Here is a 54,878-nt window from a genome sequence, read left to right on the forward strand (position 1 = left end):
ACGCCAGGGCGAGGAGGGCGAGCAGCCACAGCACGGCGATCCGCCCGGCCCAGCCGGCCAGCTCCGCGGTCCCCGCGACCGCCCGGTGACGCAGTGGCCGCAGAAAGGCCCACCCGATGACCAGGGCCCCCGTCAGAGTGACGGACAACGGCATCACGGTCAGCCCGGCCTCGGTGCCGGCGAACCCTCCGGCCTCCCCGGAGAAGTCCACCGCCCCGCCGACGGCGGTGACCACGGCCGCCGTCACGACCCGGGGAAAGGCGCCCTCGGGCAGGTCCGCGGCACCGGCCGCCCACAGCCCGAGCGCGGCGGCCACCCCCATGGCGAAGAGACCGGCCAGCACGGTGCCGAGGGCCTGTGCCCAGCCGTGCGGGGCCACGGCCGGACCGGAGGGGCTGCGCGAACTCACGCTGCCACGCTAAGCAGCGCCCGCGCGGCGCGCCCGCCGGGAAGGCCGTCCGCGCCGGCCCGCTCCCGCCACCGGACCGGCCGCGCACCTCGAACGCGCGTGCAGCCGCATCGATTCAGCCGATGCCGGGCCGGTCGGGTACCCTTCGCATGCCTCGCGGCTGTGATGATGCCCGCAGTGTGGTTGATGGGGACTGCGGAGCCCGGCTCGGGGTACGAGGACTGGTGCAGCAGCGTCCGGCCAGTCCGGCTTCTGAGAGAGAAACGCATGATCGAGCACCTGGACGGGGCAGTGATACCGACTGGTTTCGACGTGCCCGTGGAACCGCTACGGCGGGCGGCACATTACACCGGCGAGCCGGGATGCATCGCCGAAGCGCGTTCCTTCGCGTCGCTCTTCCTCGACCAGCTCAGGACCGAGTGGTGCGCCTCGATCGGCCCGCGGGTCGAGGGGGCGCTCCTGCTCGTGGTGAGCGAGCTGGTCACCAACGCCGACCGGCACAGCCGGGGGCCGTACATCCTGGAGCTGGAGGGCACGGACGCCTCGGTGACGGTGGCCGTCTACGACAGCAGCGCGGCCGTGCCCCGGCGCTTCCCGCGCGATCCCGAACGGGTCGGGCGGCACGGCCTGGAGATCGTCCACGCACTGGCGCAGACCGTCACCGTCGAGCGGGTGCCGGTCGGCAAGCGGGTGCGTGCCGTGATGTCACTGAACGACGCCTGACCCCGGTGAACCGCGGCCGGGCCCCCTGAGCACCCACCACCGTCACGGAAGGCGGGTGCCGTACTCCCTTTGGGAGCGGCACCCGCCTTCCGGTGTGCTCTGTTTCTCTCAGGATCCTCAGGCCGTGTTCTTCCTGGCGGCCTTCAGGCGCAGCCCAGCTCGCCCAGCATGCCCTCGCGCAGCCGGGCGATGATCCGCTTGATCAGCCGGGAGACGTGCATCTGGGAGCAGCCGAGCTGTTCGCCGATCTCCGCCTGGGTGGCCTCCTCGACGAACCTCATGTGAATGATCCGCCGGTCACGCTCGCTCAGTTCGGCCATGAGCGGCGCGAGCGAGTGGAAGTCCTCGACGAGCCGCATCCCTTCCTCCTCCACGCCGATGAAGTCGGCGAGCACCGCCTCGCCGCCCTCCGGTCCGTCACCGGTGAGCGCGGCGTCCAGGGACGCGGAGTTGTACCCGTTGGCGGCGATCTGGCCTTCGATCACCTCGTCCTCGCTGAGGTTCATCAGCGTGGCGAGCTCGGCGACGGTGGGCTCCCGGTCCAGGCGGCTGGAGAGCTCCTCGCGCGCCTTGGCCAGTTCCACGCGCAGCTCCTGGAGCCGCCGGGGCACGTGCACGGCCCACGTCGTGTCCCGGAAGAACCGCTTGATCTCGCCGACGATGTACGGCAGCGCGAAGGAGGTGAACTCGACCTCCCGTGACAGCTCGAACCGGTCGATCGCCTTGATCAGGCCGATCATGCCGGTCTGGACGATGTCCTCCATGTCGTCCCCGCGGCCGCGGAACCGGCCGGCGGCGAACCGCACGAGCGACATGTTCATCTCGATGAGCGTGTTGCGCGCGTACTGGTATTCGTGCGTGCCCTCTTCGAGCTCCGTCAGGCGCTGGAAGAACTGACGGGACAGCTCCCGCGCGTCGCGCGGCGCCACGGCTCGCGGGTCCACGATCTCCGCCAGCGGTCCGTCACCCGTCGCCCCACTTCCGGTGGTCTCCTCGACGGCCGGTGCCTCCGACCGGATCACGGCGGTGTCGACGGTCTCCATTACCTCTCCCACGAAAGTCACGGTTGGGTCTCCCTGAGTCCTTCGTCGCTGCGGGTACCCAGGTCAGCACGGCACATGCCCCCCGTGTTGCCGTGTGGCGGAAAATCAGAGACCATCCGAGCGATAAGGGTGGGTTCATGGGGGTATGCGACACAGCCTCAGCGTAGCCGTGTGACCGACGACGCACACGTCGACGGGCGGTATCCGGATTCCCTCCGCCTGACGAGCCCGCTCCGGTTCCCCTCAGGGCGGAATGCCGCGCCCTTCCCCTCCGGCCGGTGGTTCCTAGGCTGAAGGGGTGAGCAGCCAAGCGCCGAACGAAGCCCGTGTCATCCCTCTGCGCCCGCCGGCCGCGCGTCCGGAGGGCCGCCCCGCCGTGCCCCCGGCCCGTCCGGGCCCCCCGCCTCCCGCCGGCGGGCGGGAACCGCTGTGGCGGGATCTGGTCGGCGAGGTCCTGCGGCGCGAACGCCTCGCCCAGGAACGCACCCTGAAGGACGTGGCCGAGGCGGCCCGGATCTCCATGCCGTATCTGTCCGAGGTGGAGCGGGGGCGCAAGGAGGCGTCCTCGGAGGTCCTGGCGGCCGCCGCCCAGGCCCTCGGGCTGAGCCTGGGCGACCTGCTGGCCCGGGCCCACGGCCGGCTCACCCGCGTCACCTCCCGGCACGCGGGCGCCGGCCGCGGCGCGTCCGGCGCCCGCTGCGACGGGCTCTGCCTGGCGGCCTGACCGTGTGTACGGACCGGTCCCCGGACGGGTGTCCGGGGACCGGCCCGGCAGTCGCACCGTCACCACGCGTCGGCTGAGCACCTCGTCGGCCAGCCCGTACGCCACGGCCTCGTGCGCGGTGAACACCTGTCCGTGGTTCATGACCGCGCGCAGCGTCGCCGTTCATGACCGCGCGCAGCGTCGCCGTTCATGACCGCGCGCAGCGTCGCCACGTCGTGCCGCGTGTGCCGCGTGTGCCGCGACAGCGTCTCCTCCCTGGCCGGGCCGAGCCCGGTGCGGGTGCCCGCACCGCGTGCGACGGGCGCGTCCGGCCGCGTGGTGACGCGGAGGGACGGGGCAGGTGCCGCTGCCGGGGCCCTGCCGCCCGGCGTCCGCCGAAGGCGGGGTTGCGGGCGGGTGCCGGACCGGCGGGGAAGGGCCTTGGAGCTTTTTCGTCGTCCGGCCGATGACTTCCGGGGACGGACGGGGTCCACCTTGACGACCGCGTTCCGTTCCCCCAGGAGGAGCTCATGAGCACCGACGGATTCACCACCTGCCTCTGGTTCAACGGCCAGGCCGAGGAGGCCGCGGCCCACTACGTCTCGATCTTCAAGGACTCCGGCATCGGGCGGACCGTCCGCTACACCGAGGCCGGCCCGGGGCCCGCCGGTGCGGTGGTCACCGTGGACTTCGTGGCCAACGGCCAGCGTTTCGTCGCGTTGAACGGCGGGCCGGAGGTCACGTTCACCGAGGCGGTCTCCTTCCAGATCGAGTGCGACGACCAGGAGGAGGTCGACTACTACTGGACCAAGCTCACCGAGGGCGGCGGGGAGCCGGGCCCCTGCGGCTGGCTGAAGGACAAGTACGGCGTGTCGTGGCAGGTCGTCCCGAAGCGGCTGATCGAGATGATCAGCGACCCGGACCAGGAGAAGGCGAGCCGCGCCACCAAGGCCATGCTGACGATGGGCAAGCTGGACATCGCCTCCCTGGAACAGGCGTACGCGGGCGGCGCGTGACCGTCGGACCGGCGGACGGGGCGGGGAGCGGCGGCCCGCCCCGCCGCTCCTCACTCGGTGCCCGGCCTCATCGGGCGTCGGTCCGCACCCCCGGATCACCTGCCGGGACCTGCCCGCCCGGCGCGGGGCCCGCCGGACCCGAGCGCCGGTCGCCCGCGTGACCGCGGGGCCGCTCCGCGCCATGAACGGGGGGAGCGCGGGCCCGGAACCCCGGCGGACGGCGGTGACGTGCTCGGCGCGCGGGCGGGCGCGTGAGTGGCTAGCGTGAGGAAGCGGACCACACCCGCCCATGACCACACCCGTCCGTACGGACCCACCCCCATACGGACCACCTATTCGGAGGGGTCGCAGCCATGGCCGCACAACCTGAGGGTGCCCCTTGCTGGGCCGACGCGATGTTCAGCGACCCCGAGGGAGCCAAGCGCTTCTACGGCCAGGTGCTGGGCTGGGCCTTCGGCGAGGCGTCGTCGGAGTACGGCAACTACACCGAGGCCTATGCGGACGGCAAGGCCGTCGCCGCCATCGTGCCGCCGATGCCGGGGCAGGAGGACGAGTCCCAGTGGTGCCTGTACTTCGCGTCCGACGACGCGGAGGTGACCGCCGACCGGATCCGCGCCGCCGGCGGCGAGCTGCTGATGGGGCCGATGCGGGTCGACGACTTCGGCACCATGTGCCTGGCCCGCGACCCCGGCGGCGTCGTCTTCGGCGTCTGGCAGGCGGGCCGTCACCAGGGGTTCCAGGCGATGGCCGAGCCCGGCGCCTACTGCTGGGCGGAGGTCTTCACCCGGGAACCCGAGAAGGCGGACGTGTTCTTTCCCGCGGTGTTCTCCTACCAGGCGAAGCAGATGGAGGACGGCGAGGTCGACTTCCGCGTGTTCAGCCTCGGCGACCGCGGCGTCCTGGGCCGGATGAAGATGACGGACGACTTCCCGCCCGACGTACCTCCCTACATCGACGTCTACTTCACCGTCGAGGACTGCGACGCGGCCGTGTCCCGGGCCACCGAGCTGGGCGGGGTGCTGCGGCTGGGCCCGATGGACACCCCGTTCGGCCGGTTCGCGGGGCTGACCGACCCACAGGGCGCGAACTTCTCGGTGATCGACGTCACGGCCGCGCAGGGGGAGATGCCGACCCTCACCGACGTCTCCTGAGGCGGCGGCCGCCGCCGTTCCCGGCCATGACATGATCGGGCCCATGCGTGAACGTGTGGTGGCCGCGTGCGACGGCGCTTCGAAGGGAAACCCCGGCCCGGCGGGATGGGCCTGGGTCGTCGCCGACGAGTCCGAGACTCCGGCCCGCTGGGAGGCGGGGCCGCTCGGCAGGGCCACCAACAACGTGGCCGAGCTGACGGCGCTGGAGCGGCTGCTGGCGGCGACCGACCCCGGCGTGCCGCTGGAGGTCCGCATGGACTCCCAGTACGCCATGAAGGCGGTCACCACCTGGCTGCCGGGCTGGAAGCGCAACGGCTGGAAGACGGCCGCGGGCAAGCCGGTCGCCAACCGGGAACTCGTCGTGCGCATCGACGAGCTGCTGGACGGCCGCTCGGTCGAGTTCCGCTACGTGCCCGCCCATCAGGTCGACGGCGATCCGCTCAACGACTTCGCCGACCGTGCCGCCAGCCAGGCCGCCACCGTCCAGGAGCCCGCGGGCAGCGAGCTGGGCTCGCCCGAACCGCCGCCCGCACCCGACGTCCCGGCCAAGGCACCGCGGCGCCGGCCCGGCGCGCCCCGGCCGCGCACCGGGGGCGCGGCTCCCGGAGGTTCCTCACGCACCATCAAGGCGAAGTTCCCCGGCCGCTGCGTGTGCGGACGGTCGTACGCGGCCGGAGAGCCGATCGCCAAGAACCCGCAGGGCTGGGGTCACCCGGAGTGCCGGGCGCAAGCGGCGGCGGGCTGAGAGGCCGAGCGGTCAGGCGTACGGCGGCGAGGGCGGCGCCGGCCGAGGCGGCGCAGACACGACCGCGCCCGGCCGCGGACCGCGGATGCGGCCCGCGGCCGGGCGGGAGCCGTACTCCGGCCGGCCGCGGGGTCAGGCGACCGTGCCGCGCCAGCCGCCGGTCTCCTGGCCGCGCTGCTCGATGAAGTGCTTGAAGCGCTCCAGATCGCCCTTGGTCTGCCGCTTGACGAACCCGAGCTTGTCGCCGACCTTCTCGGTGATGCCGTCCGGCTGGAAGTCCATCTGGAGCATCACCTTGGTGTGGGCGTCGTCGAGGCGGTGGAAGGTGACCACACCCGCCTGCCTGGCCTCGCCGGACACGGTGGTCCACGCCACCCGCTCGTCCGGGATCTGCTCGGTGATCTCCGCGTCGAACTCCTTGTGGACGCCGTCCACGTTGGTCACCCAGTGCGTGAGCGTGTCGGTGCGCTGCTCGATGCGCTCCACACCGCTCATGAACTCGGGGAACGTCTCGAACTGCGTCCACTGGTTGTACGCGGTGTGCACGGGGACGCCGACCTCGATGGATTCCTCGACCTGCGACACGACGTTTCCTCCTCCTTCGTCCGTTCGGTCTTCGTCTGTTCGGTACGTCCCGCAGGTACCCCCCGCCCGCGGAGGAATTCACGATTCCGGCCATCGGCGGCGCGGAAGGTGCCGAGCGCGTCGGCGGATCCGCCGGGAAGGCCGTGACACCCCGTCAACGGGGCCGTCCACGGCGCGGTACCCGCTGTTACGCTGCGGTGTGAAATGAACGCTTTACGTACTGCTCAGGGGTGTATGTGAAGGTCGTCTGCGTCGGAGGCGGGCCCGCCGGCCTGTACCTCTCGATCCTGCTGAAGCGGCGGGATCCGTCCCACGACATCACCGTCTACGAGCGCGACCCGGAAGGCTCCACCTACGGCTGGGGCGTCACCTACTGGCGCGGGCTCCTCGACCGGCTCCGCGAACACGACCCGGAGACGGCGCGGGCCGTCGAGGAGCACTCCGTACGGTGGAGCGACGGGGTCGCCCACGTACGGGGCCTGACGACCCGTCACCGGGGGGACGAGGGTTTCGGCATCGGCCGTCACCGGCTGCTGGAGATCCTCGCCGCACGGGCCCGGTCGCTCGGCGTACGGCTGGAGTTCGAGCGGGAGATCACGGACCCGCCCGCGGCCGACCTCGTCGTCGCGGCCGACGGGGTCCGCAGCGCGCTGCGCACCCGGTACGCCGGTCACTTCGGCACCGAGATCCAGGCCGGTCGCAACCCCTACATCTGGCTCGGCACCACCAAGGTCTTCGACGCCTTCACCTTCGCCTTCCGCGAGACCGGCCACGGCTGGATCTGGATGTACGGCTACGGCTACGGCCCCGGGCGCAGCACCTGCGTCGTCGAATGCGCCCCCGAGACCCGGACCGGCCTCGGTCTGGACCGGGCGGGGGAGGCGGACGGGCCGGCGCTGCTGGCGCGGCTCTTCGCCGACGTCCTCGACGGCCACCCCCTGACCGGCCGCTCCGCACCGGACGGGAGCGCCCCGTGGCTGACCTTCCGCACCCTGACCAACCGCACCTGGTTCCGCGGCAACCTGGTGCTGCTCGGCGACGCGGCCCACACCACGCACTACTCCGTCGGCGCCGGCACCACCCTCGCCCTGGAGGACGCCATCGCGCTGGCCCGCGCCCTGCGCGAGCGGCCCGCCCTGCCCGAGGCCCTCGCCCAGTACGAGCGGGAGCGCGTGCGGGCGCTGCTGCCCGCGCAGAGCGCGGCCCGCTACAGCGCCCGGTGGTACGAGAACCTGCCGCGCTACATCGACCTGCCCCCCGAGCAGATGTTCGCCCTCCTCGGCCAGCGCCACTCGCCGCTGCTGCCCTACGTCCCGCCGCAGCTGTACTACCGCGTCGACCGGGCGGCCGGGCAGCTGGAGACCCTGCGCCGGTTCAAGCGCTGGCTGGGGCCGAAGCTGGCCGGGACCGTGCACGCGCGGGCACGGTCCGCCCGGAGGTAGCGGCCCGCACCCGGACGCCCGCGACGCCGGTCCCGGCGCTCCGGGCGGCCGGGGCGGATGTCAGACTGCCGGCATGGAACAGCGCACATTCCCACGATCCGGTCAGCACGCGTCCGCGGTCGGTCTCGGCACCTGGCAGCTGGGCGCCGACTGGGGCGACGTCGACAGCAAGGAAGCCCTCGCGGTACTGGAGGCGGCGGCCGAGTCGGGGGTGACCTTCTTCGACACGGCCGACGTCTACGGCGACGGACGCAGCGAGGAGACCATCGCCGCGTTCCTGCGCGGCCGGCCCGGCCTGGACGTCCTGGTCGCCACGAAGATGGGCCGCCGGGTCGACCAGATCCCGCAGAACTACGTCCTGGACAACTTCCGGGAATGGAACGACCGTTCCCGCCGCAACCTCGGTGTCGACCGCATCGACCTGGTGCAGCTGCACTGCCCGCCGACGCCGGTCTACTCGTCGGACGAGGTGTTCGACGCCCTCGACACCCTGGTCGAGGAGGAGCGCGTCGCCGCGTACGGCGTCAGCGTGGAGACCTGCGCGGAGGCGCTCACCGCGATCGCCCGGCCCCACGTGGCGAGCGTCCAGATCATCCTCAACCCGTTCCGGATGAAGCCGCTGCGCGAGGTCCTGCCGGCGGCCCGGGAGGCGGGTGTCGGCATCATCGCCCGGGTGCCGCTCGCCTCCGGCCTGCTGTCCGGGAAGTACACCAAGGACACGGTCTTCGCCGCCAACGACCACCGCACCTTCAACCGGCACGGGGAGGCGTTCGACCAGGGCGAGACCTTCTCCGGCGTCGACTTCGCCACCGGGGTGGAGGCCGCCGCGGAGTTCGCCGCGCTCGCTCCCGAGGGATACACCCCGGCCCAGCTGGCCCTGCGCTGGATCGTCGAGCAGCCCGGCGTGACCACCGTGATCCCCGGCGCGCGCTCACCGGAACAGGCCCGCGCCAACGCGGCCGCCGCCACCCTGCCGGAGCTTGCGCGGGAGACGCTCGCCGCGATCGGTGACCTGTACGACCGGCGGATCAAGGATCAGGTGGAAAGCCGCTGGTAGGCAGCCCCGCGGGCGGGGCCCGAGGCCCCGCCCTACGGCTCCAGGAGCAACTGCCGCTCCTGTTCCTGGTCGCCGGAGGCGGCACCTTCCTCACGGGCCGAGAACGCGCGCGACAGGGTCTGGCTCGCCGTCGCGACGGCCTGCGGGGAGCCCTGCACCGTGACGGTCACCGGCGCGGACAGCCGCCCGGTCTCCGCCGGCGGCGCCCCGCCCGACTCCGGTGATTCCGGGGCGCGGAACGTGGCGGTGCGGACCGTCGCCCGCTCGTCGGCCGGCAGGTCGTCCGGCGCCCCGAAAACCTCCTCCAGCGCGCGCACCACCGCCCGCGCGTCGTCGATGCCGCCACCGCTGAGTGTCACGGTGAGCTGCGTGTCCGACATCCTGCACGACCTCCTCGGCCTCGGGGCGTCTGTCGCGGTCCGTGTAACCACCGGATGATCGCTCAAACGGGACACGGCGAGGGCGGGCGCACGCACCGGCGGGAAACCGGGCAGACGGACCGTATCCAGCCGCGGCAACCGGGAGGGCATCGTGTCGGACACGGCAGCGGGCGGAAGCAGACGCAGGGGCCGCAACGAGACCGAGGAGGAGAGAGCCGACCGGATGTGGCAGGAGCTCATCCAGGAGGTCCGCGTCGCGCAGATGGGCGTGCAGATCCTCTTCGGCTTCCTGCTCACCGTCGTGTTCACACCCAAGTACGACGACCTGGGGGACACGGACCGCTTCATCTACATCGTGACGGTCGTCCTCGGGGCCGCCGCGACCGGCGCGCTGATCGGGCCGGTCTCCCTGCACCGCCTGGTCTCCGGGCGGCGCGTCAAACCCCAGGCGGTGCGCCTCGCCTCCCGGCTGACCCTGCTCGGCCTGGTGCTGCTGCTCGCCACCACCACCGCCTCGCTGCTGCTGATCCTCCGCGTCGCCACCGACGACGGCTTCGTGCCGTATCTGGTCGCGGGCGTGGTCGCCTGGTATCTGCTGTGCTGGTTCGTCCTCCCGCTGTGGACCCGGCACCGGTACACCTCCCGCTGACCGGTCCGGCGGCGGGGGCGGGGGACGGGGGACGGGGTGCGCCGATGCCCGCGCGGCCCTGCCCGCACGGTCCCGCCCCCGCCACAGGGCGGCCGGCGGAGCCGTGACGGCGGGGCCGCGCGGGCCACGGCCTCAGCCGCCGGCCATGACCTCGGCCAGGAAGTCGTCCACCCGTACCTCTTCCTGGCCGGGCGGCACGATCTCGTGGGTCTCCCGCAGGAAGGCAGCGACCGCCGGCGCCCACCCGAAGACCACGGCGTGATGACGGCCGCCGTCCGGCCGCGGGTCGCCGAGGAAGTCCATGCGCAGCTCTTCCCACAGGCCGGTCGAGGCCGGGCGCAGCCGTACGTCGCCCATGCCGACCGGGCGCGACAGCCCCTCGGCGAGCATGTCCCGGTCCAGCGTCCACCGGGCCAGGACGCGGCCGTCGTGACTGAACAGGAAGGTGACGGCGAACGGGTCGGCGGCGTCGTAACTCAGATGGGCGAGGACGGGGCAGCGCTCGGTGTCACCGGCTTGCAGCTGTACCACCAGGGTCGTGTGCGTGAAGGACTTCACGAAAGGGCCTCCGAGGAGTCCGAGGAGAACGGACGTAGGGCCCTCTAGTACCCCGTCCCCGCCCGCCATGCTCGGCCGCGCGGGTGATCGCCCCCGGAACCGTCTGAGGCGGGGGCGGGCGGACCGCTCAGCCCAGGGCGTCGCGCAGCGCCGGCAGCAGCGTCTTCTCCGCCCAGTCCAGGAACGCCGTCTGCGTCTCCCCGCCGATCTGCACCAGGGCGATCTCGGTGAACCCGGCCTCCGCGTAGGGGCGTACGGCCTCCACGAAGACCTCCGGGTCGTCGCCGCACGGGATCGACTCGGCCACGTCGTCGGGCGTGACGAACTGGGTCGCCGCCTCGAAGGAGTCCGGGTGCGGCAGCTCGGAATTGACCTTCCAGCCGTTGCCGAACCAGCGGAACTGGGAGTGGGCCCGCTTGACCGCCGCGTCCCGGTCGGGGTCGTAGCTCACCGGGAGCTGCCCCACGCGCGGCTTGCCGGCGCCGCCGTGCCGGTCGAAGGACTCCAGCAGGCCGGGCTTGGGTTCCGTGGCGATCACCAGATCGCCCAGCCTGCCCGCGAGGGCGCAGGAACGCTCACCGGAGACCGCTATGCCGATGGGCGGCGGACTGTCGGGAACGTCCCACAGCCGTGCCGACTCCACGTCGAAATGCGTGCCGCGACGGTTGACGTGCCCGCCCTCGAACAGGGCACGGATGATCTCGACGGCCTCCTCCAGCATCTCGTGCCGTACGTCGACCGAGGGCCAGCCGCCGCCCACGATGTGCTCGTTCAGGTTCTCGCCCGAGCCCAGCCCCAGCCGGAACCGCCCCTCGGACAGCAGTTGCAGCGTCGCCGCTTTCTGCGCCACGACCGCCGGATGGTACCGGAACGTCGGACACGTCACATACGTCATCAGCGGGATGCGCGAGGTCGCCTGCGCCGCCGCGCCCAGCACGCTCCACGCGTACGGCGCGTGCCCCTGGGAACGCAGCCACGGGAAGGAGTGGTCCGAGGTCACCGAGAAGTCGAATCCCACTTCCTCGGCCCGCACCACATGGTCGACGAGCTCACGGGGACCGGCCTGCTCGGTCATCATCGTGTATCCGATTTGCACCATAACGGCCGGGTTCCCGGGTCGCATGGGCGGAAACGGCCGGGTGCCGCGTCCGTACGAGGGAAAATCCGCGGCCCCCGTCGCGCCGCACCGGTGACCGGCGCGGGCCCGGTGGTCACGGCGCGGAACGCGCCGGGCCCGCCAAGGGGTCAGCGCAGCCCGAAGCGGGAGGACCACGCCATCACATCGGCGGTCGTCGCGTTGCCCCCGCACACCACCAGCCCGATCCGCGCTCCCTCGCCCACCCGCTCCACCACCCGCCGGGCGGCGGGCAGGAGACAGCCGGTGGCGGGCTCCGTCCACACCTTCGCGTGGTCGGCGAGGTCGAGGACGCCTCGCACGGCCTCCCGGTCCGGCACCACGAGCACATCGGTGACCAGGCCGGCCGCATGGTCGTAGGTCAGCTGAGAGACGGAGGGCGCGCTGAGGGTGGAGACGATCGACGACAGTCCGACCGGCACCGGACCGCCCGCCGCCAGCGCCCGCGACATCGCCTCGGCGCCCTCGGTCTCCACGCCCCAGATCCGCACGCCGGGCCGGCGGGCCCGCAGCGCCGCCGCCACGCCGGCGATCAGCCCGCCGCCCCCGATGCTGACGAGCACGTCGGTCACGTCGTCGGCGTCATCGGCGAACTCCAGCCCGACGGTGCCCTGCCCGGCGATCACCACGGGGTCGTCGAAGGGGTGCACCAGCGTCAGCCCTTCCTGCCGCAGCCGGTCCGCCAGCTCGAAGGCCCCGGCCATGTCGTCGGTCAGCCGCACCGACGCGCCGGCGCCCCCGGCGACTTCCACGGCGCGCGCGGGCGCCGAGCGGGGCATGACCACCGTGGCCTTCACCTGGAGGGCGGCGGCCATGACCGCCAGGGCGATCCCGTGGTTGCCGCCGCTGACCGCCACCACTCCGGCGGCCCGCTCGGCCTCGCCGAGCGACAGCAGCTTGGCGGTCGCGCCGCGCGCCTTGAACGAGCCGGTGCGCTGGAGCAGTTCCAGCTTGGCGGTGACCGGTACGCCGAGCAGCGCGGACAGCCCCGGGCTCGGCACGGTCGGGGTACGCACCAGGTGTCCGGCGATCCGCTCGGCCGCGGCTTCGATCTCGGTGATCCCGATCAAGGCAGTCATCCCTTCCGGCGCGGGCGGAGATCCGCACCACCTGGCACCCTTGCCCGTCGGCCGCCGGGGGTCAACTCCCTTCCGGGGCCGGCGCGGAAGGCCCCGCCGCGGCCGGAAGCGCTGACCGGCCGGGGCCTCAGTGCTGCTGTGCCTTCGGCGGTGTCGCCTCGCTCGGCCGGACGACGACGTACCCCTGCCCCTGCAGCATCAGCTGCACCGCCTCGCCCGAACCGCCGCGCAGCATGGAGCCGAGGGACTGCGAGCGGTGCAGGGAGGTATGCAGGCCCGCCGTCCAGCCCACGACGGCGTCCGTGTCGACGTACACCGGGTCCTGCGGCGAGACGGGGATCACCAGCGGGTTGCCCTCGCACACCAGGCCCAGCCGGCCGTGCCCGGTGAAGACACTGTTGAACAGGCCGCCGCCCGCGACGCCGCCGCCCTTGACGGTCGTGATGCGGTAGGACAGCGACGCGTCGAAGCACAGGACGTTGCGGCCGTTGACGGTGAACTCGTCCCCGGGGTCGACCTCCACGACGAAGCAGTTCTGCGCCTCGTGGGCGAACCACGCCTCGCCCCGGCCGCGCACCGCCATCAGGGGCAGCCCCTCGCCGGTGACGGCGCGTTTGAGCATGCCGCCCACCCCCTGGCCCTTGCGCTCGAACCGCAGGTCGCCGCGGTAGGCGACCATCGCGCCCTGCCGGGCGAACATCTCGCCGTCGACGGCGTACCGGATGCACTTGGCGTTCTGCGCCGTCATGCCCGGCGCGGTGGCCGGCCGCACCATGTGCTCGCTGGAAAAGAGGTCACCCTTCATACCGGCATCCTGTCCCGGACGGTCCCGTTCCGCCAAGATCGCCCCGGGGAGCGCCCGTCGCCCGCGGGTCCTTGGGCAGGACGTTGCGGACGTAGTCCTCGGCGGCGGCGTCCAGGCCGATGTCGTGCCGGGCCCGCTCCGACAGATACCAGCGGTGCTCCAGCAGTTCGTGGTAGATCTCGGCCGGGTCCATGGTGCCGCGCAGCTTGGGCGGCACCGCCCGCACGGCGGGCCGGAACACCTCCCGCACCCAGCGGTGGGCGAGGACCTCCGGGCGGGCGCCCGGGACGTCCCCCCGGCCCGGGCGGAGCGGCGAACCGGGGGACGAGGCGCCCGGGGCGTAGTCGTCCTGGGTGGCCATCCAGCTCTCCAGGTCGTTCAGCAGCCGCCGGGCCTGGTTCTCCTCGGCGTCCAGGCCGGTCAGGCGCAGCAACTGCCGCTGGTGGTGGCCGGCGTCGACGACCTTGGGCACGAAGGTGACCGTGTCGCCGTTCGAGGCGTGCTCGATCTGCATCTCCGCGACGTCGAAACCGAGGTCGTTGAGCCGTCGTATCCGGCGCTCTATGTAGTGGTACTTGCCCGCCGGATAGACCGAGGTGCGGGTCAGCTCCTCCCACAGACCGTGGTAGCGGGCGCAGATCTCGGTGCCGAACGCGATCGGGTCGACGGAGGGGTGCAGGGCGCCGGACGCCTCCAGGTCGAGCAGCTCGCCGCTGATGTTCACCCGGGCCAGGTCGAGGTCGTACCCGCGCTGCCCGGTGCTCAGGCGCGGGTGCAGCTCGCCGGTCTCGGCGTCGACGAGGTAGGCGGCGTAGGCCCCGGCGTCACGCCGGAAGAGCGTGTTGGACAGGGAGCAGTCGCCCCAGGCGAACCCGGCCAGGTGCAGCCGCACCAGCAGTACGGCGAGGGCGTCCATGAGGCGGTGCATGGTGGCCGGGCGCAGGGTGGTCTCGAACATCGACCGGTAGGGCATCGAGCCGCCGAGGTGCCGGGTGACCAGTACCGGTTCCAGCGGCTCGCCGGTGGTGCCGGTGCGCCCGGTGACCACGGCCAGCGGGTCCACGGCGGGGATGCCCAGCCGGTCCAGGTCGCGCAGCAGTTCGTACTCGCGCAGCGCGGGCCGCTCCGCGAGCTCCTTGACGGCGATCACCTCGGTGCCGGCGCGGGCGTAGCGGACGACGTGGCGGGAGATGCCGCGGGGCAGCGGCACCAGGTACTTCTCCGGCCACTCCTCCAGGGGGAGCTGCCAGGGCAGTTCGAGCAGCACCGCGGGGTGCTCCGGATTGGTGGCGCTGATCTGCAAGGCCATGCCCCGACTCTAGACTGCGCGTTCGCGTGCGAGCCGCGCGGCCGCCCGCACCGGGCCGCGGTGGACCGGCCCGTGGCCGGGCAGCAAAAGGTCGCCGTCGAGCCCGGCGAGGACGTCCAGGGAGTCCACCGCCCGGGCGCGCTCGTGGTCGAACATGACGGGCAGCAGCTGCGGCCCCCGCACCCGCGTGGTGGGGTGGCCGGTCACCAGGGCGTCACCGCTGATCACCGCACCGGCGTGCGGCAGATGGTAGGCGCAGTGGCCCCGGGTGTGCCCGGGGGTGTGCACGGGCACGGGGCGGCCGGGCAGGTCGAGCGCGCCGGCCCGGGGGAACGGCAGCGGGTCGGCCACGGGGTTGTGGGCCGTGCCGCCGGCCCGTACCACGTGTGCCGCCCAGGGCAGCACACCCGGCCGCCAGCCGTTGCGCAGCACCCGCCCGATGGATACCTGGTGGAGGAAGTCCCGGCGGGCGTGCGGCACTTCGGCCTCGTGCAGGAGGACGGGCGTGCCGAACTCGGCGCGCAGGTACTCGGCCGAGCCCAGGTGGTCGTTGTGGGCGTGGGTGATCAGCACGGCGGTCACCGCCTCCGGGGAGCCGCCGACGGCCGCGAGCGAGTCGAGCAGCCGCCGACGGTCCGCGGGGTAGCCGGTGTCGATCAGGGTCACCGCGTCCCCCTCCGTGAGGATCACCCAGTTGGTGTTGGTGCCGCGCACCAGATAGGTGCCGTCGGCGACCTGCCGCACGTCCGCCCGCATCGCTCTTCCCCTGTCCCGAGGGTCACTGCCCGACGGGCGACAGCCAACCAGAGGCGGTGGACGGTGGGGAAGCGGCCGGTGCTCCAGCGTGGCGGCCGGCCGCCTCAGCGCACGCCGTGCGGGCGGAACTGGATGCTGATGCGCGGGCCCGCCGCCCGGGCGGTCTTCGGTACGCAGTGCTCCCAGGTGCGCTGGCAGGAGCCGCCCATCACGATCAGATCGCCGTGACCCAGCGGCCGGCGCACCGTCCGGCCGCCGCCGACCGGGCGCAGCAGCAGATCGCGCGGTGCGCCCACGGAGACGATCGCCACCATGGTGTTCTCACGGGCGCCCCGCCCGACCCGGTCGCCGTGCCAGGCGACGCTGTCCCGGCCGTCGCGGTAGTAGCACAACCCGGCCGTGGTGAACGGCTCGCCCAGTTCGGCGGCGTACCGGGCGGTGAGCGCGTCACGCGCCCGCGCCAGCACCGGGTGCGGCAGAGGATCGTCCGCGCCGTAGAAGGCGAGGAGCCGGGGGACGTCCACGACGTGGTCGTACATCGTGCGCCGCTCCGCGCGCCAGGGCACCTCGGCGGCCAGCCGCTCGAAGAGTTCGTCCGACCCGCCGAGCCACCCGGGGAGTACGTCGATCCAGGCCCCGGATCCCAGGTGCGTGCGGCGCAGCCCGTCGAGGGGGCCGAGCCGGACCTCGTCGGTCTGGTCGAACAGCGAGCCCTGGAGGTGCCTGGTCATGGCTCCAGCGTACTCCTCAATCGAAAATATGTTCGCCAAGACCGTCGGGTGCGCGCTGCCGCGTCGGGCTTCCGATACATCGCCGTATCACATACATTCCCGTATCGACCGAGGCCGGCCAGGACGGCGGGAACGCGCGGCGGGCGGATCACCAGGCGCCGCCTCCCCGCACACGCGGCCGGGCGGCGGCGGACCGGCCGCGCGCCCGTGGTCCGCGCAGGGGCCGCGGCGGTCGCCGCCCGGCCGCCCGTGCGGCTGCTCACCGGGTGCGGCGGCGCGCCGCGGCACGGACAGGGCCGCCGCACCCGCGGCGGACGACGCAAGACGGACGTGGAAAGGGACGGTCGCCATGGATGCCGACGTCATCGTCGTCGGAGCGGGCCTCGCGGGCCTGGTCGCGGCACACGAACTGACCAGCCGGGGCAGGAAGGTCGCGCTCGTCGACCAGGAGAACGCCGCCAACCTCGGAGGGCAGGCGTTCTGGTCGTTCGGCGGGCTGTTCCTCGTCGGCAGCCCGGAGCAGCGGCGCCTGGGTGTCAAGGACTCCTTCGAACTGGCCTGGAACGACTGGCAGGGCAGCGCGGGGTTCGACCGGATCGCGGACGAGGACTCCTGGGCGGTGCGCTGGGCGCGTGCCTACGTGGAGTTCGCGGCGGGGGAGAAGCGGGCCTGGCTGGAAGGGCACGGCATCACCTTCCTGCCCACCGTCGGCTGGGCCGAACGCGGCGACCTCACCGCCCACGGGCACGGCAACTCCGTCCCCCGTTTCCACGTCGCGTGGGGGACCGGCACCGGGGTCGTGGAGCCGTTCGCCCGTTACGCCCGGCAGGCCGCGCGGGACGGGCTGCTCACCTTCCACCACCGCCACCGGGTCGACGAGCTCGTCGTCGAGGGCGGCGCCGCGCGGGGCGTGCGCGGCACGGTCCTGGCCGAGGACACCTCGCCCCGGGGCGTCGCCTCCAACCGCGACCGCGTCGGCGACTTCGAGCTCACCGCGCAGGCCGTCGTCCTCACCACCGGCGGCATCGGCGCCAACCACGACCTCGTCCGCCGCCACTGGCCCGAGCGCCTCGGCACGCCCCCGAAGGAGATGGTCACGGGCGTCCCCGCGTACGTCGACGGGCGGATGCTCGACATCAGTGCCCGGGCGGGCGTCCGCCTGGTCAACCGCGACCGCATGTGGCATTACACCGAGGGCCTGCACAACTGGGACCCGATCTGGCCCGGCCACGGCATCCGCGTCCTGTCCGGGCCGTCCCCGATGTGGTTCGACGCCCTCGGCCGCCGGCTGCCCGCACCCTGCCTGCCCGGCTACGACACCCTCGCCACCCTGAGGTACCTGCGCACCACCGAGGAGCTCGCCGGCTACGACCACTCCTGGTTCATCCTCACCCGGAAGGTCATCGAGAAGGAGTTCGCCCTGTCGGGCTCCGAGCAGAACCCCGACATCACCGCCAAGGACCGCGGCGCGGTCCTGCGCCAACGCCTCCTCGGCAAGGGGGCGCCGGAACCGGTCGCCGCGTTCGTGCGCGAAGGCGCCGACTTCGTGACCGCGGCCACGCTCGAGGACCTCGTGGACCGGATGAACGGGCTGACCGGCAAGCCGCTCCTCGACGCCGCGGACATCCGCCGCCAGATCGAGGCCCGCGATCGGCAGATCGACCGCCCCTACGGCAAGGATGCCCAGGTCCAGGGCATCCGCAACGCCCGCCGGTACATCGGCGACCGCCTCGGCCGGGTCGCCGCGCCGCACCGCGTCCTGGACCCGGCGGCCGGGCCCCTCATCGGGGTCAAGCTGCACATCCTCACCCGCAAGACCCTCGGCGGCATCCAGACCGACCTCGACTCCCGCGCCCTCGGTACCGACGGCGAGCCCGTCGAGGGGCTGTACGCGGCCGGTGAGGTCGCCGGCTTCGGCGGCGGCGGTGTCCACGGCTACAACGCCCTGGAGGGGACCTTCCTCGGCGGCTGCCTGTTCTCCGGGCGGGCGGCGGGGCGGGCCGCGGCCCGCCAGACCGCCTGAGCCCCGCGGGACCCCGCCTCCTCACGCCCCGCCGAGGAGGCGGGCCAGCACCGCCGCGTGACTGGTCGCCGTCTCCTTGGAGGCGGTCAGCAGCGTCACCGGACCCGCACGGGCCAGCTCCCGCACCCGGCCGAGGGCCTCGACCGCCTCGGGAGCGGCGAGTTCCGCCGCGTAGCGCTCGCCGAACTCCTCGTACGAACCCTCGCCCGCGTGGTACCAGCGGCGCAGTTCCGTCGACGGCGTAAGCGCCTTGGGCCACTCGTCCACCCGAGCCGCGTCCTTCGCCAGACCGCGCGGCCACAGCCGGTCCACCAGCACGCGCACGCCGTCCTCCGGCTCGGGCGGGTCGTAGACACGCCGTACGCGAACGCTCACGGCCAAGCCCCTTCCGCGCTGGACGGCTCTGCCGCGAGCCTACGCCGGGCCACGGGCGGACGCGCGCCGTCGGCGGCCGTACGCGGCCGGATGAGCGGACGGCGTTCGTCCGATTTTCCCCGGGCCGCGCGGGTACTCCGTCCGCCTGACGGATGACAGTGACCAGGGAGGTCAGGACATGAGCGCATCGGGCGACCTGCCGGTCGTGCGCACACTCGCCGAACTCACCGGCCTGGTCGAACGGGACCAGGGTCTGTATGTGCGCTGGTCGCGGGGCCCGGAGACCGACCTCGCCGACGTCTCCAGCAAGGACGAGCTGACCGGCACGCCCATGCCGGGGCTGTCCGCCAACCCCCTCGGTGTCGAGGACTGGTGGCAGGAGCGGCCCGTCCGCGTCTGGGTGGCGCGCCGGCTGCACGACTACGCCCACCTGCCGCACGACAAGGGGCCCGGCGTCCGGCCCTGGGTGCTGACCGGCCGGGAGGCCGGCCGCGGTCCCGACAACGAGCCGCTGGTGACCGACGTCCGGCCGTTGTGCTGGATCGGCTCCGGGGTGATCGAGGAGGCCCGGGACGAGGTGGACCGCCAGGAACGCCCCTGGGGGCCGCTGCGCCGCACCGGACGCTGAGCGGCCCCCAGGGGGATGCGGGCCGGCCCCGTTCAGCCCGAGTTCCTGCGTGCCGCGACGCGCCGCTTGAGCGCACGTCGCTCGTCCTCGCTCGTCCCGCCCCAGACACCGATGGACTGCCCTGTCTCGAGCGCCCATTGCAGACACTGCTCACGGACCGGACAGGTCCGGCAGACCGCCTTCGCCTGCTCGGTCTGCAGCGCGGCCGGGCCCGAAGTGCCGACCGGGAAGAAGAGTTCGGGATCCTCGTGGCGGCACGCGGCGTGCTCTCGCCAGTTGCCCATCAAAGTCACCTGCGATCGAAGTAGTACGTGCCTTCGTGCTTGGGTTGCTTGCTTACGGGTCACCTGTTGCCGTGTGGATGAAACAGCTATAACGCACGGGAAGTCATGCGAATTGGCCGGAAGCGGGCCGGGGTTGGGAAAACCGGCCCGCGGCCGCTGCCCGCGACGGCGGCCGCCGCCGGCCGGGGCGGGCATCCGGCGGCTTCCCGGCGCGGCCCGAGGCTGGCGGACCTGGACGCCCTGGTCGCCGCCCCCGTGATCACCCTCGGCGTGACGCTCATCGCCGGAGCCCGAGCCGGGGCCGGGGCGCCGCGGACGTACTGCGATAGTGAACCCGATCAGAAAGATGTAACGAGCATGTAGGAAGCGCGTGGACACGAGCGACAGCACCACCGAACCGGGGGCGCCGCCGGCCCCCGCCGAGAACCCGGCCCGGCGGCGCGGCCGCCGCCGCTGGGCGATGGACACCCGCCCGCTGCGCCGCCCGGCCTACCGCCGGCTGTGGGCGTCGACCGTCGTCACGGCCGTCGGCAGCCAGCTGACCGCCGTCGCCGTACCCCAGCAGATCTACGACATCACCGGCTCCTCGGCCTGGGTGGGTGCCGCGAGCCTCGCCGGTCTGGTGCCCCTGGTGGTCTTCGCCCTGTGGGGCGGGGCGGTCGCCGACGCCATGGACCGCCGCACGCTGCTGCTGATCACCAACACCGGCATAGCCGTCACCTCGCTGCTCTTCTGGCTTCAGGCGGTCACCGGACTGGAGTCGGTGGCCGCGCTGATGCTTCTGCTGGCGCTCCAGCAGGCGTTCTGGGGCCTGAACGCGCCGGCCCGCAGCGCCTCCATCGCCCGCCTGGTTCCGGCGGAGGAGCTGCCCGCCGCCAACGCCCTCGGCTCCACCGTCATGCAGACCGGCCAGGTGGCCGGCCCGCTGCTGGCCGGCGTCCTCATCCCCGTCATCGGCCTGCCCGAGCTGTATCTCATCGACGCCCTGGCCCTGTGCGTCACGGTGTGGGCGGTCCACCGGCTGCCGGCGCTGCCGCCCCTGTCGGGCGCGGGGACCCGGCGCGCGGGCCTGCGGGAGATCGTGGCGGGCTTCCGCTACATCGCCGGGCACACGGTTCTGCTGCTGTCCTTCCTCGCCGACATCGTCGCCATGGTGCTCGGCATGCCCCGCGCCCTGTTCCCGCAGCTGGCCGCCGAGACGTACGCCCCGTACGGGGAGGGACTCGCCCTCGGCCTGCTGTTCGCGGCCATCCCCGTCGGCGCGGTGCTGGGCGGGCTGTTCTCCGGCACGTTCTCGCGGGCCCGCAGACACGGCTGGATGGTCATCGGCGCCGTCGTGGTCTGGGGCGCGGCCATCACCGGCTTCGGGCTCAGCGGCAGCCTGTGGCTGGCGGTCGCCTTCCTCGCCGTCGCCGGTGTCGCGGACATGGTCTCCATGGTCTTCCGCGGCGCGATCCTGCTGTCCGCCGCGACCGACGAGATGCGCGGCCGGATGCAGGGCGTCTTCATCGTGGTCGTCGCGGGCGGCCCGCGCCTGGCCGACGCGCTGCACGGCACCGCGGGCTCGGCCTTCGGCCCCCGGGCCGCCGTCGCGGGCGGCGGGCTGCTCGTCGTCGCCGTGATGCTGGTGCTGGCCTTCGCCGTCCCGGCGCTGCGCCGCTACCGCGTCTGACGTCTCACAGGGAGCCGCGCCGGTGCAGCGCGTACTGCTCCATGAGCTGGCCGCGGGTCATCTCCAGCCGGTGCGCGAGGATCTCGGCGACCGAGCGCACCAGCGTCAGTCCGAGCCGCGGATCCTCCTCGCACAGCTCCAGCACCGCCGCCGCGTCGAACTCATAGGCGCGCACGGGGCTGAACGCCTCGGCGCCGAAGTCCCACCGGTACGGCGGGAAGAGCCAGGACCAGCCGAGAAGGTCGCCGGCGCCCAGGCTGGCCACCGTCACCCGCTGCAAAGACGACACCCGCTGGGTGAGGGAGACCGCGCCGGAACGGATCACCCAGAGCCGGTCGGCCGTGCCGCCCGGCTCGAAGATGCGGGCGTCCTCCGGGAACGACACCTCCCGGGCGAGCGCCGTCAGGCGCCCGCGCTGCGGCGGCGGAAGCGCGGTGAGCAGTTTGATCGCTTTGGTCATGACGCGGGGCTCCTCGCCGGGGTCTGCTGTGCGGTGCTTTCCCTACGCCCATTTCAGCGGCTGCGGACGCCCCGGGCACCTCGGCGGACGGTGATGGCCGAGGATCGCGGGCCGGGTCCGGAAACCGGCGGCCCGGGAGCCCCGCCCGGCGCGGCGATGCGCGGGCGCTCGCGCCGGAGCGTGAAAAGGCCCTGGCTGGACGGGGGAAACCAGCCAGGGCCGTATGCGGTGACGCCGGAGGACTCGGTGCGGTCGACTCCGTCGCCACGTGTGCATGAACGCTAAACCATTTTTGGCCACTCCGTGAAATCGGAACCGGGGCCGCGTGACCGGTTTCACTCCCGCGCGGTGACCCGGATCGTCTCCAGCTCCGGATCGCTGGGGTCGGGGAGGTACATACCGGCGTCCAGGCCGCCGCGCAGATACCGCAGCACCGGCTCGGTCAGCCGCTCGCCGGGCAGCACGGCCGGGATCCCCGGCGGGTACGGCGTGATCATCTCCGCCGCGACCCGGCCGGCCGCACGGCTCAGCGGCACGTCCTCGGTGGGCCCGAAGAACGCGTCCCGGGGCAGCCGCGCCTGCTCCATCCGCAGCCGGGACGGCGCCGGCACCTCCACCCGGGGCGCGGCAGCCAGTCCGGGGGCCGCGCGGGCGAGGTCCTTCAGGGCGGCGAGCAGTTCCCCGGCGGTCGCCCGGTCGTCGCCGAGGGTGATCTGCGTGCCGATGCGCCGGTGGTCCGTCAGGTGGGCGATCAGGCTCCGGTGCCCGCGCAGCCAGTCGGCCGCCTGGAACCCCGTGATGCCCAGCCCGCCGAGGTCGATGACGACGGGCAGCGGGTCGAAGTCGTCGGCCCGTCCCGGCCCGCAGTAGTCGCCGCGGCCGTCGACGTGCAGACCGTCGATCTCCTCGACGGCCGCGCGGACCTCGGCCGCGAGATCCAGCGTGGCCCCCATGATGTCCCGGCCGCGCAGGACCATCTGGCGGCGCCAGCCGTCGAGCCCGGCGAAGATGAGCGCCGACGGGCTCGTGGTGCCCAGCAGGTCGGCCCGCATGCCCAGCAGCTTCGGCGGGACGAGCTCGCCGCGCAGATGGAAGACGGAGCCCTGCTCCAGGCCGCTGCCCATCTTGTGGATGCTGGTGACGCAGATGTCGGCACCGGCGTCCATCGCCCAGGACGGCAGATCCGGGTGGAAGGGCAGATGCGCGCCCCATGCCTCGTCGACGATCAGCGGCAGCGAACGCCGGTGACAGACCTCGGCGACGGCCCGCAGGTCCGCGCAGGCCCCGTACGGCGTCGGACTGGTGATCAGCGCGCCCCTGGCGTCCGGGTGAGCGGCGAACGCCGCGTCGAACTCCCGCGCGGAGGGCGGATGGGCCAGATGCCGCTCGGGGTCCCACCGCGGCTCGACCCACACCGGTTCGATGCCGGACAGGATCAGACCCGACACCACCGACTTGTGGGCGTCCCGTCCGACCAGCAGCTTCTCGTGCGGTCCGGCGACCGCCAGCATCGCCGCCTTCACCGACAGGGAGCTCCCGCAGGTCGAGAAGAACGTGTGGTCGGCGTGGACCGCGTCGGCCATCAGCTCCTGCGCGCGTTGCAGCACCCGGCCGCGGGTGAGCCGGTCGTCCAGCCCGCCGGTCGCCAGGACGTCCCCGAGGAAGACGGCGTCACCGAGCACCTCGCGCACCGCGGGATCGGCGCCGCGCGCCTGCTTGTGCCCGGGAGGCGTGAATGACAGCCGCCCCTCGCGGCGGTAGTCGGCGAGGGCTTCCAGGACCGGTGCTCGGGTGTGATCGGCTGCCATGCCGGTGCGGGTTCCCGGCACCGGCCGCCGCCAATCGGCCCCTGGCCCGGACGGCGGCCCGGGCGCCGCCCGCCCGCGCCGGACCCCGGCAAGGAGCCCGGCGAACGGAGGCCCCCCGACGACCCCGGCGACGGCGAGCGCGCCGCCCCAGCCCGCGCCGGGCACCCGCGGCGCCGGGCACCCGCCCGCGTCCCGCGCGCCCTCCTCCCCGCCGCCCCGCTCTCCCTCGGGCCGCCCCGCTCTCCGCCCGTCGCCCTCCTCCGCCCGTCCCTCCGCACGCGCGGACGCCACGGCCGCGCGATCAGCGGTGCGGCCGTGGCGTCCGTCGCGAGCGCCCCCCCGGACGGGGCGCCGTGCGGCCCCCGGGTCAGCCGTCGTCCGGGTGCCGTCCGGGGGTCAGGACCTCGTCCAGCACTCTGAGGACCGTCTCGTAGGCCACCGTCCGGACGGCCGCCTCGCGGGCCGCCTCCGGATCGGACGACCTGAGCTCCTCGTGGCGCGTCCGCCACGTCCGCTCCTCGCGGGCGGCGCAGGCCCGCGCGCGTTGCATACGCCGCATGAGTTCGTCGGAATCCACCACTTCGGTCATGTCCTTCCGCGTACCCCCGTACGGCCCCGAGATGGCCGCTGCTCCATGAGGGCGCCCGAAGGTTTGGAGGCGCGCGGAGGGGTCAGCCGGAATGCAGGACGTGCAGGACCCGCCGCGCCCGGGCGGCGCACGGTGAACCGACGGCCCGGGTCGGCGCCCCCGTGCCGGCGGACACGCCCGGCCGGCCGCCGAGGGTGCGGCCGGATCCGGCTTCTTTTCCCGCCGAGCAGGGAGCTGACGGATGTGTGAGAGGCAGACGACCCAATCCGCCGTCGAACGGTACGGCACGGACCGGGCCCGGCAGCCCCGGCCGGGCAAACCCGCGGAGGCACGCCGGGCCGTGGAACGCGCCGTCACCGAACGCTGCCGCGCCACCCGGACCCCCTGCGACGCGGACGCGCTGTCGGACGCCGTGCTCGTCGCCTCCGAGCTCACGACCAACGCGATGCTGCACGGCGGCGGCCTCACGGACTTCCGGGTCGACGTCGAGGGGCCGGACGTACGCCTGTCGGTGAGCGACCGCAGCGACGAGCTGCCGGTCGTCAGGGAGCCGACCGACTCCCAGGGGCGCCGGCGGGTCGGCGGCCGGGGCTGGCCGATCGTATGCCGCCTGGCGCGTGACGTGCGGGTGTCCGACCTGCCCTCGGGAGGCAAGCGCATCACCGTGGTGGTTCCGCTGGCGTGAGGCCCGCCTGAGCGCTTCCTGGGTGCTTTTGCGAAAAGCGGAGTTTGTTCCACCGGGGGGAGGGCAGACGCAGTTTCGTGCTTCGGACCGGAGGCGCAGCAGCGGGAGCGGTGTGGTTGCCCCGGGCCCTCCAGGCATCGCGGACAGCCCTTTGTCCACCGTCTCCCGCGGAAAGTCCCTGAGACCACCGTTCAGGAGCGAATCCGCATGCTCATCGATACGCCGACCAGCCGTCCCGGTACGCCCGAGCCCGAGTCCACGACGACCAGCCATGCCCGCCGGCGCCACGACGACGCCCCCGACACCGCAGCCCTCTTCGCGAAGCTGGCGGCCCTGGAGGACGGGCCCGAGCGCGACGCCGTCCGCGACGAACTCGTCACGGCCTGGCTGCCCATGGCGCACCGGATCGCCGGACGCTTCCGCGACCGCGGGGAGTCCGTCGAAGACCTGAGGCAGGTGGCGGCGCTGGGGCTGGTGAAGGCCATCGACCGCTTCGACCCGGAGCGGGGGGCCTTCGAGAGTTACGCCGTCCCCACCATCACCGGCGAGGTCAAGCGGCACTTCCGGGACCGGATGTGGGCCCTGCGGGTGCCCCGCCGGGTGCAGGAACTGCGCAACAAGGTGCGCGTCGCGCGCCGTGAACTCACCCAGAGCCCGGGCAGCCCGGAACCCTCGGTGGCGGACATCGCCGCCCACACCGGGCTGACGGAGGAAGAGGTCAGCGCCGGGATGGAGGCGCTGGAGAGCTTCAGCACGCTGTCACTGGACGCCGAGCTGTCGGCCGGCGACGACGGCTACAGCCTCGCGGACACCCTCGGCGCGGCGGACTCCTCGTACGACGTCGTGATCGACCGCGAATCCGCCAAGGAGGGCCTGCGCCGGCTGCCCGAGCGGGAACGGGCCATTTTGTACATGCGTTTCTTCGAGGACATGACCCAGAGCCGGATAGCAGACCGGCTGGGCATCTCCCAGATGCACGTCTCCCGCCTCATCAGCCGCAGCTGCGCCCGGGTCCGGGACGAAGCGCTGGGGCAGCGGCCCGGCCGCAGGCCCGCCGACGGACGGCCGACCGCCTGAAGGCAGACACCCGGCCCGTCCCGGAACGGCCCGCCCTGACGCGGGCCCGCTCCGGGACGGGCCGCAGCCGTCTCGTGGCAGGGGACGCGGAGACCTGGTGCGTACGCCGGCGAGGGTGAGGGCGACCGTGCCGTGACAGGCGGCGCGGGCTGCCCTTGTCAGCTCAGGACCGCGCGCCTGCCCTGACAAGGGCCCGCGGGGGATCCGGACCGTGAGCCTCCGGGTGTGTGCGGTGCGAGCCGGGGCATCCGGATTCCCGTGCCCGGGAGGGGAGGAGCGAGATGAACACGTGGACGCCGGTACGGACCGGCCGCAGCAGGGCCCGGCGGGCGGCGAACGGCTCGGTCGCGGAGAGCGCCGCCCGCGCGGGGCTCGCGGCCCGCGGAGTGATCTATCTGCTGGTCGGCATGCTGGCCCTGCGGATCGCCTTCGGCGAGGGACGGCGGCAGGCCGACCGGGGAGGCGCCCTGGCGGAGCTGGCCGACCGGCCCTTCGGCGCCGTACTGCTGTGGGCGCTGGGCATCGGCCTGGTCGGCATGGCGCTGTGGCGGCTGTCCGAGGCGCTCTTCGGCGCGGTCGGGCCCGACGGCCGCAAGGCGAAGAAGCGGCTGGCGTCCGCGGCCCGCTGTGTCTTCTACGCCTTCGTCGCCTACTCCGTCCTGGCGTTCGCCGCGAACCCCGGCGGCGGATCGGGCGGCGGCGCGAGTGGCGGATCCAGCGACCGGCAGTCCCGCGACGTCACGGCCAGGGTGCTGGAGGTCCCCGCCGGGCAGTGGGCCGTGGGCGCGGCCGGGGCGGCGATCGTCGTCGCGGGCGCGGTGATCGGCGTCCAGGCGCTGCGCCGCAGCTACCAGCGGAAACTGAAGCGGGGCGAACTCGGCCCCTGGGCCCGGCGGCTGGTGGACGTCACGGGCGTCGGCGGCGGGGTGGCGCGCGGGCTGGTGTTCGCCGCGGCGGGCGTCTTCGCCGTGCGCGCCGCGGTCGACTACCAGCCCGACGAGGCCAAGGGCCTGGACGACACCCTGCGCTCCTTCGCAGACACCCCGCTCGGCCCCTGGCTGCTGGTGTGCGTCGCGCTGGGCCTGGTCCTGTTCGGCGTGTTCTCCTTCGCGCTCGCCCGCTGGCGTCGCGTCTGACCCGGCCGGCACGGGGAACCCGCTACGGATGAACGAACACGAGATTCCGCCGGACGGCCGTCCCGTGGACGTCTACCTCGACCTTCTGCGCATCCGGCTGGACACCGAGGACTACCGGCTGCTGCTCAGCGTCGTGGAGCCGGTCCTGCGGGCCATCGACCAGCAGCAGCTGCCCACGATCGACTTCTCCCTGGACGGGGCCGACGCCGACCAGCTGCCGCAGGAGATCCGCGAGGAAGCCGCCCTGGTCATCGCCACCGCCGTCACCGGCCGCCTGGACAACGAGGTGGTCGAGATCACCACCGAGGAGACCGGCCCCGTCCGGGTCGTCACCGACGCCGCCACCGCCTCCGACCCCGCCCGCCTCGGCGAGATCGCCGACTTCCTCCGGGACCGCCACCGCCAGAACGAGGAGCTGCGCGGGATAGCCGAGGCCAGCGGCCTGCCCACCGACTTCTGAAGCCGCGCCCCGGCCGCCCGGCCTCAGCGCCGGGGCGGCGCCACCGGCACGCCCAGCGGCCGGGCCAGACCCGTCACCGCCTCGTCCAGACGCTCCAGATGCCGCAGCACACGGCCGGTGATGCGGCCGTAGCGCGGGGTCCCGTCGGCGTCCGGCTCCAGCAGCGAGGCGATGCTCGGCCCCGTCTCGACCGCCGCGTCGGCGTGCTCGTCGGCCACGCGCGCGGCGATCGCGTCGATGTTGCGCACGGTCCGCCGCACGGCCCCGCGCAGCCGCGGGTCGGCCGCGATCGACGGGTGGGTCGGCAGCAGCTCCGCGGTCGCGGCCAGGGAACGCGCGTGGTAGGCACACGTCTCCAGCAGGGCCACCACATAGCGGGCGGTGTCCCGGCGGGCCCGCAGCGGCGTGATCGGGTGGGTGAGCGGCTGGGTCGCGGCGCGCAGGTCGCCCAGCGCCTGGTCCAGGTCCCGGGCCCGGTCCAGCAGGTCGGCCGCGGGACCGCCGCTGAGCTGGTCGACGGCTCCCTCGGTGACGTCGGTGAGCCGTTCGAGGACCGTGCCCAGCAGCTCGTTGGTCCGCCGGTCGGTGTGGATGGGCAGCACCAGCGCCGCCGCGATCACCCCGCAGGCCGCGCCCAGCGCCGTCTCCTCCACGCGCAGCAGCAGCACCGAGGCGCTGTAGGTGTGCAGCAGCGTGTAGAGCAGCCCCAGCATCGCCGTGACGAAGAACGACACCAGGGTGTACGACAGCGGCGCCGTGTAGAACATCGCGAAGATGAACACCAGCACCAGCCCGAACGCCGTCCACGTGTGCTGCCCGACCAGGCCGGCCAGCACGATGCCGGCCACGACCCCGAACACGGTCCCGAGCAGCCGGCGGTACCCCTTGACCAGGATCTCGCCGGTGGAGGCGGTGTTGAGGAAAACGATCCAGCAGGTCAGCACCGCCCAGTACCAGCGCTGCGTGGACAGCAGCTCGCCGCCCACGATGGCCAGCGACGAGCCGACCGCGACCTGCACCGCCGCCCGCGTGGTGGGCCGCCGCAGGCCGGTGGGCTCCTCGGGTACCTCCTCCTCGCCGGCGTCGATGGCGGCGTCCTCGGCGTCCAGCTCCTCGCGGGAGCGGGCCGTCGCCGGGCTGTCGTCCGACTCGTCCTGCGGCCCGTCCAGGGCGATCCGCAGGCCCAGGACGGCGCGGGCGGTCTCGCCGACGCCGCGGAAGACGTCCTGGACGACCGGGGCGGCGGGCGGCAGGTTCTCCTCGTCGCGGTAGCCGAGCAGCCGGTTGCGCACCAGCGCCAGCGCCGTCCCCGTGTGCTCGGAGGCGGGCCGCAGGACCAGGGCGCGCAGGGCCTCCAGATCGCGCCGCAGCGTCGCCGTGGCCTCCTCCGGCGCCGACGTCCGGCGCATCGACGGGGCCGGCGCCCCCGGCAGGTGCATGGTCAGGGTGTCCGCCCGCTCGGCGCTGCGCGCGGTCAGCAGCAGCAGACCGAGCCGCTCGGCGGCGATCTCGGCGTCCGCGACGCGGCGCTGCACCAGCCGCGCCACCGACTCGTCGGGCGTCCCCTCCTCCAGCCGGGACTGGATCATCAGGGCCGTCTCGTGCAGTCGCGCGGTCCCGCCGCGCACGTCCTCAAGGACCTTGTCGATGTCGTCCGGCCCGGCGTCCAGCAGCTCCAGCTGCGCCGAGAGCAACTGGGCCAGCCGGGCGCGGAACGCCTGCCGCAGCCGCTGGAGGACACCCGCGGGCGTCGCGGGCACGACGGCGAACCGCACCACGGCACTGCACCCGAAGGCCACGGCGATGGCGCCGCACACCTGAGGCAGCGCCGAGACCGTGGCACCGACGAACAGGGACAGGAAATAGACCTGGAAGCCGATCAGGCCGAGCGCGGTGCCCCGGTCGCCGAACCGGCGGGCGTAGACGGCACAGAAGATCAGGACGACGAAGAAGACATCACCGACGACGACCCGCGCGTTGAGCACCGCGCCCAGCGACACCGAGGCCAGCGCCACCGGCAGGCCGAGCGCCAGCGTGACGGCCTGCGCGGCGGGCTGCTTCTCGCGGATGGCGAAGGTCGCCACCATCGCCGCCATGGCCCCCGCCACCAGATGGGTGACATCGGACCCCAGCAGGGCGAGCACCCCCAGCGCCAGGGCGATGGCGCCCACCGTCCGCAGACCGGCCGTCAGCCGCAGCAGTCCCGGATCGGACGCGGCGACGCGATCCCGCAGACGTGTCCGACCCGAGCGTCCCGCTGCCCTCACGCCGCCGTACTCTCTCCCGTTTCAACGCGTCTCACGCGCGGGTCGTCTCAAGATCCGCCCTCTCAGCATCGCATGCCCTCGGCGGCGGCACGTCGCCGGGTCACGACTCGATCCGGCCCGTGCCCTCCACATGCGCCCGCACCTGTTCCGGCGTCATATAGGCGTCGGTGTACTCGAAGTCCTTCAGCTTGGCGGGCTTGCGGGCCTGGAAGCCGGTGCGCACGAAATCGTCCCCGGCCACCGCGTTGAGCAGCCAGTTCGTCATCACACGTGCCTTGGCGACATTGGTGCGCAGCGCCGACCAGTGGTACCCCCGCGCGACGGCCTGGGCGGGCACCCCCCGCAGCTCCACACCGAGCGGCTTGGAGACCGCGTCCTTGCCGCCCAGATCGACGACGAGACCGAGATCCTTGTGGACGTACGGCCGCATCGGCTGGTTGCGCAAGGTGGCGATGATGTTCTCGGCGACATGCCTGCCCTGCCGCATCGCGTGCTGCGCGGTCGGCGGGCACACGGCACCGTCCTGGCCCTTGGCGAGGTCCGGCACGGCGGCGGAGTCGCCCAGCGCGAACACCCCGTCGTGGCCCGGCAGGCACATCTCCGCCGTGACCGCCAGCCGCCCCTTGACCGTCTCCGCGTCCAGGGTGGCGATCAGGGGGCTCGCGACCACACCGGCGGTCCAGATCAGCGTGCGCGTGGGCACCACCCGGCCGTCGGTGAAGGTGACCTCCGTCGGGCCCGCCTTCTCGATGGAGACGCCCAGCGAGACCTCGATGCCGCGCCGGCGCAGGATCTCCTGGGCGCTGCGCCCGAGCTTCTCGCCCAGCTCCGGCATGAGCTTGGGAGCGATGTCGATCAGATGCCACTTGATCAGGCCCGGGTCCAGCCGCGGGTAGCGTTTGACGGCGGCGTGCGTCAGACGTTGCAGGCACGCCGCGGTCTCCGTACCGGCGTAACCGCCGCCGACCACCACGAACTGCAGCCGGGACGCCCGCTCGGCCGGGTCCTGGCTGGCGTCGGCCAGATCGAGCTGCGAGATGACGTGGTCGCGGATGTACGCGGCCTCCGCGAGGGTCTTCATGCCGAACGCGTGGTCGGTGAGGCCGGGGATGTCGAAGGTCCGGGTGACGCTGCCGGGGGCGAGCACGATGTAGTCGTACGGCTCGTCGATGATCTGGCCGGTGATGGCGCGGATGACGCAGACCTTGGCCTTCAGGTCCACGCCGATGGCACCGCCCGGGATGATCCGGGTGCGGTACTTCTGGCTGCGGCGCAGGGACAGGGCGATCGACTGGGGGGTCAGCACCCCGGAAGCGACCTGGGGCAGCAGCGGCAGATAGAGCTGGTAGGCGAACGGCGTCACCAGCGTCACATCGGCCTCGTGGGGGGAGAGTTTCCTCTCCAGGCGGCGGACGCACTCCACACCGGCGAAACCTGCGCCAACCACCAGGATCCTGGGTCGTGTCACGGTGTTCATCCCTTTCTGCGGCTCCAGGCGGTCTGCCTCGAACGCCATTCGCCTGCCCCTGGATCGCTGTTTCGCACCTCCCGCGATCCCACCGCGCCGGCGGCCGTCGCGCGAGCCGGACGCGGCAGGCAGGCGAACCTCTCCAGCACCACCATGCCCGCCGCGGGCGCGCCGCGCACCGGAAGGGGAGCCGAGCGGGACGGCGGCCCGCCCCGCTCAGCGCCCGTTCACGTCCCGCTCAGGTGGCACAGCAGCAGGCACACGTCGTCGTCGCGCTCCGAGTCGCTCAGCAGGGGACGCAGGATCCCGTCGGCCGCGCCCGCCAGGTCGGCCTCCAGCTCCGCGGAGCCGAACCCGCCGAGCGCCGCCGCCAGCCGCTCGATGCCCGGGTCTATGCCGAGGGCCCGCCGTTCCACCAGGCCGTCGGTGTACAGCGCCAGCGTCGCCCCGGGGCTCAGCCGCACGGTGTGGTCGGCGATCTCCTGCTTGAGCGGGATGCCGAGCATCGCGCCGGGCTTGGCGTCCAGGACCCGCACCCGCCCGTCGGCGGTGCGCAGCACCGGCGGCGGATGGCCGGCGGCCGCCCACGTCAGGGTCGGGTCGCCGGGCCGGAACCGGGCGATGACCGCGGTGGCGTACAGGTCGGGCTGGAGGTGGTGCAGGAAGTTGTGCAGCCGGGTCAGCAGCCGCCCGGGACTGCCGCCGTCCACGGCGTAGGCGCGCAGCGCGGTGCGCAGCTGGCTCATCATGACCGCCGCGTGCAGCCCGTGCCCGGTCACGTCGCCGATGACCGCGATCACGCTGCCGTCGGGCTGGCGGAAGGCGTCGTACCAGTCACCGCCGATGTTCAGCCCGTGCGTCGCCGGCAGATACCGGGCGGCCAGCTTCAGGCCCGGCGTGTCGGGCAGGTCGGTGAGCAGGGCGCGCTGGAGCGTCTCGGCGATGTCCCGGTTGTGCTCGAAGCGCCGGGCGTTGTCGATCGCGGTGCCGGCCCGCCGGGCCAGCTCGATCAGCATCACCGCGTCGTCCGGATCCCAGCGCTCCCCGGGCGGGGTGAGCGTCAGCACACCCAGCGACGTCCGCCGGGCCACCAGCGGGATGCACAGCAGGGGACGGTCCGGGTTGAGCGCCGAGGGCGGCTGGTCGTCGACGCCGGGCAGGCGGCCCGGGTGGGCGGCGGCGTACTGCGGCCGGCCGGTGCGGGCCGCGACCACGGCCGCGGCCGGATGCGGGGCGGGCCGGTGCCGGGCCGCCCCGGCGTCGGCGTGCTCGGAGTTGTCGAACAGCCACACGTCGACGCCGGCGGCGTACTCCGGCACCAGCACCTCCGACAGGCGCCGCACGATCTCGTGGTGGTTCAGCGACGCCGTCACCACCGCGCTCGCGTCCGCCAGGAACGTCAGCCTGCGGCGGGCGCTCTCGGCCTCGTGGCGCGCCTTGCGCTCGGCGGCGAACGCCTCCCGCTGGGCCCGGCCCGCCGCGTCCAGCTCGGCGTGCAGCGCCACGACGCCCTGGTTGGTCTGGTGCAGCTCCTCCCGGTGGAAGGCGACCAGCTCCTCCTGCTCGGTGAGCTTGTCCAGCACCAGGGCCGTGTCCTCGTCGGCGCCCAGCAGCGCCTCCGCCAGCGCAGCCGGATCGTCGTCCGCCACGACACCGCTCTCGGTGTCCCGCGCACGCTCCGGGCAGGCCACCGTGGTACGCCACGGCGCCGCCCCGGCGGCGCACGTCTCCGGGGACGGTGTCACCACCACGTGGAGCAGGAACTCCGCACCGCCGGACGTCTCCTCCTCCAGCGTCAGCCGCCAGGTGCCGCCCTTGGTGAGGCACTGCCGCAGCTGGGCGCTGAGCGCGGCCGCGAGCCGGGTGCGCTCCAGGGGCGGCGCGCCGCACGCGGCGGCCAGCCGCGCGGCGGCGATGCGGGCGCGTGCCGCATCGGTGACGGTGGAGATCTGCCACGTACGCATCATGGGCGGTCCGGCGGGGTCGGGGACAGGACGGCCACGGCGGTGTCGTCCCGCACCGGGCGGGCGGAACTGCTGGCGTCGCGTATGGTCACGGCGGCCGTCACCGCCGGATCGGCCGTGGTCCCCGGGCAGAACTCGGCCGGCGGCACCCAGCGGCTGGGCAGGCCGTCGCTGTGCAGGATCAGCAGCCGGTCCGTCGCCCAGGCCGTCTCCTCCTCGCGCACGGTCGCCGGCCGGTGCACACCGACGATCCCGGGCCGGGACACCAGCGCACGCCAGCTGCCGCCCTCGCACAGCCGCGCCCCCACGTTGCCGATCCCCGCGAACCGCAGCCGGCCCGCGCGGACGTCGACCTGGGCCAGGGCGACGGCCGCGCCCCGGGTGCCGCCGAGCGCCGTGTCCAGGTGCCGCAGCATCTCGGCGGGCGTGCGGTGGGCCGAGCCGTGCAGCGCCTCCACCGCGGCGGCCGAGGCGCGGGCCGCCTCCGGGCCGTGGCCCAGCCCGTCGGCCAGCATCAGCGTCATCCGGTCCCCGGAGCGCACCCAGGCCCAGGCGTCGCCGGAGTACTCCGCACCGCCGAAGGGCACGTTGATCCCCCCGGCCCGGACCCCGGCCGGCTCGCCCGCGCCGCGGGCCGCGACGGAACCGACCCGGGCCAGCGCCACCGTGCCCCGCCCCGGGATGCTGTGCACGCCGAAGTCGTCGGCGACGCGCCGGCAGGTGCCGAGACCGGCACCGAGCGACCGGGCGGTGGAGAACCCGTCGCTCAGGGCGGCGGCGACGTCGGCGATGCCCGGGCCGTGGTCGATCGCCGCTATCTGCACCGGCCGCGCCGCGTCCCGGCCGGCGGCCGGGACGAGCGGGTCGACGACGTCGATGAGGACCTGGCCGCCGCCGGCGTGCTTGAGCAGATTGGTGGCGAGTTCCGTCGCCACCAGCGCCGCCGCCGCGGTGCGCGGCTCGTCCAGCGCGGCGGCGGCCGCCGCCTGCTCGGCGGCGACCCGGGCGTCGCGCACGCGCGTCGAGTCGTGCACCGGAATCTCCCACACGCGCGGCATCAGTGCTCCTCACGCGGTCGCGGCGGGCGCGCCGTCCAGGAGGTCACCCGCACGGTGGTGCCGGCTCCCGGGCCGGTCTCGATGGCGAACTCGTGCACCAGGCGCCGGGCGCCGCCCAGGCCCATGCCCAGGCCGCCACCGGAGGTGTAGCCGTCGCTCAGCGCCCGGTCCACGTCCGCGATGCCCGGCCCTTCGTCGCAGAAGGTCAGCCGCAGCCCGCGCACGCCGCCGCTGGCCACCGGCTCCGACTCCATGTGGCCGCCACCGCCGTGTACCAGGGTGTTGCGGGCCAGCTCACTCGCCGCGGTGACCAGCTTGGTCTGGTCCACCAGGCCGAAGCCGAGCTGGGCGGCCGCCTGCCGCACATGCTGGCGCACCCACACCAGATCCATGTCCGACCGGATCGGCAGGCGGGCCTCGACGCCCGCGCCGGTGGGCATCACGGACTCTCCCGGCGGACGCCGGCACGGGGCGCACCCTGTGTGAGGAGGTCCATGGCCACCTCGGTGCTCAGTGCCGTGCGCAGCCCGGGCAGCGTCAGCCCCAGCTCCACCAGGGTGATGGCGACGGCCGGCCGCATGCCGACCACCACCGTGCGCGCGGCCAGCAGCGACGCCTGCGCGGCGATCTCCGCCAGCACCCGGCCCAGGAAGGAGTCGACGATCTCCACCCCGGAGATGTCGATGATCACGCCGGTGGCCCCGCTGTGGGTGATGGTCTCGGCGAGGTCCTGCTGCAACTGCTGGGCCGTACTGTCGTGCAGGTCCCCCTGGAGGGTGACCAGCAGGACGTCACCGAGTCGCAGGACCGGGACGTGTCCCGCCACCGGGCCGGAGAACGCCTCGCTCACCGCTGACCCGCACCGTTCGCCGTCGGGCCGACGATGTCGGCGCCGAGCTGGTGCAGCGCGTACTTCAGCGCGTCGGCGAGCCCGGCCCGGGTGATCACCGTGCCCAGGTCCAGGCCGAGGTGGACGATGGTCTGCGCGATCGCGGGGCGGATCCCCGAGACGATGCACTCCGCGCCCATCAGCCGGGCCGCCGCGACCGTCTTCATCAGATGCTGGGCGACCAGCGTGTCGACCGTCGGCACCCCGGTGATGTCCAGGATCGCGAACCGCGCCTGCTGCTCGACGATGGACTGGAGGAGGGTCTCCATCACCACCTGGCTGCGGGCACTGTCCAGCGTCCCGATCAGCGGGACCGCCACGATGCCGTCCCACAGCTTGATGACGGGCGTGGCCACCTCCAGCAGCTGCAGCCGCTGCCGGTCGATCAGCGCCTCGCCCTCGCTCAGCGCCGTCTGCATGACCACCACCCGCAGCGTGCCCATCAGCACGGTCAGCGTGGTGGCACAGGCCCGGACGTGCTCGGCCGGTGCCTCGCCGATGTCGCTGAGCAGGAGGTTCTCCACGGGCTGGCGCAAGGTGGCCAGCTCGCTCGACACCTGGGCGGCGGTCAGGCCGGCCCGTCCCCGGGCGACCCCCATCCGCGCCAGCTGCTCGCGCACCCCGCTGAACCCCGCCGCGTCGGGGTCGTCGACCCGGCCCGTGTCCGCGACCTCGGCCAGCGCGTCCACGACGGCCTTGCCCGCCTCCACCGCCTCGTCCCGCGAGACGGTGAACACGGAGCGGAACAGCGGCTCGTCCGCCCACCGCTGGGCGATCTGCTCACGGCGCCGCCGCAGGAACTCCCTGACGTCGTGCGTCGGCGATCCGTGCGTTTCCTCCGCTGTGTGCTCCGGCACCTGTTTCACTCCTCATGCGCGTTGCGTCGCACCGAACCGTATCCAGGCACGGGACGGCTGTGTGACTCTGCCGGGCGACCACTGTAATCACCCGCCCACCTCGGACGACACCTCGTCCCCCGGCATGATCCGGCCGGGCGGCCAGGCGATCGGCCCGCCTCGCGACGCACGTCCTGGAAGGAACAGCGGTCCGGGCCGGCGACGGCCGGTCGGGCTCAGACATCCTCCGGCTCGGACGTCCCCGCCGCCTCCGGCTCCGGCGCGGGCCCCCGGTCGACGAGGGCGAGCGCGTCGTCCGCGCTCTGGGAGACCGGCACCGTGATGCTGACCCCGGTCAGGTCCAGGATGCGACGTACGGCCGGCGTGGGGTCGATGATGTGCACGCTGCCCGGGATCTCCCGGACCTCCTGGTAGACGCGCAGGATGATGTTCATGCCGGAGGAGTCCATGAACGGCACCGCCGACAGGTCCAGCAGGAAGTGGCGCCGGCCGTGATGGAGCTGGTTCGCCAGATGGTGCTGGAACTCCGTCGCCGTGTCGACGTCCAGATAACCCTGCACCGTGAGCAGCGCCACATCCTCCCGGGGCAGCGTGACCTCGACGGACAGCGGGTTCTGGGCAATGGGCACGAGTACCTCCAACAGAGCAGACGGCCAGGGCCGGTGACCCCTGCGACATTCCGCAGGCGTTCCTCACCGCGCCCGGGCGGATACCCGCGAACGCCCGTCTCATGCCTGCCGCCTGGGCGGCGGGGTGCCGTGACGCCCGCCGCCCGTCCCGCGGGCCCCGGTCAGCTGACCCGGATGCCCACGATGCACGTGTCATCGTCCGTGTCCGACCTGCTGTAGGTGAGCAGGCGGTCCAGTTGCTGGTCGAGCGTGCTCGGCGCCGCGCGGGCGGTCGTCAGCAGATGCGTCAGGGTCTCCTCCACGGAGCGGTCGCGGCGCTCGATGAGGCCGTCGGTGTACATCAGCAAGGTGTCCTCGGGCGCGAGCTGGATCTCCGCCTCCTCGTACGCGGTCTCCGGCACCGCCCCGAGGAGCATGCCCTTCACCAGCGGCAGCGGAGCCGCCTCCGCCTCGCGCACCAGCACCGGCGGCAGATGGCCCGCCCTGGCCCACCGCAGCGCCCGGGTGGCCGGGTCGTACAGACCGCACACCGCCGTGGCCGTGACCTCGCCCGTCAGATGGTGCGCCACCATGTTGAGCCACGACAGCAGCTGGCCCGGCCCCGCGCCGGTCACGGCCAGGCCGCGCAGCGCGTTGCGCAGCACGACCATGCTGGTCGCGGCCTCTATACCGTGCCCGGCCACGTCGCCGACGCTCAGCAGCACCAGCCCGGACGGCAGGACGACGGCGTCGTACCAGTCGCCGCCCACCAACTGCTCGGTCTCCGCGGGCCGGTAGCGGACCGCCACCTGGAGCTCGGGCAGCCGCAGCGGGGCGTGCGTCGGCGGCATGATGGCCTGCTGCAACTGCAACGCCAGCCGGCTGCGTTCACTGGCCTGCTGCTCGGTGTGCGCCAGCTGGTCGCGGGTCGCGGCGAGCGCCACCTCCGTCCAGTGCTGGGCCGAGATGTCCTGGTAGGCCCCGCGGACCACGAGCAGCCGGCCGTCGGTGTCCAGCACCGGTTCGGCGACGACCCGGATGTGCCGGGTCACCCCGTCCGGCCGCTGGAGGCGGAACGCCGCCGACGCGGGCCGCCGGTGGTGCAGCAGGGTCCGCAGGAAGCGGCCGATGGTCACCGCGTCGTCCGGGTGGGCGTGCGCGGGCAGTTCCTCCAACGGCACCGGCGTGCTCGACTCGGGGCGCCCGTACAGGTCGAACAGCTGCCCGTTCCAGGTGATCTCGCCGGTGAGCAGGTTCTCCTCGAAACCGCCGATACGGCCAAGACGCTGGGCGTGCTGGAGCAGACTCGCCAGCCGTGCCGTCTCGTCCTCGATGCGCCAGATGAGCAGGACGGCGTTGCCGTGCCGGCTGATGCTGATGTCCGCGACCGCCGACAGCGGCACCTGGTCGACCAGGGCGGTGAGATTCATCCGGCGGGCCCGGAACGGCTCGCCCGTCGCATACACCCGCTCCACCCGCTGGAACAGCTCGCTCTCCCCGGCGGCCATGGGGTAGGCCTCCAGCAGCAGCGCGCCGTTCACCACCGCGCGCGGCCGGCCGGCCGGGTCCAGGAAACGGTCGTTGACATGGTGGATGCGGAAGTCCCCCAGGTTCCCGGAGCCGTCCAGGTGCGGCACCAGGACCAGCGCCGGGTCGTGCAGCCCGTCGGCCAGGTCCATCAGCTCCGCCGCGTCCGGCAGCACCCGCGGTTCCTGCGCCGCGCCCAGCGGCGGGCTGTAGGTCTCCAGGGTGTGGGCGCACAGCTCGGCCAGGGCCTCCACCTGACGGATGATCTGCGGCGGCTGCGGCGCCAGGGGCGCGGCCCAGACGATCTCCAGAACGCCGTGGATGCGGCCACCGGTCCCGGCGGGCACGGCGACCCGGCCGCCGTCGGGGTGCTGGTGCCGGCCGATGCTGGGCAGCCCCGTCCGGCCGAGCGAGGCGATCCACTGCCCCTGGCGTTCGGTCAGGCCGCGCCGCGCCACCGTCACCACGTCCGGCGGGACGTACCGCCAGCGGGCGGCCTCGGCGGGGGAGAAGCCGGCACTGCCGGCCAGAGTCAGCGATCCGTCGGCGCCCGCCGCCCAGATCGCCACGGCCACCGCGCCCAGCGGGCGCAGCGCCTGCTCCAGCAGGGAGACGGCGACGGCCTGGGTGTCGTCCGCCGCCAGCGCGCCGCTCTCGGCCGCCCGCAGCCGCACGGCGGCCGACTCCGCCTCGGCGTCCTCGGAGCCGGTGCCCTCCCCGGCGGCCTCGGCCTCCGCGGCGGCGGTGGCGGCCAGGAACGCGTCCGTCACCTCCGACACCCGGTCCCGGGCGGCCTGGTTGATGACGTCGACGGCCAGTTCCAGCGGTGTCACCTGGGCCTGCTCGGCCAGCTCGGCCAGTTGCCGGGCGGCCCGCGCCGGGCCGCACCCGAGCCGCTCGACCAGGATGCCCTTGGCCAGTTCGATCAGGGCCCGTCCCTCGGCCTCCGCCTGTGCGGCCCGCACCTCGCGGCTGAGCCGCTCCACCGTGGCCGCCAGCCGGCCCACGGGGGAGAGCGGGGGGATGCCGGCGAGGCCGGCGGACGGGGCGTCGAAGAAGACGAGTGCCTCCGGCGGGGCGTCGGCCCCGGACGCGGCGGCCTCGAACCGCGGCTGGCCGCCGACCGGTTCGCTCGGGTGCTCGGAGATGCTCACGGGGTGACTGCTCCTCGGCTGCGGGACGCCGCGGCACGCGACGCGGGGCGCCGCGGGCCGCCCGGCCCACCGGTGTACGGGACGGGGGCCGGCCTCATGCGGGCAGCCACCGCCGGACGCAGGCGATGAGATCGCGGGTGTCCACGGGTTTGGTGACGTAGTCACTGGCGCCCGAGGCGAGGGACTTCTCCCGGTCGCCGGGCATCGCCTTGGCCGTGACCGCGATGATGGGCAGCTCCGCGTACTGCGGCATCTTGCGGATCTCCGCGGTCGCCGTGTAGCCGTCCATCTCCGGCATCATCACGTCCATCAGGACCAGCGCGACATCCGGGTTGCCGACCAGCGTCTCGATGCCCTTGCGCCCGTTCTCCGCGTGCAGCACCCGGAAGCCGTGCAGTTCGAGGATCCCGCTGAGCGCGAAGAGGTTGCGCGCGTCGTCGTCGACGACGAGGACGGTACGGCCGGACGGCGACGCGTCGAGGGGCTGCGGCGCGAGGCGCTGCGGCTCCTCCGGGCGCACCAGGGACAGCACGTCCCCGGGCTCCTCCGCGGACAGGTGCAGCGCGATGCGCTCGCGCAGTTCGTCGAGGCTGGACAGGAACTCCAGGGCCCCGCCGGCCGACCGCGACCGCAGGCTCTCCTCCAGGGCGGCGTCCGTGCGGTGGCCGCTGTGCACGAGCACCGGCACGCTCGCCAGCGCCGAGTCGCCCTCCAGCGCCTGGAGGAACCGGGACGCCTCGCCCTCCGGCATGCCCAGCTCCAGGACCACGCAGTGGCAGGGGTCGGCGGCCAGGGCGCCGGCCGCCTCCTGCGCGCCCACGGCGGTGATGATGTCCACCGGCGGCCGGGGACCCGCGTCGTCCCGGCCGTGCGTCAGGTCGGTCACGACGCTCTCCGCGACCAGGGTCAGCAGACCGCGCGGCCGTTCCTCCACCACCAGCAGCCGCCGAGGACGCCGCCGCGGCCCGGACGTGATCTGCGGCGCGGCCGGGGCGGCGAGCACGTCGGCGGGCGCGTCGGCCGGGGCCTGCTCCGCCGCGGGGCCGTGACCGAGCAGCTCCTCGAAGTCGGGCCGCGCCACGGGCAGGAACAGCGTGAAGGTGCTGCCCTGTCCGGGTGTGCTGTCCACGGTGACGGCGCCGCCGAGGAGCTGGGCGATCTCGCGGGTGATGGACAGGCCGAGGCCGGTGCCGCCGTACTTGCGGCTCGTGGTGCCGTCCGCCTGCTGGAAGGCGCCGAAGATGGTCTCCAGGTGCTGTTCCGGGATGCCGATGCCGGTGTCCTTCACCCGGAACGCCACCACCGCGCCGCCCCGCAGCACGCCGTCCGGCACCTCCCCGTCCGCCGCCGGTTCGACGCGCAGCTCCACGCCGCCCCGCTCGGTGAACTTCACGGCGTTGGACAGCAGGTTGCGCAGCACCTGCCGCAGCCGGGAGTCGTCGGTGAGCAGGTCGGCGGGGGCCCCGGGCGCGGTGGTGACGGTGAAGTCGAGTCCCTTCTGCGTGGTCATGGGCCGGAAGGTGGCCTCGACGTACTCGATGAGCTGCCGCAGCGTCACCCGCTCGGGCGCCACGTCCATCTTGCCCGCCTCGACCTTCGACAGGTCGAGGATGTCGTTGATGAGCTGGAGCAGGTCCGAGCCGGCGGAATGGATGATCTGCGCGTACTCGACCTGCTTGGGGGTGAGGTTGCGCGAGGGGTTCTGCGCGAGCAGCTGGGCGAGGATGAGCAGGCTGTTGAGCGGGGTGCGCAGTTCGTGGCTCATGTTCGCCAGGAACTCCGACTTGTACTTCGACGCCAGCGACAGCTGCTGGGCCCGGGCCTCCAGCTCCTGCCGCGCCTGCTCGATCTGCAGGTTCTTCGCCTCGATGTCCCGGTTCTGCGCGACCAGCAGCGTGGCCTTCTCCTCCAGTTCGGCGTTCGAGCGCTGCAACTCCTCCTGCTGCACCTGCAACTCCGCCGAGCGGGCCTGGAGTTCGGCCGTCAGGCGCTGCGACTCCGCCAGCAGCACGTCGGTGCGGGCGTTGGCCACGATCGTGTTGAGGTTGACGCCGATGGTCTCCATCAGCTGGGCCAGGAAGTCCTGGTGGATCTGGGTGAACGGGCTGACCGACGCCAGCTCGATCACTCCGAGCACCTGGCCCTCGACCACGATGGGCAGCACCACGAGCGCGGTCGGCACCACCTCGCCGAGGCCGGAGGAGACGGTGACGTAACCGGGCGGCAGCTCGTCCACCGTGATGGCGCGGCGGCTGCGCGCGGCCTGGCCGACCAGGGTGCGGCCGAAGCCGATGCGGGTGGGCCGCGGGTCCTCCTCGGGCCGGCCGTAGGAGCCGACGAGCCGCAGCTCGGGGCCGTCGTCGCCGTCCTCGGCCAGATAGAAGGCACCGTACTGGGCCGATACCAGGGGAGTCAGCTCGTCCATGATCAGCTCGGCGACCACGGGCAGGTCCCGGTGCCCCTGCATCAGGCTGGAGATGCGGGCGAGGTTGGTCTTGAGCCAGTCCTGCTCCTGGTTGGCCTGCGTGGTCTCGCGCAGGGACTCCACCATGGAGTTGATGTTGTCCTTCAACTCGGCGACCTCGCCGGACGCCTCCACGGTGATCGAGCGCGTCAGGTCGCCCTCGGCGACGGCGCTGGCGACCTCGGCGATCGCGCGGACCTGCCGGGTCAGGTTGCCCGCCAGTTCGTTGACGTTCTCCGTCAGGCGCTTCCAGGTGCCGGAGACGCCCTCCACCTCGGCCTGGCCGCCCAGGCGCCCCTCGGTGCCGACCTCGCGGGCGACGCGGGTGACCTCGTCGGCGAAGGCGGAGAGCTGGTCGACCATCGTGTTGATGGTCGTCTTGAGTTCGAGGATCTCGCCGCGGGCGTCGACGTCGATCTTCTTGGACAGATCGCCCTTGGCCACCGCGGTCGTCACCAGCGCGATGTTGCGCACCTGGCCGGTGAGGTTGTTGGCCATGGAGTTGACGTTGTCGGTGAGGTCCTTCCACGTACCGGCCACGTTCGGCACATGGGCCTGGCCGCCGAGCCGCCCCTCGGTGCCGACCTCGCGGGCCACGCGGGTCACCTCGTCCGCGAACGCCGAGAGGGTGTCGACCATCGTGTTGATGACCCCGGCCAGCGCCGCGACCTCGCCCTTGGCCTCCACCGTGATCCGCTGCGACAGATCGCCGCGGGCCACGGCGGTGGCCACCTGGGCGATGGAGCGCACCTGGCCGGTGAGGTTCCTCGCCATCACGTTGACGTTGTCGGTGAGGTCCTTCCAGGTGCCCGACACCCCGCGGACCGTCGCCTGCCCGCCCAGGTTGCCCTCGGTGCCGACCTCGCGGGCGACGCGGGTGACCTCGTCGGCGAAGGCGGAGAGCTGGTCGACCATCGTGTTGATGGTGTTCTTCAGCTCCAGGATCTCGCCGCGGGCGTCGACGGTGATCTTCTGGGACAGGTCGCCCTCGGCCACCGCCGTGGCGACCTGGGCCACGTTGCGCACCTGGGCGGTGAGGTTGCCCGCCATGAAGTTCACCGAGTCCGTCAGATCGCGCCAGGTGCCCTTGACGCCCTTGACGTCCGCCTGGCCGCCGAGCCGTCCCTCGGTGCCGACCTCGCGGGCGACGCGGGTGACCTCGTCGGCGAAGGCGGAGAGCTGGTCGACCATCGTGTTGATGGTGTTCTTCAGCTCCAGGATCTCGCCGCGGGCGTCGACGGTGATCTTCTGGGACAGGTCGCCCTTGGCCACCGCCGTGGTGACCTGGGCGATGGAACGCACCTGGCTGGTCAGGTTGCCCGCCATGTGGTTCACGGAGTCCGTCAGGTCACGCCACACACCGGCGACCCCGGGCACCTTGGCCTGGCCGCCGAGCCGTCCTTCGCTGCCGACCTCGCGGGCGACGCGGGTGACCTCGTCGGCGAAGGCGGAGAGCTGGTCGACCATCGTGTTGACGGTCTCCTTCAGCTCCAGGATCTCCCCCCGCGCGGGCACGTCGATCTTCTGCGACAGATCGCCCTTGGCCACCGCCGTGGCCACCTGCGCGATGTCCCGGACCTGTGTCGTCAGGTTTCCGGCCATCGCGTTGACCGAGTCCGTGAGGTCCGCCCAGGTGCCCGAGACCCCCGGCACCTCGGCCTGCCCGCCGAGTGTCCCCTCGGTGCCGACCTCGCGGGCCACCCGGGTCACCTCGGAGGTGAAGACGGACAGTTGGTCGACCATGCCGTTGAAGACCTTGGCGATGTCACCCATCAGCCCGCCCGCGTCGTCCGGCAGCCGTGTGCCGAAGTCCCCGTCCCGTACGGCCGTCAGGCCCTCCAGGAGCCGGCGCAGCTCCTGGTCGCCCGGCACCGTGCCGACGGTGCCGGTGCTGTCGCTGGTCATGCGCACCCTCGTTCCGCTCCCCAGGAGCCCTCGGAGGGACCGAGGGCTCGGAACCGTGCCGGGCCGATCGGGCCCGGCAGCTCGTGCGTGCATTTCCGCAGTTCACGGATCTGCGCGACGAAGAAATACGCCAGAGGCTAACCCACACGGAGGGCACGGAACAAAGCACGGTGCCACCTGGTGCGCGCGCTGAGGCGGGCCGGGAGCGTTCGTGCATGACGAGGCGGAAAACGGGTATGCGAAGGGGTTTTCCCTCCCGTTTTCCGGGGAGGACGAGGAGTGGACGGCCGCCTCCCGGATGCCCTCGCGTCCGCCGCGCGCCGGGGCGATGTCCCGCTCCCGACGGCCTGCCGCCGTCATGTCACGGTGCGATCCGAATGGGGGTGCGATGGCCGGGTATCAGCAGCTGTGGAACCGCCGGGCAGGACCCGCCGCCCGGCCGGTGTCGTCGGCACAACGGGAGGGAAGCAGCAGTTGCCCACGGACAGCATCTGGTCGTACCCGCCGCAGAGCGGATACGCGGAGGGACAGGACCTGACGGGCTGCACCGTCGTCGCGAGCGACGGCACCATCGGCCATGTGGACCGGCAGGCCGACCACCACGGCATGCGGCACCTCGTCGTCGACACCGGCGTATGGATCTTTGGCCGGAGCGTTCTCGTGCCGGTCGGCGTCGTGACGGCCATCGACACCGAGGCCGGGCAGGTCGCAGTGGCCTGCACCAGGGCGGAGGTCAAGGCCGCTCCCCGCTTCCGCACCGACAGCGAGACCATGGACCGTGCGTACCTCGCGGCCGTGGGGGACTACTATCACGGCCTGCCGCCTCGGCAGGCCCCTGCGACCTGAGCGGGCGCGGTACGACACCCGCGGGGCGCCGGTCGTCGCCGGGGAACGTGAACGGCCAGAAGCGGATCGGCCGCCGCACACCGCGGCGGCCACGAGCCGGGCGTCCGGGACGACACACCGGTGCGCGGGGAGTGGAAACGGGGACACGTCAGACATGGAACCAAGGGACGGGGCCGCGGCGGCGGCGACCGGCGACGCGCCGGTGACGACCCCGGTACGGGGTGCGGTGGACAGTGCGGCGAGCGCGCGGGCCTACGCCCGGTCCGTGGTCCGCGCGGAATGGGACGAGGCGGGCCGCGAGGCACGGGAGCAGGACGTCATCGACCTGCTGCTCGTCGTCTCGGAACTGGTCACCAACGCGATCCGGCACGGCGGTGGACTGGCCGGCTTCGAGGCGTGGGCCACCTCCGGCGGCATACGGGTCGCGGTGCACGACTACAGCGAGGTCATCCCCGAAGCCGCGCTCGGCGCGGCCCCGCTCCCCGTCACGCATCGCGGCAGCGGATACGGCTGGCCGCTCATCGTCCGCCTGGCGCGGGAGGTCGCCGTCGACCGGCGTACCGAGGGCGGCAAGACCATCAGCGCGCTCGTGCCGATCCGTCCCGCCGAGCCGGCCTGAGACCCGCGCCGGGCCTCCGGCCCCGCGGCCCGGCGCGGAGCGCGCCGCCACCCGCCTCACCAGGGGAGGAAGACGTGGATCTCCTTGCCCCGCTCGTGGGTGACGACACTGACCTGATCGCTGAGCGTGTGGATCAGGTGCCAGCCGATGCCGCCACCGCCGCGGCTCGGGTGGAAGGGGCGGGGCGCCGGCGGAGTCGTACTCGTGTCGTGCATCACCACGTGCACACCGTCGAACGTCCGGCGCAGGCTCAGCTCGAAGGGTCCCGGGGCGTACTGGACCGCGTTCGCGGCCAGTTCCGTGACGACCAGGAGGATGTCGTCCCAGTGCTCGGGGGCCGACGGGGCGGACACGCGTGACAGGTCGTAGAGGAACTCCTCCGCGACCAGGCGCGCGCCCGTCACGTTGTGCAACTCGCCCGCGAAACCGGCGGTGCGGTTCGTGATCTCTTCGGAACCCAGTGTCTTGTCCCAACGCGGCTCGGCTGCCATCTCGCCTTCCAGGCCCGGCATCAGCAGGGCTGTCGTCCTTTCCCTTGCGTCCCCCTCGTCTGCTAGTTCCCGTGCCGGCAGAGCCTACGCGCCCCCCGACTGCGGGTGACGGCCCTGCCACGCACGGCTGCCGGGGCCGCGCGCCACCGCACGCCCCCGTCCTTTGTACCGGTTCTCCCCGGCACCCGGCCCGGTGCGTGAAATACCGCACATACACCGGGAATAGGGGCGGGTCGCCTGGGCACCCGGACGGCGGTCAACACACCGGCGCGCCCCGTGAAGGAGGGCGCGCCGCCGTTTCCATCCCCCCGACACAGGGAGATTCTGATGACGGGTTACGGCAGTTCCCCTGCCGCCTCCGCCGGGTCGCGCACCAACGGCCTGGCCGTCGCCAGTCTGATCTGCGGGATCGTCGGACTGCTCGTTTTCAACGTCATTCTCGGCCCGGTCGCCATCGTCCTGGGCGCCGTCGGCATGCGCCAGGCACCGGCCAAGGGCGGCGCGGGCATGGCCAAGGCCGGGATCGTCCTCGGCGTCATCGACCTGGTCCTGTTCCTCGTCCTGTGGGCGGTGGCGGCGTCCAACGGCGGCTTCTCCTGGTACGTGGGCGGCTGACGCGCGCCGCGGGGCGGCCCTTCAGCGCCGGGGCACGTCGTCCGGGTCGTCCCGCCGCACCGGATCCCCCGGCCCGGCCGGCGGTCGCCGGCCGGGCCGGGTCGCGTACATCGCGTCGATCTCCGAGGCGTAGGTCCGCACGATCGCGTCCCGGTGCGGTTTCATCGACGGCGTGAGGAGCCCGCCTGCCACGTCGAACGGCTCCGCCAGGACGCGGAAGACCCGGATGGACTCCGAAGGCGACACCGCGCTGTTGGCGGCGGCCACGGCGCGCGCCACCTCCTCCCGCAGGGCGTTCTCTTCGCGGGCCTCCCGCGGCGGCGCCTCGCCCTGCGACGCCAGCCCCGCCCGCCAGTGCGCCAGGAACTGCGGATCCAGGGTGATCAGCGCCCCGACGCAGGGCCGGTTGTCGCCCACGACGACCGCCTGGTGGACGAGCGGATGCATCCGCAGCCGCTGCTCCAGGAGGGCGGGCGCCACGCTCTTGCCGCCGCTGGTGATGATGACGTCCTTCTTGCGGCCGGTGATCGTCAGATAGCCCTCTTCGTCCAGGTGCCCGAGGTCGCCGGTGGCCAGCCAGCCGTCGCGCAGCGCCGCTCTGGTGGCGGACGCGTCACCGGAGTACCCCCGGAACACCGACGGCCCGCGCACCAGGATCTCCCCGTCGGCGGCCACCCGGATCCGGGTGCCGGGCAGGGCCTGCCCGACGGTCCCGGACTTCTCCCGGCCGAGCGGCTGCATCGTCACTCCGCCCCCGGTCTCCGTCAGCCCGTATCCGTCGTGGACGTGGACGCCGATGCCCTCGAAGAACAGGGACAGCTCGCGGCTCAGCGGCGAACCGCCGGACACCGCCCGGCGCACCCGGCCGCCCAGGGCCTGCCGCAGCCGGCGGTACACCGTCCGCTCGTACAGGGCGTGCCGGAGCCGCAGATCGAGACCGGGTCCCGGGCCCCTGCCCAGCCGTTGCCGCTCCGATGCCGCGGCGAAGTCCCGCGCCGTCTCGGCGGCCCGCGCGAACAGCGCCCCGCCTCCCGCCCCCCGCGCGGTGCGCAGCAGCCCCTTGTAGAGGTTCTCGAACACCGACGGGACGGCGTAGAAGTACGTCGGGCGGAAGGAGCGCAGCGCCGCCGTCAGCGCCTGTGCCCCCAGGTCCGGCTCGTGCCCCATGAGCAGACCGCCGCGCACGCACAGGCCCTGGACCATCAGCCCGTACACATGGGAGAACGGCAGGAAGGCGAGCACGGCTCCCTGCTCTCCCGGGGGCGCGGCCGTGTGCCCCCAGCCGGCCAGCAGCGTGTCGCAGACGGAGGCCAGGTTCCGGTGGCTCAGGACACAGCCCAAGGCCCGGCCGGTGGTGCCGGAGGTGTAGGCGACGACCGCGGTGGAGTCCGGCGGCACGATCCGGCGCATCGCGTCGACCGCGGCCCACGGCAGGCACGCGCCCCGGGCCGTGAGCTCCTCCAGCGCGCCCGCGTCCAGCTGCCAGACATGGCGCAGCAGCGGCAGCGACGCGCACACCGAGCCGACCGTCATCAGACCCTGCTCGTCCTCGACGGCCGCGGCCACGCAGCCGGCGTCCCGCAGGATCCACGCCACCTGCTCGCGGGAGGCGGACGGATAGACGGGGACGACCTCGGCGCCCACCGCCCACAGGGCGTGACTGAGGATCGTCCACTCGTAGCGGGTGCGCGCCATCACGGCGACCCGGTCGGCGGGGCCGATCCCGGACGCGATCAGTCCCCGGGCCACGCCGATGACCTCGTCGCGGAAGGCGGCGGCCGTCACCTCTTCCCAGATGTCCGGTGACGTGCCGGTGCGGCGGGCCAGCATCGGCAGTTCCGGCGTGCGGGCCGCCCGCTCGAAGACGCTGTCGGCCAGCCCGCCGGTCGGGAGCGGGACGGCCGGGAGAGCGGGAGCGAGGTCGCGCATGCACTGCTCCTGACGTGTACGGGCTGTGACCGCGCCGACGACCACCGTCATCGACGGTGCCGAATCTAACCCAGGCGGGCGCGGCGGATCGCCGGGACGGCGGAAGTGTTCCCCGCTGATGATCCTGTCCGGATCGGGGGACCCGGACGGCATGAGTTACACGAATCCCGATCCCGAGCCCGAGCGCACCACCGGTCTGGAACCGGGAGGCGGCGTGCCGCCCGGCGAGACCCCGCCGGCCGAGAGCAGCCTGCCCGAGGCGGGCCCGCGCGAGGTGCACAACCCGCCCAAGGGCTGGGCCAAGGCACCGCTGGCCCTCATCCTCGGCCTGGTGGTCCTGGTCGCCGCGTTCTTCCTGGTGTACGCCCTCGTCCTGATCTTCTGAGCCGGGGCGGACGGCGGGACGTCAGCCCTGGGTGCGGCGCACGCACTCGGTCACGACGTCCCGCAGGCTCCCCGTGCGCTCCAGCAGCTCCCGCTGGACACGGGCCCCGTTGCCGTCGCGCAGCAGCCGCGCCACGGCGTCCCGGGCCCGGTCGAGGTCGCCGGACGCCTCCAGCGCCTCCCCGACGTGCTCCAGCAGGGCCCGTACGACCGTCTCCGCGGGCATCCGCCGCATCGTCGCCGGGTGGAGCAGCTCCTCCGTCAGCCCGGAGCGGGCGGCCCGCCAGGCGGCGAGCCGCAGCAGGCTCACGCTGGGGTCGGCGGGCTCCCGCCCTTCCCGCCACTCCCGGGCCGCCGTCTCCACCAGGGCCCGCGCCAGCGTGGCTATGAGCGCGGCGGTGTCCGAGTGCAGGCAGACGTCCGCGACGCGGAACTCCACGGTCGGATAGCGCTGGGAGAGCCGGACGTCGAAGTAGACCATCGCCTCGTCGAGGATGGTGCCGGTGGCGACCATGGACGCGACCCGCCGGTGGTAGCGCTCCGCCGACCCGAACAGCTCGGTCGGGCCGGCCGACGGCCAGCGCTGCCAGACCCGGCTGCGATAGCTGCTGTACCGGCTGTCCTTGCCCTGCCAGAAGGGGGAGTTCGCGCTCAGCGCGGCCAGCACCGGCAGCCAGGGCCGCACCCGGTCGATGACGGCGACGCCCTCCTCGTCGGACTCCACCGACACATGCACGTGGCAGCCGAGGACGAGCTGCTCGTGGACCACGACGCCGTACTGGTCGGCCATCCACTGGTAGCGGCGGCCCATCCCGACGGCCGGGGTGACGGGCAGCGGCGAGGTGGCGAGCGCGGCGACGGCGCAGCCGATCTCTCCGGCGTGCCGCGCGGCCTCCTTACGGCAGCGGACGATCTCGGCGTGCAGACGTTCCATGTCCGCCTGCGGATGGGTGGCGAACTCCAGCATCTGGTCGTGGAGTTCCTTCTCGAAGACGTCCCCCTCGGCCGGGTCCTGCGCGGCCCGGGCGAGTACGGCGGCGGACCGTGCCCGCGGTTCGCCGGTCTCCGGATCGACCAGGAGGAGTTCCTCCTCCACTCCGACGGTGCGCAACGTGAGGCCGCCTTTCTGTGATGCCCTGCTTGCGGCGACGACGAGGGTGCTCGCCGGTCGTAGGACCCCGCCTGCCCCGTGGGGGCGGGTCGGACACCTCGTCGCGCCGCCGGGGATCACAGAACGCAGGGCACCAGCCACACCGTGGCCAGCGGCGGCAGCGTGAGCCGCAGGCTTCCCTCCGCCGGCTTGACCGGCCCCGGGTTGATCACGTCGCTGCCGCCGTACCGGGCGGCGTCGGTGTTGAGGACCTCCTGCCAGGCGCCGGCGTCGTCGCCGGCGTCGAGCCGGTAGTCGTGGCGGACCACGGGGGAGAAGTTCGACACCGCCAGCAGCGGGGCGCCCTCGGCGTCGAAGCGCAGGAACGCGAAGACGTTGTCGTCGGCGGCGTCCACCGCGACCCAGCGGAAGCCGCCGGGATCGGTGTCGCGCTGCCACAGCGCGGGGGTGGCGCGGTAGCGGGCGTTCAGATCGCGCACCAGGTCCCGCACCCCGCGGTGATCGCCCGCCGAGTGATACCCGTCGTCCAGCAGCCACCATTCCGGGCCGTGCTTCTCCGACCACTCGGCTCCCTGGGCGAACTCCTGCCCCATGAACAGCAGCTGCTTGCCGGGGTGGGCCCACATGAAGGCCAGGTAGGCGCGGACGTTGGCGCGCCGCTGCCACCAGTCGCCCGGCATCTTGGAGACCAGGGCCCGCTTGCCGTGCACCACCTCGTCGTGGGAGATCGGCAGGACGTAGTTCTCGCTGTAGGCGTACACCATCGAGAAGGTCATCTCGTGGTGGTGGTACGCGCGGTGCACCGGCTCGCGGGAGACGTACTCCAGCGAGTCGTGCATCCAGCCCATGTTCCACTTGAAGCCGAAACCCAGGCCGCCGGTGTCGGTGGGCCGGGTCACCCCGCCCCACGCGGTGGACTCCTCCGCGATGGTCACCACGCCGGGGCACCGCCGGTAGACGGTGGCGTTCATCTCCTGGAGGAACGCCATCGCCGCCAGGTCCTCCCGGCCGCCGTACACGTTGGGCTCCCACTGGCCGGAGTCCCGCGAGTAGTCCAGGTAGAGCATCGAGGCGACCGCGTCGACCCGCAGCCCGTCGATGTGGAACTCCTCGCACCAGTACACGGCGTTCGCCACGAGGAAGTTGCGCACCTCGGTGCGGGCGAAGTCGAAGGTGTACGTCCCCCAGTCCGGGTGCTCCGCCCGCCGCGCGTCCCCCGGCTCGTACAGCGGGTCGCCGTCGAACCGGGCCAGCGCCCAGTCGTCCTTCGGGAAGTGCGCCGGCACCCAGTCCATGATCACGCCGATGCCGGCCCGGTGCAGGGAGTCGACCAGGTACCGGAAGTCGTCCGGTGAGCCGAGCCGGGCGGTGGGCGCGTAGTACGACGTCACCTGATAGCCCCAGGAGGGGCCGTAGGGGTGCTCGGCGACCGGCATCAGCTCGACATGGGTGAAACCGAGGTCCCTGACGTACGCGGGGAGCTCCTCGGCGAGCTGGCGGTACGTCAGTCCCGGCCGCCACGAGGGAAGGTGGACCTCGTACACCGAGAACGGGGCCTCGTGCACCGGGGTGTCGCCCCGGTGCCGCATCCACTCCTGGTCGCCCCACTCGTAGGCCGACGCCGTCACCACCGACGCGGTGTTCGGCGGCTCCTCGGCCAGGCGCGCCATCGGGTCGGCCTTGAGGAACCGGTGCCCGTACTGGGACGTGATCTCGAACTTGTACCGGGCGCCCTCGCCGATGCCGGGCAGGAACAGCTCCCACACCCCGGACGACCCGAGGGACCGCATCGGGAAGGCGGTCCCGTCCCAGTAGGTGAAGTCACCGGCGACCCGCACCCCGCGCGCGTTCGGCGCCCACACCGCGAACCGGGTGCCGGCCACGCCCTGGTGGCTCATCGGCTCGGCGCCGAGCGCCTTCCACAGCTGCTCGTGCCGCCCCTCGCGGATCAGGTGCAGGTCGAACTCGCCGAGCGCCGGCCGGAACCGGTAGGGGTCGTGCACCTCGTACTCGGTGTCCTCGTACGCCACCACCAGGGTGTACTCGGGGATCGACGGAAGGGGCAGGACACCGGAGAACAGCCCGTCGCCCTCCGAGACGAGCGGATGCCGCTCGCCGCCGACGAGCACGCTCACCGCCCGGGCGAAGGGGCGCAGTGCCCGGAAGGCGATCCCGCCGGGCACCGGATGGGCGCCGAGCAGGGCGTGCGGATCGTGGTGGGCGCCCGCCAGCAGGCGCCCCCGGTCGGACGGGTCCAGCGGCGGAGCGGTGCCCGCCGGCCCGGAGGCGGCGGGGACGGGACCGGACGGCTCGGGGAGCGAGGTGTCGCGCAGGGCCACGGTGTCAGTCTCCTCTCACGGCGAGTCGTTCGATCGCCGCCATGGGAACGGGAAGCCAGTCGGGGCGGTGCCGCGCCTCGTACAGCACCTCGTACACGGCCCGGTCCGTCTCGTAGGCGCGCAGCAGGCCGTGCTTCTTGCGCGGATCCCACCCGGCGTGGGCGGCGTAGCCCGCGCAGTAGGCCTCGCGGCAGCGGCGCGCCCACTCCGGACGCCACGGGCGGCGCTGGCGGGCGGCGTAGTCGAAGGAACGCAGCATGCCGGCGATGTCCCGTACGGGGGAGTGGGCGCTGCGCCGCTCGGCCAGCGGACGGGACGGCTCGCCCTCGAAGTCGATGACGAACCACTCGCGGCCGGCCCGCAGCACCTGGCCCAGGTGCAGGTCGCCGTGGATGCGCTGGGCCGGGGGCCCGACATCGCAGGTGGCCAGCGCGGCGAAGGCGGCCCGCAGCCGGGGCACGAACGGCTGGAGCGCCGGCACGCAGTGCGCGGCGGCGGTCAGCCGCTCGGTCATCGCCGCCGCCGTCCGCCCGTTCTCCCCGGGGGCGCCGGGCGGGAAGGCGGAGGCCAGCGCCAGGTGCACCTCCGCCGTCGCCCTCCCCAGCTCGTAGGCCTGCGCGGTGAAGACGTCCCCCGAGGCCAGCGCGTTCAGCGCCAGCGTCCAGCCGTCGGCCGCGCCCGGCAGGAACGGCTGGAGCACACCGAGGGTCGCCTCGTACGGATGGGTGGTGCGCAGCCACGCCACGGGCGCCGGCACCCGGCCGCAGCCCTGCCGGGCCAGCGCGCCCGGTACCTCCAAGTCCGGGTTGACGCCGGGCTGGATGCGCCGGAAGAGCTTGAGGATGAACTCGTCGCCGTACACGAGCGAGGAATTGGACTGCTCGGCGTCCAGCAGCCGCGGCACCAGCCCGCCCGGCACCGGCCGGGACGGATCGCACTCGAAGCGCACCGGACCGGCCTTGCCGGGGTGCCGCAGCCGCTCCAGCAGCAGCTGCGCCGCCCGGGGGTCGTGCAGCGCGTCGTAGACCGTGCGGCCGGCCAGCGGACCCCCCTGCACCTGCCCGATGAGCGCCCGGCCCAGCCGGGGCGCGGGATGCTCGCGCACCCCGAGCAGCAGCTGGTAGCAGTCGCCGGCCGGGGAAGCGCCACCGGGCGCGGGCACGGTGCCGTGGGCCGCGTGGACCAGCAGGTGCAGACAGCCCGGGAACAACTCGGTCATCGACAGCAGGCCGAGGTCGGTGACGGGCCGGTCCTTGCCCGCGAACCAGCGCTGCCGCGGCAGCCACTCGCGCAACAGCCCGCCGAGCGACTCCATGGGCTCGGCGAGACGTGTACGTCGCGGGCGCAGGGATGCGGTCTTCGGCATGGTGACGCGTCCTTTCCTCGGCCTGTGCCGGTCACAGCCGGCGGCCGATGCGGGATGCGACTCGGGTGAGCCGGAACCAGTAGAAGCCGTGTCCCCCGAGGGTCAGCAGGTACGGCAGTTCGCCGATGGCGGGGAAACGGACTCCGCCGAACAGCTCGACCGGATGGCGCCCGGCGAACCGGCGCAGGTCGAGTTCGGTGGGCTGCGCGAACCGCGCGAAGTTGTTCACGCACAGCACCAGGTCGTCCTCGTACTCCCGCAGGAAGGCGAGCACCGCGGGGTTGGAGGAGGGCAGTTCCGTGTAGGAGCCGAGACCGAAGGCCGGGTTCTGCTTGCGGATCTCGATCATGCGGCGGGTCCAGTGCAGCAGCGAGGACGGCGAGGCCATCGACGCCTCGACGTTGGTGACCTGGTAGCCGTAGACCGGGTCCATGATCGTGGGCAGGGTGAGACGGCCCGGGTCGCAGGTGGAGAAACCCGCGTTGCGGTCGGGTGTCCACTGCATGGGGGTGCGGACGGCGTCGCGGTCGCCGAGCCAGATGTTGTCGCCCATGCCGATCTCGTCGCCGTAGTAGATGATCGGCGAGCCGGGCAGGGACAGCAGCAGAGCGGAGAACAGCTCGATCGTGTGGCGGTCGTTGTCGAGCAGGGGGGCCAGCCGGCGGCGGATGCCGATGTTGGCGCGCATCCGGGGGTCCTTGGCGTACTCGGCCCACATGTAGTCGCGCTCTTCGTCGGTGACCATCTCCAGGGTCAGCTCGTCGTGGTTGCGCAGGAAGATGCCCCACTGGCAGCCCGAGGGGATGGCCGGGGTCTTGGCCAGGATCTCGGAGACCGGGTAGCGCGATTCGCGCCGTACGGCCATGAAGATGCGCGGCATGACCGGGAAGTGGAAGGCCATGTGGCACTCGTCGCCGCCGGTGGAGAAGTCGCCGAAGTAGTCGACGACGTCCTCGGGCCACTGGTTCGCCTCCGCCAGCAGCACGGTGTCCGGGTACAGCGCGTCGATCTCGCGGCGGACGCGTTTGAGGAACTCGTGCGTGGCGGGCAGGTTCTCGCAGTTGGTGCCCTCGGCCGCGTACAGATAGGGCACGGCGTCCAGCCGGTAGCCGTCGACGCCCAGGTCGAGCCAGAAGCGGAGCGCGGCGAGGATCTCCTCCTGCACGGCCGGGTTCTCGTAGTTGAGGTCCGGCTGGTGGGAGAAGAACCGGTGGAAGTAGTACTGGCCCCGCACCGGGTCGTAGGTCCAGTTGGAGGTCTCGGTGTCGACGAAGATGATCCGGGCGTCCTGGTACCGCTGGTCGTCGTCGGCCCACATGTAGTAGTCGCCGTAGGGGCCGTCGGGGTCCCTGCGGGACTCCTGGAACCACGGGTGCTGGTCGCTGGTGTGGTTCATGACGAAGTCGATGATCACGCGCATGCCGCGCTGGTGGGCGGCGTCCACGAACCCCACGAAGTCGGCCAGGTCGCCGAACTCGGGCAGGACGGCGGTGTAGTCGGAGACGTCGTAACCGCCGTCGCGCAGGGGCGACTTGAAGAAGGGC

Annotated in this window: 51 protein-coding genes and 1 pseudogene (1 of these 52 running past the window's edge); 19 read left to right on the plus strand and 33 right to left on the minus strand. The window is 73.3% G+C overall.

Annotated features, from left to right (window positions below):
* Nucleotides 1–409, minus strand: the beginning of a protein-coding gene (locus AB0L74_RS24560) for a streptophobe family protein (RefSeq protein WP_365656216.1). It extends 869 nt beyond the left edge of the window; the window shows 409 of its 1,278 coding nt (coding positions 1–409); it begins with the start codon at nucleotides 407–409; its stop codon lies off the left edge, out of view.
* Between the two features lie 267 nt (nucleotides 410–676).
* On the opposite strand from AB0L74_RS24560, the gene AB0L74_RS24565 reads away from it, so the two are divergent.
* Complete coding sequence (locus tag AB0L74_RS24565; protein WP_365656219.1) at nucleotides 677–1,132, plus strand: ATP-binding protein; 456 nt, start codon at nucleotides 677–679, stop codon at nucleotides 1,130–1,132.
* Between the two features lie 143 nt (nucleotides 1,133–1,275).
* Here AB0L74_RS24565 and AB0L74_RS24570 read toward each other — a convergent pair whose 3' ends face one another.
* Nucleotides 1,276–2,175 (minus strand): RNA polymerase sigma factor SigF, encoded by a 900-nt coding sequence (locus AB0L74_RS24570; protein WP_365656363.1) that lies wholly within the window; start codon nucleotides 2,173–2,175, stop codon nucleotides 1,276–1,278.
* Between the two features lie 298 nt (nucleotides 2,176–2,473).
* On the opposite strand from AB0L74_RS24570, the gene AB0L74_RS24575 reads away from it, so the two are divergent.
* Complete coding sequence (locus tag AB0L74_RS24575; RefSeq protein WP_365656222.1) at nucleotides 2,474–2,899, plus strand: helix-turn-helix transcriptional regulator; 426 nt, start codon at nucleotides 2,474–2,476, stop codon at nucleotides 2,897–2,899.
* 54 nt (nucleotides 2,900–2,953) lie between these two features.
* Here AB0L74_RS24575 and AB0L74_RS24580 read toward each other — a convergent pair.
* Nucleotides 2,954–3,153 (minus strand): annotated as a pseudogene (locus tag AB0L74_RS24580) (hypothetical protein); the annotation flags it as partial.
* Nucleotides 3,154–3,408: 255 nt separating this feature from the next.
* Between AB0L74_RS24580 and AB0L74_RS24585 the strand changes: the two are divergent.
* The 3 genes from AB0L74_RS24585 to AB0L74_RS24595 all read left to right on the plus strand — a co-directional run bounded on the left by AB0L74_RS24585 (nucleotide 3,409) and on the right by AB0L74_RS24595 (nucleotide 5,790).
* Entirely contained in the window at nucleotides 3,409–3,894 is a 486-nt protein-coding gene (locus AB0L74_RS24585) for a VOC family protein (RefSeq protein WP_365656225.1), read from the plus strand.
* A 353-nt stretch (nucleotides 3,895–4,247) separates the two neighbouring features.
* Nucleotides 4,248–5,045 carry a VOC family protein gene (locus tag AB0L74_RS24590; protein WP_365656228.1) on the plus strand — a complete coding sequence of 266 codons (798 nt, stop codon included), beginning with the start codon at nucleotides 4,248–4,250 and terminating at the stop codon, nucleotides 5,043–5,045.
* Between the two features lie 31 nt (nucleotides 5,046–5,076).
* Nucleotides 5,077–5,790 (plus strand): ribonuclease H, encoded by a 714-nt coding sequence (locus AB0L74_RS24595; RefSeq protein ID WP_365656231.1) that lies wholly within the window; start codon nucleotides 5,077–5,079, stop codon nucleotides 5,788–5,790.
* Between the two features lie 132 nt (nucleotides 5,791–5,922).
* Here the strand turns inward: AB0L74_RS24595 and AB0L74_RS24600 are convergent, their stop codons facing one another.
* Entirely contained in the window at nucleotides 5,923–6,375 is a 453-nt protein-coding gene (locus AB0L74_RS24600) for an SRPBCC family protein (protein ID WP_365656234.1), read from the minus strand.
* Nucleotides 6,376–6,605: 230 nt separating this feature from the next.
* On the opposite strand from AB0L74_RS24600, the gene AB0L74_RS24605 reads away from it, so the two are divergent.
* Together AB0L74_RS24605 and AB0L74_RS24610 are read left to right on the plus strand one after the other, a co-directional pair.
* Nucleotides 6,606–7,817: an FAD-dependent monooxygenase gene (locus AB0L74_RS24605; RefSeq protein ID WP_365656237.1), complete on the plus strand. Its 1,212-nt coding sequence runs from the start codon at nucleotides 6,606–6,608 to the stop codon at nucleotides 7,815–7,817.
* Between the two features lie 73 nt (nucleotides 7,818–7,890).
* Nucleotides 7,891–8,874 carry an aldo/keto reductase gene (locus AB0L74_RS24610; protein WP_365656240.1) on the plus strand — a complete coding sequence of 328 codons (984 nt, stop codon included), beginning with the start codon at nucleotides 7,891–7,893 and terminating at the stop codon, nucleotides 8,872–8,874.
* Between the two features lie 32 nt (nucleotides 8,875–8,906).
* On the opposite strand, the gene AB0L74_RS24615 is transcribed toward AB0L74_RS24610, so the two are convergent.
* Nucleotides 8,907–9,254, minus strand: coding sequence for a hypothetical protein (locus AB0L74_RS24615; RefSeq protein ID WP_365656243.1), 348 nt, complete (start codon nucleotides 9,252–9,254; stop codon nucleotides 8,907–8,909).
* Nucleotides 9,255–9,405: 151 nt separating this feature from the next.
* Between AB0L74_RS24615 and AB0L74_RS24620 the strand changes: the two genes are divergently transcribed.
* Complete coding sequence (locus AB0L74_RS24620; RefSeq protein WP_365656246.1) at nucleotides 9,406–9,903, plus strand: DUF6328 family protein; 498 nt, start codon at nucleotides 9,406–9,408, stop codon at nucleotides 9,901–9,903.
* A gap of 132 nt (nucleotides 9,904–10,035) precedes the next feature.
* Here AB0L74_RS24620 and AB0L74_RS24625 read toward each other — a convergent pair whose 3' ends face one another.
* The 7 genes from AB0L74_RS24625 to AB0L74_RS24655 all read right to left on the minus strand — a co-directional run bounded on the left by AB0L74_RS24625 (nucleotide 10,036) and on the right by AB0L74_RS24655 (nucleotide 16,276).
* Nucleotides 10,036–10,461, minus strand: coding sequence for an SsgA family sporulation/cell division regulator (locus AB0L74_RS24625; protein WP_365656249.1), 426 nt, complete (start codon nucleotides 10,459–10,461; stop codon nucleotides 10,036–10,038).
* A gap of 127 nt (nucleotides 10,462–10,588) precedes the next feature.
* Complete coding sequence (locus AB0L74_RS24630; protein ID WP_365656253.1) at nucleotides 10,589–11,560, minus strand: LLM class F420-dependent oxidoreductase; 972 nt, start codon at nucleotides 11,558–11,560, stop codon at nucleotides 10,589–10,591.
* Nucleotides 11,561–11,706: 146 nt separating this feature from the next.
* A complete protein-coding gene (locus tag AB0L74_RS24635; protein WP_365656256.1) occupies nucleotides 11,707–12,666 on the minus strand; it encodes a threonine/serine dehydratase in 960 nt (319 codons plus the stop codon).
* A 136-nt stretch (nucleotides 12,667–12,802) separates the two neighbouring features.
* Nucleotides 12,803–13,480 carry an AIM24 family protein gene (locus AB0L74_RS24640; RefSeq protein ID WP_365656259.1) on the minus strand — a complete coding sequence of 226 codons (678 nt, stop codon included), beginning with the start codon at nucleotides 13,478–13,480 and terminating at the stop codon, nucleotides 12,803–12,805.
* On the minus strand, nucleotides 13,470–14,789 hold the full coding sequence (locus tag AB0L74_RS24645; RefSeq protein WP_365656263.1) for a DUF4032 domain-containing protein: 1,320 nt from the start codon (nucleotides 14,787–14,789) through the stop codon (nucleotides 13,470–13,472). Before AB0L74_RS24645 ends, AB0L74_RS24640 begins: the two co-directional genes overlap by 11 nt.
* Before the next feature lie 9 nt (nucleotides 14,790–14,798).
* Complete coding sequence (locus AB0L74_RS24650) at nucleotides 14,799–15,545, minus strand: MBL fold metallo-hydrolase (protein WP_365656266.1); 747 nt, start codon at nucleotides 15,543–15,545, stop codon at nucleotides 14,799–14,801.
* Nucleotides 15,546–15,649: 104 nt separating this feature from the next.
* On the minus strand, nucleotides 15,650–16,276 hold the full coding sequence (locus AB0L74_RS24655; RefSeq protein WP_365656269.1) for an alpha-ketoglutarate-dependent dioxygenase AlkB: 627 nt from the start codon (nucleotides 16,274–16,276) through the stop codon (nucleotides 15,650–15,652).
* A 349-nt stretch (nucleotides 16,277–16,625) separates the two neighbouring features.
* Here AB0L74_RS24655 and AB0L74_RS24660 point away from each other — a divergent pair, with 349 nt between their 5' ends.
* Nucleotides 16,626–18,299, plus strand: coding sequence for an FAD-binding dehydrogenase (locus AB0L74_RS24660; protein WP_365656272.1), 1,674 nt, complete (start codon nucleotides 16,626–16,628; stop codon nucleotides 18,297–18,299).
* Between the two features lie 21 nt (nucleotides 18,300–18,320).
* Here AB0L74_RS24660 and AB0L74_RS24665 read toward each other — a convergent pair whose 3' ends face one another.
* Nucleotides 18,321–18,674 carry a DUF488 family protein gene (locus tag AB0L74_RS24665; RefSeq protein ID WP_365656275.1) on the minus strand — a complete coding sequence of 118 codons (354 nt, stop codon included), beginning with the start codon at nucleotides 18,672–18,674 and terminating at the stop codon, nucleotides 18,321–18,323.
* Nucleotides 18,675–18,852: 178 nt separating this feature from the next.
* Here AB0L74_RS24665 and AB0L74_RS24670 point away from each other — a divergent pair, with 178 nt between their 5' ends.
* Nucleotides 18,853–19,302: a DUF6098 family protein gene (locus tag AB0L74_RS24670; RefSeq protein ID WP_365656278.1), complete on the plus strand. Its 450-nt coding sequence runs from the start codon at nucleotides 18,853–18,855 to the stop codon at nucleotides 19,300–19,302.
* Nucleotides 19,303–19,334: 32 nt separating this feature from the next.
* Here AB0L74_RS24670 and AB0L74_RS24675 read toward each other — a convergent pair whose 3' ends face one another.
* The gene (locus AB0L74_RS24675; RefSeq protein WP_365656281.1) at nucleotides 19,335–19,586 is read right to left on the minus strand and encodes a WhiB family transcriptional regulator; all 252 of its coding nucleotides are present in this window, start codon (nucleotides 19,584–19,586) and stop codon (nucleotides 19,335–19,337) included.
* Between the two features lie 370 nt (nucleotides 19,587–19,956).
* Between AB0L74_RS24675 and AB0L74_RS24680 the strand changes: the two genes are divergently transcribed.
* A complete protein-coding gene (locus AB0L74_RS24680; RefSeq protein ID WP_365656284.1) occupies nucleotides 19,957–21,258 on the plus strand; it encodes an MFS transporter in 1,302 nt (433 codons plus the stop codon).
* A gap of 4 nt (nucleotides 21,259–21,262) precedes the next feature.
* Here AB0L74_RS24680 and AB0L74_RS24685 read toward each other — a convergent pair whose 3' ends face one another.
* From AB0L74_RS24685 to AB0L74_RS24695, 3 genes are all read right to left on the minus strand, one after another.
* Nucleotides 21,263–21,718: a cyclic nucleotide-binding domain-containing protein gene (locus AB0L74_RS24685; RefSeq protein ID WP_365656287.1), complete on the minus strand. Its 456-nt coding sequence runs from the start codon at nucleotides 21,716–21,718 to the stop codon at nucleotides 21,263–21,265.
* Nucleotides 21,719–22,053: 335 nt separating this feature from the next.
* Entirely contained in the window at nucleotides 22,054–23,526 is a 1,473-nt protein-coding gene (locus AB0L74_RS24690) for an ornithine decarboxylase (RefSeq protein ID WP_365656290.1), read from the minus strand.
* Nucleotides 23,527–23,893: 367 nt separating this feature from the next.
* Nucleotides 23,894–24,115, minus strand: coding sequence for a hypothetical protein (locus AB0L74_RS24695; RefSeq protein WP_365656293.1), 222 nt, complete (start codon nucleotides 24,113–24,115; stop codon nucleotides 23,894–23,896).
* Between the two features lie 241 nt (nucleotides 24,116–24,356).
* On the opposite strand from AB0L74_RS24695, the gene AB0L74_RS24700 reads away from it, so the two are divergent.
* The 4 genes from AB0L74_RS24700 to AB0L74_RS24715 all read left to right on the plus strand — a co-directional run bounded on the left by AB0L74_RS24700 (nucleotide 24,357) and on the right by AB0L74_RS24715 (nucleotide 27,473).
* The gene (locus AB0L74_RS24700) at nucleotides 24,357–24,800 is read left to right on the plus strand and encodes an ATP-binding protein (RefSeq protein ID WP_365656297.1); all 444 of its coding nucleotides are present in this window, start codon (nucleotides 24,357–24,359) and stop codon (nucleotides 24,798–24,800) included.
* A gap of 207 nt (nucleotides 24,801–25,007) precedes the next feature.
* Nucleotides 25,008–25,877 (plus strand): SigB/SigF/SigG family RNA polymerase sigma factor, encoded by an 870-nt coding sequence (locus AB0L74_RS24705; RefSeq protein WP_365656300.1) that lies wholly within the window; start codon nucleotides 25,008–25,010, stop codon nucleotides 25,875–25,877.
* A gap of 281 nt (nucleotides 25,878–26,158) precedes the next feature.
* Nucleotides 26,159–27,013 carry a DUF1206 domain-containing protein gene (locus AB0L74_RS24710; protein ID WP_365656303.1) on the plus strand — a complete coding sequence of 285 codons (855 nt, stop codon included), beginning with the start codon at nucleotides 26,159–26,161 and terminating at the stop codon, nucleotides 27,011–27,013.
* Nucleotides 27,014–27,041: 28 nt separating this feature from the next.
* Complete coding sequence (locus AB0L74_RS24715; protein WP_365656306.1) at nucleotides 27,042–27,473, plus strand: hypothetical protein; 432 nt, start codon at nucleotides 27,042–27,044, stop codon at nucleotides 27,471–27,473.
* Between the two features lie 23 nt (nucleotides 27,474–27,496).
* Here the strand turns inward: AB0L74_RS24715 and AB0L74_RS24720 are convergent, their stop codons facing one another.
* The 10 genes from AB0L74_RS24720 to AB0L74_RS24765 all read right to left on the minus strand — a co-directional run bounded on the left by AB0L74_RS24720 (nucleotide 27,497) and on the right by AB0L74_RS24765 (nucleotide 43,634).
* On the minus strand, nucleotides 27,497–29,740 hold the full coding sequence (locus tag AB0L74_RS24720; protein ID WP_365656309.1) for an FUSC family protein: 2,244 nt from the start codon (nucleotides 29,738–29,740) through the stop codon (nucleotides 27,497–27,499).
* 100 nt (nucleotides 29,741–29,840) lie between these two features.
* Entirely contained in the window at nucleotides 29,841–31,217 is a 1,377-nt protein-coding gene (locus AB0L74_RS24725) for an NAD(P)/FAD-dependent oxidoreductase (protein ID WP_365656366.1), read from the minus strand.
* 218 nt (nucleotides 31,218–31,435) lie between these two features.
* The gene (locus tag AB0L74_RS24730; RefSeq protein WP_365656312.1) at nucleotides 31,436–33,175 is read right to left on the minus strand and encodes a SpoIIE family protein phosphatase; all 1,740 of its coding nucleotides are present in this window, start codon (nucleotides 33,173–33,175) and stop codon (nucleotides 31,436–31,438) included.
* Complete coding sequence (locus tag AB0L74_RS24735; protein ID WP_365656315.1) at nucleotides 33,172–34,230, minus strand: ATP-binding SpoIIE family protein phosphatase; 1,059 nt, start codon at nucleotides 34,228–34,230, stop codon at nucleotides 33,172–33,174. Before AB0L74_RS24735 ends, AB0L74_RS24730 begins: the two co-directional genes overlap by 4 nt.
* Nucleotides 34,230–34,670, minus strand: coding sequence for an anti-sigma regulatory factor (locus AB0L74_RS24740; RefSeq protein ID WP_365656317.1), 441 nt, complete (start codon nucleotides 34,668–34,670; stop codon nucleotides 34,230–34,232). The genes AB0L74_RS24735 and AB0L74_RS24740 overlap by 1 nt, the downstream gene beginning before the upstream one ends.
* Nucleotides 34,670–35,080, minus strand: a complete 411-nt coding sequence (locus tag AB0L74_RS24745; RefSeq protein WP_365656320.1) for an STAS domain-containing protein — start codon at nucleotides 35,078–35,080, stop codon at nucleotides 34,670–34,672. Before AB0L74_RS24745 ends, AB0L74_RS24740 begins: the two co-directional genes overlap by 1 nt.
* Complete coding sequence (locus AB0L74_RS24750) at nucleotides 35,077–35,976, minus strand: STAS domain-containing protein (RefSeq protein ID WP_365656323.1); 900 nt, start codon at nucleotides 35,974–35,976, stop codon at nucleotides 35,077–35,079. The genes AB0L74_RS24745 and AB0L74_RS24750 overlap by 4 nt, the downstream gene beginning before the upstream one ends.
* A 215-nt stretch (nucleotides 35,977–36,191) precedes the next feature.
* The gene (locus tag AB0L74_RS24755; RefSeq protein WP_365656326.1) at nucleotides 36,192–36,605 is read right to left on the minus strand and encodes an STAS domain-containing protein; all 414 of its coding nucleotides are present in this window, start codon (nucleotides 36,603–36,605) and stop codon (nucleotides 36,192–36,194) included.
* 161 nt (nucleotides 36,606–36,766) lie between these two features.
* Nucleotides 36,767–39,136, minus strand: a complete 2,370-nt coding sequence (locus AB0L74_RS24760; RefSeq protein ID WP_365656368.1) for a SpoIIE family protein phosphatase — start codon at nucleotides 39,134–39,136, stop codon at nucleotides 36,767–36,769.
* 223 nt (nucleotides 39,137–39,359) lie between these two features.
* Nucleotides 39,360–43,634, minus strand: coding sequence for a HAMP domain-containing protein (locus AB0L74_RS24765; protein WP_365656329.1), 4,275 nt, complete (start codon nucleotides 43,632–43,634; stop codon nucleotides 39,360–39,362).
* Between the two features lie 474 nt (nucleotides 43,635–44,108).
* Between AB0L74_RS24765 and AB0L74_RS24770 the strand changes: the two genes are divergently transcribed.
* Together AB0L74_RS24770 and AB0L74_RS24775 are read left to right on the plus strand one after the other, a co-directional pair.
* Complete coding sequence (locus AB0L74_RS24770) at nucleotides 44,109–44,480, plus strand: PRC-barrel domain-containing protein (protein WP_365656332.1); 372 nt, start codon at nucleotides 44,109–44,111, stop codon at nucleotides 44,478–44,480.
* Nucleotides 44,481–44,634: 154 nt separating this feature from the next.
* Nucleotides 44,635–45,099 (plus strand): ATP-binding protein, encoded by a 465-nt coding sequence (locus AB0L74_RS24775; protein ID WP_365656335.1) that lies wholly within the window; start codon nucleotides 44,635–44,637, stop codon nucleotides 45,097–45,099.
* A gap of 56 nt (nucleotides 45,100–45,155) precedes the next feature.
* On the opposite strand, the gene AB0L74_RS24780 is transcribed toward AB0L74_RS24775, so the two are convergent.
* A complete protein-coding gene (locus tag AB0L74_RS24780; RefSeq protein ID WP_365656371.1) occupies nucleotides 45,156–45,590 on the minus strand; it encodes an ATP-binding protein in 435 nt (144 codons plus the stop codon).
* Between the two features lie 327 nt (nucleotides 45,591–45,917).
* Here AB0L74_RS24780 and AB0L74_RS24785 point away from each other — a divergent pair, with 327 nt between their 5' ends.
* On the plus strand, nucleotides 45,918–46,205 hold the full coding sequence (locus tag AB0L74_RS24785; RefSeq protein WP_365656338.1) for a DUF4190 domain-containing protein: 288 nt from the start codon (nucleotides 45,918–45,920) through the stop codon (nucleotides 46,203–46,205).
* Nucleotides 46,206–46,226: 21 nt separating this feature from the next.
* On the opposite strand, the gene AB0L74_RS24790 is transcribed toward AB0L74_RS24785, so the two are convergent.
* Nucleotides 46,227–48,134, minus strand: coding sequence for an AMP-dependent synthetase/ligase (locus AB0L74_RS24790; protein WP_365656341.1), 1,908 nt, complete (start codon nucleotides 48,132–48,134; stop codon nucleotides 46,227–46,229).
* 151 nt (nucleotides 48,135–48,285) lie between these two features.
* Between AB0L74_RS24790 and AB0L74_RS24795 the strand changes: the two genes are divergently transcribed.
* On the plus strand, nucleotides 48,286–48,519 hold the full coding sequence (locus AB0L74_RS24795; RefSeq protein WP_365656344.1) for a DUF6480 family protein: 234 nt from the start codon (nucleotides 48,286–48,288) through the stop codon (nucleotides 48,517–48,519).
* Nucleotides 48,520–48,540: 21 nt separating this feature from the next.
* Here AB0L74_RS24795 and AB0L74_RS24800 read toward each other — a convergent pair whose 3' ends face one another.
* The 4 genes from AB0L74_RS24800 to treS form a co-directional block, all read right to left on the minus strand.
* Entirely contained in the window at nucleotides 48,541–49,629 is a 1,089-nt protein-coding gene (locus tag AB0L74_RS24800; RefSeq protein ID WP_365656347.1) for a glutamate--cysteine ligase, read from the minus strand.
* Nucleotides 49,630–49,745: 116 nt separating this feature from the next.
* Nucleotides 49,746–51,968, minus strand: a complete 2,223-nt coding sequence (gene glgB / locus AB0L74_RS24805) for a 1,4-alpha-glucan branching enzyme (protein WP_365656350.1) — start codon at nucleotides 51,966–51,968, stop codon at nucleotides 49,746–49,748.
* 4 nt (nucleotides 51,969–51,972) lie between these two features.
* Nucleotides 51,973–53,334, minus strand: coding sequence for a maltokinase (locus AB0L74_RS24810; RefSeq protein ID WP_365656353.1), 1,362 nt, complete (start codon nucleotides 53,332–53,334; stop codon nucleotides 51,973–51,975).
* A 31-nt stretch (nucleotides 53,335–53,365) separates the two neighbouring features.
* The coding region (treS, locus tag AB0L74_RS24815; RefSeq protein WP_365656356.1) for a maltose alpha-D-glucosyltransferase at nucleotides 53,366–54,878 on the minus strand (1,513 nt) is incomplete at its 5' end.

The sequence above is a fragment of the Streptomyces sp. NPDC052020 genome, from assembly GCF_040680575.1.
Lineage (GTDB): Bacteria > Actinomycetota > Actinomycetes > Streptomycetales > Streptomycetaceae > Streptomyces.

Excerpts from the sequence above, each read along its gene's own strand:
- AB0L74_RS24790 (WP_365656341.1), bottom strand. The coding sequence starts at position 48,134 with ATGCGCGACCTCGCTCCCGCTCTCCCGGCCGTCCCGCTCCCGACCGGC.
- AB0L74_RS24595 (WP_365656231.1), top strand. The coding sequence starts at position 5,077 with ATGATCGGGCCCATGCGTGAACGTGTGGTGGCCGCGTGCGACGGCGCT.
- AB0L74_RS24785 (WP_365656338.1), top strand. The coding sequence starts at position 45,918 with ATGACGGGTTACGGCAGTTCCCCTGCCGCCTCCGCCGGGTCGCGCACC.
- AB0L74_RS24715 (WP_365656306.1), top strand. The coding sequence starts at position 27,042 with ATGAACGAACACGAGATTCCGCCGGACGGCCGTCCCGTGGACGTCTAC.
- AB0L74_RS24795 (WP_365656344.1), top strand. The coding sequence starts at position 48,286 with ATGAGTTACACGAATCCCGATCCCGAGCCCGAGCGCACCACCGGTCTG.
- AB0L74_RS24645 (WP_365656263.1), bottom strand. The coding sequence starts at position 14,789 with ATGGCCTTGCAGATCAGCGCCACCAATCCGGAGCACCCCGCGGTGCTG.
- AB0L74_RS24650 (WP_365656266.1), bottom strand. The coding sequence starts at position 15,545 with ATGCGGGCGGACGTGCGGCAGGTCGCCGACGGCACCTATCTGGTGCGC.
- AB0L74_RS24610 (WP_365656240.1), top strand. The coding sequence starts at position 7,891 with ATGGAACAGCGCACATTCCCACGATCCGGTCAGCACGCGTCCGCGGTC.
- AB0L74_RS24705 (WP_365656300.1), top strand. The coding sequence starts at position 25,008 with ATGCTCATCGATACGCCGACCAGCCGTCCCGGTACGCCCGAGCCCGAG.
- AB0L74_RS24765 (WP_365656329.1), bottom strand. The coding sequence starts at position 43,634 with ATGACCAGCGACAGCACCGGCACCGTCGGCACGGTGCCGGGCGACCAG.
- AB0L74_RS24740 (WP_365656317.1), bottom strand. The coding sequence starts at position 34,670 with ATGCCCACCGGCGCGGGCGTCGAGGCCCGCCTGCCGATCCGGTCGGAC.
- AB0L74_RS24725 (WP_365656366.1), bottom strand. The coding sequence starts at position 31,217 with ATGAACACCGTGACACGACCCAGGATCCTGGTGGTTGGCGCAGGTTTC.
- AB0L74_RS24685 (WP_365656287.1), bottom strand. The coding sequence starts at position 21,718 with ATGACCAAAGCGATCAAACTGCTCACCGCGCTTCCGCCGCCGCAGCGC.
- AB0L74_RS24775 (WP_365656335.1), top strand. The coding sequence starts at position 44,635 with ATGGAACCAAGGGACGGGGCCGCGGCGGCGGCGACCGGCGACGCGCCG.
- AB0L74_RS24670 (WP_365656278.1), top strand. The coding sequence starts at position 18,853 with ATGAGCGCATCGGGCGACCTGCCGGTCGTGCGCACACTCGCCGAACTC.
- AB0L74_RS24710 (WP_365656303.1), top strand. The coding sequence starts at position 26,159 with ATGAACACGTGGACGCCGGTACGGACCGGCCGCAGCAGGGCCCGGCGG.
- AB0L74_RS24735 (WP_365656315.1), bottom strand. The coding sequence starts at position 34,230 with ATGCCGCGCGTGTGGGAGATTCCGGTGCACGACTCGACGCGCGTGCGC.
- AB0L74_RS24810 (WP_365656353.1), bottom strand. The coding sequence starts at position 53,334 with ATGCCGAAGACCGCATCCCTGCGCCCGCGACGTACACGTCTCGCCGAG.
- AB0L74_RS24695 (WP_365656293.1), bottom strand. The coding sequence starts at position 24,115 with ATGACCGAAGTGGTGGATTCCGACGAACTCATGCGGCGTATGCAACGC.
- AB0L74_RS24615 (WP_365656243.1), bottom strand. The coding sequence starts at position 9,254 with ATGTCGGACACGCAGCTCACCGTGACACTCAGCGGTGGCGGCATCGAC.
- AB0L74_RS24630 (WP_365656253.1), bottom strand. The coding sequence starts at position 11,560 with ATGGTGCAAATCGGATACACGATGATGACCGAGCAGGCCGGTCCCCGT.
- AB0L74_RS24675 (WP_365656281.1), bottom strand. The coding sequence starts at position 19,586 with ATGGGCAACTGGCGAGAGCACGCCGCGTGCCGCCACGAGGATCCCGAA.
- AB0L74_RS24590 (WP_365656228.1), top strand. The coding sequence starts at position 4,248 with ATGGCCGCACAACCTGAGGGTGCCCCTTGCTGGGCCGACGCGATGTTC.
- AB0L74_RS24730 (WP_365656312.1), bottom strand. The coding sequence starts at position 33,175 with ATGATGCGTACGTGGCAGATCTCCACCGTCACCGATGCGGCACGCGCC.
- AB0L74_RS24565 (WP_365656219.1), top strand. The coding sequence starts at position 677 with ATGATCGAGCACCTGGACGGGGCAGTGATACCGACTGGTTTCGACGTG.
- AB0L74_RS24700 (WP_365656297.1), top strand. The coding sequence starts at position 24,357 with ATGTGTGAGAGGCAGACGACCCAATCCGCCGTCGAACGGTACGGCACG.
- AB0L74_RS24640 (WP_365656259.1), bottom strand. The coding sequence starts at position 13,480 with ATGAAGGGTGACCTCTTTTCCAGCGAGCACATGGTGCGGCCGGCCACC.
- AB0L74_RS24570 (WP_365656363.1), bottom strand. The coding sequence starts at position 2,175 with ATGGAGACCGTCGACACCGCCGTGATCCGGTCGGAGGCACCGGCCGTC.
- AB0L74_RS24660 (WP_365656272.1), top strand. The coding sequence starts at position 16,626 with ATGGATGCCGACGTCATCGTCGTCGGAGCGGGCCTCGCGGGCCTGGTC.
- AB0L74_RS24780 (WP_365656371.1), bottom strand. The coding sequence starts at position 45,590 with ATGGCAGCCGAGCCGCGTTGGGACAAGACACTGGGTTCCGAAGAGATC.
- AB0L74_RS24690 (WP_365656290.1), bottom strand. The coding sequence starts at position 23,526 with ATGGCAGCCGATCACACCCGAGCACCGGTCCTGGAAGCCCTCGCCGAC.
- AB0L74_RS24655 (WP_365656269.1), bottom strand. The coding sequence starts at position 16,276 with ATGACCAGGCACCTCCAGGGCTCGCTGTTCGACCAGACCGACGAGGTC.
- AB0L74_RS24585 (WP_365656225.1), top strand. The coding sequence starts at position 3,409 with ATGAGCACCGACGGATTCACCACCTGCCTCTGGTTCAACGGCCAGGCC.